Below are 54,239 nucleotides of genomic sequence, written 5' to 3' on the forward strand. Positions count from 1 at the left end.
CGCCCCCTTCACCGAAGTCTCCAAGGTCGTCAGCGTCTTCTCCACCGTCGCAGGACCCGTCGCCTCCGCCGCATCCGTCTACGCCTACGCACGCTAGGCGCCGACCGGACCCGCGCCGCCGCCGAACGCCGCCGCATAGCCCTCGCCGTCGTCCCCAGGCGCCGAGGGCGAGCCCGGCCGAGGCGGCGCCGCGTCGGGGCGGCACTACCGGGTCGAATAGGATCGAGCGGTCGCCGACGCTGCCGCGCGCACGCGCCGGCTTCGCCCCAGCAAGCCTTTCCCACACTACCACGCTCCAATTTTAAGCCCGTCCGGTCGCTCCCCGGATGGCTTCGACGTGGATCCGAGCCCGATGCCGCTCCTGGGCCCGGGCCGTCCATCGATTGGTCGGACTTAGACCGCGCAGCGCGCTCGCGCGATGTTCGGCGTGAAGATCGCGCCGTCTTTCGATCCGGACATCGTCGCACCGTGCAACTCCGCGTCGGGGGCGGACGCGGCAAAATGCATCCCAGGGCTACCTCATCGATACGGCGTTCGGCGTTCGGACACGCACAATCGATGCGCGCGCGACACCGGCAATTTATCCCAACAACGTTCGCTCAATAGGGCACAGACGGACAATTGCGCACAATTTAGTTCAATCCGGGCTACATTCCCGAACGTTTGTGCGCATCGCCGCGGCTCTTGATCAGAGGATAGCGCCGGAGTACCGCCGATCCCGGTGGATTTCCTCGAAAAACGGGCGAAAACCACGAAATAATCTTGCCCGCCAACAAAACTGAGCTTACGGTCGGCACTATCATTCGAACTCACAATGACGGACCGAACAACATGAGCGAACCAGACGTCGACAGGGCCCGTTTCATCACGTTGGCCGCGGACATCGTCTCCGCCTATGTCAGCAACAATCACGTCCAGAGCGTCGAACTGCCGAAGCTCTTGAGCGATGTGCACGAGGCGATCGTCGGCGTCTCGGGCGCCAACGGGCCGGTCGCCGAGGTCGGGCCGCCGAAGGCGACCGCGCCGGAGATCCGACGCTCGGTGACGCCGGATTACCTGATCAGCTTCGAGGACGGAAAGCAGTACAAGACCCTGCGCCGGCATCTCACCCTGCGCGGCCTGTCGCCCGAGCAGTATCGCGCCAAGTGGGGCCTCGCGCCCGACTATCCGATGACCTCGCAAAGCTATTCGGAGCAGCGCTCCGAACTCGCCCGCGCCCTGGGCCTCGGCCAGCAGCGCCGCAAGAACGTGGCGAAGTCCGCCGCGCCCGAGCCGGTGGTCACCGAGGAGGCGGCAGCCGAAAGCGAGGCCGACGCCCCCGCCAAGAAGCCCCGCGCCGCCCGGAAGAAGAAGGACGCCTGAGGCTCCCACCGCTTCGGCAGGACTCTCCAGGACTTCCACGGCATCGAATGGCCGGAGGCGCGAGCGCGCCTCCGGCCATCCGGCGTCATGGGGTCCGCTCCCTCGGAACGTTCGACGCGGCCGGTTGCTTCCCGTCCGCGACAGGCGTCCCGGCATCGTTCGACAGCCGCCGACGGATATCCGAGCAGGAGCGAGACATGGCCATCCGCGACACGGCCTTCATCCGGACCGGGGACGGCACCCGGCTCTACGTCAAGGATTGGGGCACCGGCCGGCCGGTGGTGCTGATCCACGGTTGGCCCCTCGACGCCGACATGTGGGAGCACCAGATGCCGGCGCTGGCCGAGGCCGGCTACCGGGTCGTCGCCTACGACCGGCGCGGCTTCGGCCGGTCCGACCAGCCCTGGACCGGCTACGACTACGACACCTTCGCCGACGACCTGAAGGCGGTGCTCGACGGCCTCGACCTCCAGGACGTCGCCCTCGTCGGCTTCTCGATGGGCGGCGGCGAGATCGCGCGCTACATGTCCCGCCACGCGGGCGCACGGGTCACGAAAGCCGTGCTGGTCTCGGCGGTGACGCCCTACATGCTCAAGTCCGGCGACAACCCGGACGGCGTCGACGGCGGCGTCTTCCAGGGCATGATCGACGGACTCCGGAAGGACCGCCCGGCCTTCCTCGCGAACTTCGCCAAGACCTTCTTCGGCGCCGGCGTGTTCCATTCCCCAGTCTCGGCCGAGACGATGACCTGGGCCGGAAACCTGGCGATGCTGGCCTCGCCCAAGGCGACGACGGCCTGCGTGACCGCCTTCGGCACCACCGACTTCCGGGGCGACATGACGCATTTCAGGGTGCCGACCCTGGTAATCCACGGCGACGACGACCAGACCGTGCCGATCGACGTGTCGGGCAAAGTAGCCGCCGCCGCGATCCCCGGCGCCACGCTCGTGGTCTACGAGGGCGCGCCGCACGCGGTGCCGTTCACCCACGCCGAGCGGCTGAACGCCGACCTGCTGGCCTTTCTGAAGGGCTGAGCCGCGGTGCGCGGGCCGGCGGACCGGGCTCTCGCGCGCCGCATTCGACCGCGATAGACAGGCCGCGATCGCATGTCGGTCCGGGCCGTCCCACCGCGCGGACGGCCCGGCGCCCCGACGGCCTCGAGCGCCCGGAGTCCTGCATGCCCCATCCGTCTTCCCTCGCCGCCCTGGCCGTCGCGCTGATGCTGGCCGGCGGCCCCGCCGCCGCGCAGATGGCCAGGACGCCCGACAAGACGCCCGACAAGACCTCGGACGCGCCGCCGGCCCGGCTCGCGACGCCCGACAAGGCGGCGCCCGCAAGCAAGGGCGAGGTGCAGCTCTCCTTCGCCCCCGTCGTGAAGCGGGCGGCGCCCTCGGTGGTCAACGTCTACGCCTCGCACATCGACAAGCGGCCCAACGCCCGCACCAGCGCCATGGACGAGTTCATGCGCCGGTTCTTCGGCGCGGAAGGCGGGCGCGGGCAGGGCGGCTCCCCGGGCGAGCGGGCGCAGAAATCCCTCGGCTCGGGGGTGATCGTCGACGGGTCGGGCCTGATCATCACCAACAACCACGTCATCGACAACATGAACGAGGTCCGCGTCTCGCTGGCCGACCGGCGCGAGTTCGAGGCGACGATCGTGCTGCGCGATCCGCGCACCGACCTCGCCGTGATCCGCATCACCAACCCGGCCGGCGGCCTCGTCGCGATGCCGTTCGGCGATTCGGAGGGCCTCGAGGTCGGCGACTTCGTGATGGCGATCGGCAACCCGTTCGGCGTCGGCCAGACGGTGACGCAGGGCATCGTCTCCGCGCTGGCGCGCACCCAGGTCGGCTCGTCGGACTACCAGTTCTTCATCCAGACCGACGCCGCGATCAATCCGGGCAATTCCGGCGGCGCGCTCGTCGACCTGCGCGGGCACCTGGTCGGGATCAACACCGCGATCTACTCGCAGTCCGGCGGCAGCCACGGCATCGGCTTCGCGATCCCGGCGAGCATGGTGAAGGCCGTGGTCGAGACCGCCAAGAACGGCGCCACCACCGTGCGGCGGCCCTGGCTCGGGGCGCGCGTCCAGAGCGTGACGCCGGACATCGCCGAGAGCATGGGCCTCGACCACCCGACCGGCGTCCTCGTGGCGAGCCTGCAGGCCAAGAGCCCGGCCGACGAGGCGGGGCTGAAGCGCGGCGACCTGATCCTGACCGTCGACGGCCAAAACGTCGACGACCCGGAAGCCTTCGGCTACCGATTCGCGCTCAAGGGCATCACCGGCCAGACCAAGTTCGGCATCCTGCGCGGCACCAGCCGCAGCACCCTGCCGGTGAAGCTGGTGCCGGCGCCCGAGACGCGGCCGCGCGACGTGCTCAAGGTCCGCACCCGCTCGCCGTTCCTCGGCGCGACGCTGATCAACACCTCGCCCGCCGTGGCCGAGGAGATGCTGGTGGACTTCCCCGTCGACGGCGTCGCGGTGCAGGCGGTCGACGAGAACTCCATCGCGGCCCGCGCCGGCCTGCAGAAGGGCGACATGCTGGTCTCGATCAACGGCCAGCCGGTCTCCACGACGAAGGACGTCGAGCGCGCCACCCGCACGGTCCAGAACGCCTGGGAGGTCGCGATCAACCGCAACGGCGAGGTGCTGACCTCGATGTTCGGCGGCTGAGGCGGGGCAAGACGGGCCGAAGCCCGGCCTTCATACCAAAATTCGGTCGATCCCTTCGGGATGGCGGATTTGGGCTTCGCTCAGGCGGCCTGGAGCGCGAGGGCCTTGGCCTGGATCTCCTCGACCGGCGCCCCGATCAGGGCGGTGATCGCCTCCTTCGGCATCGGCGCGCCGAACAGGTAGCCCTGGCCGTAGTCGCAGCCCTGGTCCGACAGCCAGTCGACGCTGGCGTCGGTCTCGATCCCTTCGGCGGTGGTGACGAGCCCGAGGCTGGCGCCGAGCTTGATGATCGCGTCGACGAGCTTGGCCCGTTCCGCGCTCATGGTGATCGTGTCGACGTAGGTGCGGTCGATCTTGAGCTTGTCGAACTTCAATTCGCGCAGGTGGTAGAGGCTGGAATAGCCCGTGCCGAAGTCGTCGAGGGCGATGCGCACGCCGAGGTTCTGCAGCGAGGTCAGGGTCGTGCGGGCCGCCTCCAGGTCCTGGACCAGAGCCGTCTCGGTGATCTCGACCTCCAGGCGACTCGGGGAGAAGCCGGTCTCGGTGAGGATCGCGAGGATGCGCTCGCACAGCCACCGGTCCTGGAACTGCTGCGGCGCGATGTTCACCGCGAGCTGGAAGTGGGACGGCCAGTCGCGGGCGTCGAGGCAGGCCTGGCGCAGGAGCTTCATGCTGAGCTCGGAGATCAGGCCGGTCTCCTCGGCGATCCCGATGAAGCTCGCCGGGGCGAGCAGGCCGCGGACCGGGTGACGCCAGCGCGCGAGCACCTCGACGCCGACCAGCGTCTTCTCCGGCAGCGTCACCACGGGCTGGTAGAACGGCTCGATCTCGCCGTTCGCGATCGCCTCGCGCAACTCGCTCTCCAGCTGCGCGCGGGCCTTGAGCTCGAGGTCCATCGCGCTCTTGAACACGCGGAACACGCCGCGGCCGTCCTTCTTGCCCTGGTACATGGCGAGGTCGGCGGCGTGCAGCACCACGTCGGCGTCGGCCTGGTCGGCCGAGATCAGGGCGATGCCGATGGTCGCGCCGACCTTCAGCTCGTTGCCCTGCCACTGGATCGGCGCGGCGATGGAGGCGATCACCGCCTGGGCGAGGCGGGACAGGCCGTCGCTGCCGCCGTCGAGCGGCACGAGCAGCGCGAACTCGTCGCCGCCGAGGCGGGCCGCGAGGCCGCCCTCGGGGGTCAGGGCGGACAGGCGCTCGGCCACCGCGCACAGCACGGCGTTGCCGGCCGCATGCCCGTAGATGTCGTTGACCGGCTTGAAGCGGTCGAGGTCGACCAGCAGCACGGCCTGCGTCGGGACCAGGCTCGCGGCCGCCCGGCGGCGCTCCAGCGTCTCCAGGAACAGGCGGCGGTTGGCGAGGCCGGTCAGCACGTCGTGGCGCGCCACCGCCTCGGCCTCGGCGGCAGTGATGTCGCGCTCGCGCATCGCCACCCGCAGGAGCAGGGATTTCCGCAGGCTCGCCGCGAACACGGCCAGGCCCATCAGGGCGACCAGCATGAACGCGTTCGAGAGGTCGTTGGCGTGGATGAAGGCGTTGAGGCTGGAGAAGACCTGGAACTGGATGCCGATGATCCACAGGCAGCCGCAGATCATCAGCAGGCACAGGGCCTCGTAGAGTTCTCCCTCTCCCCAGCTGCCGCGTTTCCGGATCATGCGTCGTCCCCCGTGAGCGGGCTCGACAAGACCACCGGTGGACTTAAGGGATTCTCACGCGGCACGGCCGCTCGCGGCGTCACCGTTGCTTTCGCTGCGTCCGGACGAACACTTCGTCCGCTTGAGTTAACAGGGTGTTTTCCGAAACGAAGACGGTTGCGGCGATGGTGTCGCACGGGCTCCGCCCGGCCGGGTGGCCGGCGGCGCGCTTCCGTCGGCTTCTGCCGGGCGGCGCCTCTTGCCGAGCGTGGGCCGCAGGGTGTTGATGCGGGCATGCCCGACCTCTTCGCAACCGCCGGCCTCGACGCCTCGGCGCCCCGTCCGCTCGCCGACCGGCTCAGGCCGGGCACGCTCGCCGAGGTCGTCGGCCAGGACCACCTCACCGGCCCGGACGGGGCGCTGACGCGGCTGTTGCGCGGAAAAAGCTTCGGCTCGCTGGTGTTCTGGGGACCGCCGGGCACCGGCAAGACCACCGTGGCGCGCCTGCTCGCGCACGAGACCGACCTGCATTTCGAGCAGATCTCGGCGATCTTCTCCGGCGTGCCCGACCTGCGCAAGGTGTTCGAGGGGGCACGCAAGCGCCGGGCGACGGGGCAGGGGACGCTGCTCTTCGTCGACGAGATCCACCGCTTCAACCGGGCGCAGCTCGACGCCTTCCTCCCCGTGATGGAGGACGGGACGGTGACGCTGGTCGGCGCGACGACGGAGAACCCGTCCTTCGAGCTGAACGCCGCCCTGCTGTCGCGCGCCCGGGTCCTGCTGTTCCGGGCGCTGGACGACGCGGCGATCGCCAAGCTGATCGCCCGGGCCGAGGACCTGACCGGCCAGGCGCTGCCGCTCACCGAGGAGGCCCGGGGCGTCCTGGTCCGCATGGCCGACGGCGACGGGCGCGCGGCATTGACTCTGTGCGAGGAGATCTGGCGCTCGGCCAAGCCCGACGAGATCCTCGACGCGGAGGTGCTGCAGACCCTCGTCCAGCGCCGCGCGCCGATCTACGACAAGGCGCAGGAGGGCCACTACAACCTGATCAGCGCGCTGCATAAGACGGTGCGCGGCTCGGACCCGGACGCGGCCCTGTACTACCTGTGCCGGATGCTCGACGGCGGCGAAGACCGCCTGTTCATCGCCCGGCGCCTGGTGCGGATGGCGGTGGAGGATATCGGGCTCGCCGACCCGCAGGCCCTGGTGATCACGACGGCCGCCAAGGACGCGTTCGACTTCCTCGGCAGCCCCGAGGGCGAACTCGCGCTGGCGCAAGCGGTGATCTACCTCGCCTGCGCCCCGAAATCGAACGCGGCCTACGAGGCCTACAAGGCGGCGACCCGCATCGCGAAGGAGCACGGCTCGCTGCCGCCGCCGCGCACCATCCTCAACGGCTCGACCAAGCTCATGAAGCGGCTCGGCTACGGCGAGGGCTACCGCTACGACCACGACGAGCCGGAGGCGTTCTCCGGCCAGGACTACTGGCCGGAACGGCTCGGCCGCCAGCACCTCTACATGCCGACCGACCGCGGCATGGAAAGCCGCTACCGCGACCGGCTCGCGCATTGGGAAGAGCTGCGCCGGGAACGGCGCGGGGAGGGGTGATCGGCGCCGTGGACGTCCTGCTCAAAGGCGTGGCCGGCGGCCTCGTGACGATGGCGATCGTGCTGGCGTCGCGTCGCGGCAACGTCCTGCCCGGCATCCTGCCGTTGGCGCCGACCTTCGCGATCATCGCCCTGCTGGCGGTCGGCGCGAAGGGCGAGGCCGGCGCCTTCCGCGAGACCTGCCTGGCGGGCTTTCGCACGATTCCTGCTTACCTAGTCTTCCTCGCGGTGGCGTGGTGGATCGGCGGATCCTTCGACTACCGCCTGGCGCTCCTCGGCGGGCTCTGCGCCTGGCTCGTGGTCGCGCTCGCGCTGTTCCTCGGGCCGCGCTGGCTCTGAAGCGCTGGACCCCGCGCCCGCCAGCCTGTAGGGCAGCCGCCCCCACGAACACCGGCGAAAGACGACACTTGATGGCGGCCTGCGGCCTCGATTTCGGCACGTCGAACACGACGCTCGGACACCGCGCCCCGGCGGGTCCGCGCCTCGTTCCCCTGGAGGGGCGCCACCTCACCATCCCAAGCGCGATCTTCTTCGAGCCGAACCGCGCCGCGGTGATCGGGCGGGCGGCGACGGAGGCCTACGTCGAGGGAACGCCGGGCCGGATGATGCGCAGCCTCAAGTCGGTGCTGGGCTCGGGGCTGATCGACGAGACGACGCCGGTGGGCCGCGAGCGCGTGCGCTTCCGCGACGTGATCGGGCGCTACCTCGGCGCGGTGAAGGCGCGGGCCGAGGCCGCCGCCGGCGAGACCTTCGACACCGTGGTGCACGGGCGTCCGGTGCACTTCGTCGACGGCGACGCGGCGGGCGACCGCCGGGCCGAGGACACCCTGCGCGAGATCGCGCAAAGCATCGGCTTCCGCCACGTCTCGTTCCAGTACGAGCCGATCGCGGCGGCGCTCGACCACGAGCAGAGCGTCCGGCGCGAGGAGATCGCGCTGATCGCCGACATCGGCGGCGGCACCTCCGACTTCTCGATCGTGCGCCTCTCGCCCGAGCGTCACGCCAAGGCGGAGCGAGCCGACGACATCCTCGCCAACGACGGCGTGCGCATCGGCGGCACCGACTTCGACCGCTTCCTCAGTCTCGGCACGGTGATGCCGCTGCTCGGCCTCGGCAGCCCGATGAAGCGGGCCGAGCTGCTGGTGCCGAACGCCTACTTCCACGACCTCGCCACCTGGTCGAGCATCAACCGGCTCTACAACCCCAAGACCCTGCGCGAGATCGCCGAGATCATCCGCGACGGCGCGCGGCCGGACCTCGTCGAGCGGCTGCGCACGGTGGTCGAGCTGGAGCGCGGGCATTCGCTGGCCATCGCCGTCGAGGGCGCCAAGATCGCCGCCTCGAACGACGGCGCCTCGGACGTCGACCTCGACTGGGTCGAGCCCGGGCTCGCCGCCCCCGTGGACCGGACCGCCCTCGTCGCCCACACCGACACCCTGGCGACGCGGATCTCCGAGCGGGTCGGGCGCTGCCTCGCCCAGGCGGGCCTCACCGCCGACCGGATCGATTCGCTGTTCCTCACCGGCGGCTCCACCGGCCTGCCGCATGTCCGCCAGGGACTCACCGCCTGCCTGCCGGGCGCCCGCGTGGTGGAAGGCGACACCTTCGGCTCGGTCGGCATCGGGCTTACCCTCGAGGCGATCCGCCGGTCGGCGTGAGGGCGAAGGCATCAGCCCCCGAGGGCTGCCGACCGACGGATCCCCGACGGTGCCGAACGGCAGGACGACCCGACGCCGGCCTGCCGTGCGGGCGGCGCGAATTGTCGCCGGTGCGGGCGGGTGTTAACGCGCTTGCATGACAGGCAATCCACCACGCGGCGGCAAGGGTTCGGGCAAGGGTCCGGGGACGGGCTTTGGCAAAGGCGCAGGCAAGAGCGTCGGCAAGGGCTCCGGCCGGCCGCCCTCGCCGAAATCCGCCGAGGGCAAGGCTGCGGCGAGCAAGGGCGCGAGCCGCGGCCCCCGCTCCGGCGCGCCCGGAAAAACCCGGTTCGGCCGCCCGGAGCGGGCCGGCACCGGCCCGCGCACCTCGGCCCTGGCGGCGGCCCAGCGCGCGGCCCAGCTGCGCGGCGACGACGCGACCGCGCGCTCGCCCTGGGGCGAGGTCGAGGGTGCCGAGCCGGCGCCCCGGCCCGCCCGCGCGCCTCGGCGAGCTCCGCCCCCCGGGTCGGGGGACGCGGACGGCGCGCCGGCCCGCGCGCGTCCGAGCCTCGCCCGAGCCGCCCGTCCGCGCCCCGTCGAGGACGCCCCCGCGGCGCCCGTCGAGGGCCCGACCCGGCGCCAGCAGCGCGCGGCGGCCTCGGCGACGCTCGCCTCCGGCGTGCAGACGCTCACCGTCGAACCCGACGAGGCCGGGATGCGGATCGACCGCTTCCTCACGGCCCGCTTCCCGCAACTGCCCTTCGCCCGCGTGCAGAGCATCGTCCGCAAGGGCGAGCTGCGCGTCGATGGCAAGCGTGCCAAGCCGAACGACCGGCTCGAGCCGGGCATGGCCGTGCGGGTGCCGCCGCTCAAGCTCGACCAGCCGGCCGACCGCCCGCGCAACCCGGTCCGCGACCAGGACGACGCCGAATTCATCCGCTCGCTGGTCCTCTACGAGGACGCGGACATGATGGTGCTGAACAAGCCCTTCGGCCTCGCGGTGCAGGGCGGCTCGGGCACCGTCCGGCACGTGGACGGGCTGCTGGAGGCGCTGGCCGGCCCCGACGGCTCGAAGCCGCGCCTCGTCCACCGCCTCGACAAGGACACCGCCGGCTGCCTGATCGTCGCCAAGACCCGGGTCGCGGCGGCGACGCTCGCCAAGAGCTTCCGCTCGCGCGCGGCGCGGAAGATCTACTGGGCGCTCACCGCCGGCGTGCCGCGCACGCCGCAGGGCCGGGTCTCGACCTACCTCGTCAAGGAGGAGCCGACCGACGCCGACGCCCGCATGCGAATCGCCCAGCACGGCGAGGAGGGCGCAACCCACGCGCTGACCTATTACGCCACCGTCGACCAGGCGGCGCAGAAGGTGTCGTGGCTGTCGTTCAAGCCGGTGACGGGGCGGACCCACCAGCTGCGCGCGCACGCGGCCCATATCGGACACCCGATCGTCGGCGACCCGAAGTATTTCTCGGTCGAGAACTGGGCGCTCCCCGGCGGCATCCAGAACCGGCTCCACCTGCTCGCCCGCCGGATCGTGATCCCGCATCCGCGCACCGGCAAGCCGATCGACGTGAGCGCGCCTCTGCCGCCGCACATGGCGCAGAGCTGGAACCTGCTCGGCTTCGATGCCGCCCGCTACGACCCGATCGTCGACGCGCCGGAGGCGTGAGGCCAAATCGGCGACACCCCGGAGGCGCGCGGCCAAATCGGCGACGCCCCGGAGGCGCGCGGCCAAGCGTTCGTGATCGCGAAGGCGGCCCGCGCGTCGTGCTCTGCGGCGCCGCGAGGGTTGGCAACCGCCCCGCGAGGCTCATATCCTCGAACGGCAGCGAAGCGCCGGCCCTTCGCTGCGCGCGACCGAGCCTAACTCGACCCCCGAGCCTAACTCGACCCCCGAGCCTAACTCGACCCCGTGGTGAGACCCGATCGACATGAAGCTCACGACGCTGGCCTGCCTCGCCGCCCTTTGCGTGATCGGTCCCGAGACCCTCTCGATTGCCGCCCCGGCTGCGGCCCCGGGCGCCCAGGCGCAGCCGTCGCTCGGCCGCGCCGGCCCGCCCGGCGTCCGCGCCGGCGACAAGCGGCGGCGCTCCTACGCCGCCTGCAACCGCGCCTCGCATGCGCGCGCGCTCCAGGGCGGCCGCCGCCGCCGCTTCCTGATCCGGTGCAAGCTCGGCTACGAACGGCCGCGCACCCCCTCGGCGCAGCAGCAGCAATCGCAGCCGTTGCAGCAACAGGCGCCGGCCTCGGCCCCCGCGCCCGCCCCGATGACGGCGCCCGCGCCAGCCGAGCGCAAGCCGTGAGGCGGCCCCGCCGTCCCGGCGCGTGAAGCTCGTCGTCTTCGACGTCGACGGCACGCTGGTCGACAGCCAGCACCTGATCGTCGCCGCGCAGGGCACGGCCTTCGCCGAGAACGGCCTGCCGGCGCCGAGCCGCGCCGAATCGCTCTCCGTGGTCGGCCTGTCGCTGCCGCAGGCCTTCCGCCGCCTCGTCGGCGACGACGGCCCGGTCGCTGCCCTGTCGGAGAGCTACAAGCGCGCCTTCAACGCGCTGCGCCTCGACCCGGATTACGAGGAGCCGCTGTTTCCCGGCATGGGCGAACTGATCGCGCGCCTGCACGCCCGCGACGACGTGCGACTCGGGATCGCCACCGGCAAGTCGCGGCGCGGCGTCGACCACCTCGTCGCCTTCAACGGCTGGGAGGGTTGGTTTTCCACCACCCAGACCGCCGACGACGCCCCCTCCAAGCCCGATCCGGCGATGTTGAACCAGGCGATGGCGGAAGCGGGCGTCGGCCCCTCCGCCACCGTGATGGTGGGCGACACCTCCTACGACATGGCGATGGCGGTGGCGGCAGGCGCCGCCGCGGTCGGCGTGGCCTGGGGCTACCATCCGCCCGGCGCCCTGTTCGGCGCCGGCGCCGTGACCGTGGTCGAGACCGCCGCGGCCCTGGGGGACCTGTTCCGCGACCCCGCGGAGCGCTGAGCGGGCTCGCGAAACCATGCGCGATCCCTTAATCTCCGAGCCATGAGCGACGACGTCACCCAAGATTGGCTGGGACAGCCTTCCGACACCCCGCGCCCCGACCCGATGCGGGCGGTGCGCGACCACGGCAAGCCGGTGCTGCCGAAGCGCTTCTACAAGGAGACCGGGTTCGCCGAGGGCGAAGGCGGCTTCCGCCTGACGCTGGACGGGCGCCCGGCCAACACCCCGGCGCGCAACCCGCTGGCGGCGCCGACGCGGGCGCTGGCCGAACGCCTCGCCGCCGAGTGGGCGGCGCAAGGCGAGACCATCGACCCCGCGAAGATGCCGTTCACGCGGCTGATCAACACCGCGATCGACGGCGTCGCCCCGCGCATGGCGGCCGTGGCCGAGGACCTGTGGCCCTATGCCGGCACCGACCTCGTCGCCTACCGCGCCGGCACGCCCGAGCGGCTTGTGGCGGCGCAGGCAGAAGCCTGGGACCCGATCCTCGATTGGGCGCGCGAGGCTCTGGGCGCCCGGCTGATCCTCAGCGAGGGCGTGATGCACGTCACGCAGCCGGAGGATTCGGTGACGGCTCTGCGCGCGGCGGTCTCGGCGATCGACGACCCGTTCCGGCTCGCCGCCTTCCACACCCTGACGACGCTGAGCGGATCGCTGCTGATCGCGTTGGCCGTGCTCGCCGGGCGCCTCACCGCTGAGGAGGGCTGGGAGGCCGCCCACGTCGACGAGACCTACCAGACCGCCGTCTGGGGCGCGGACGAGGACGCCGCGACGCGGCTCGCCGGACGCAAGGTCGAGTTCCTGGCCGCCGCCGAGGTGGCGGCGCTGGCCCGCTAGGCGCAGCTCGCGCGGACCGGAAAATTCGGCTTTTCGCCGGGCCAAAACAGGTTCAATTCCCCGGCGCGGAACTGCATGCTAAGGCGCTGTTCAAGCTTGGGCACGCCGTCCTGATCGGGCGGCCTGCGCAAGGAACAAGAACTCCCTACGCCTGAGGCAGGACCGCTCGACCCATGAAGGACATCCTGGAAAAGCTCGAGGAGCGCCGGTCGCTCGCCCGTCTCGGCGGCGGCGAGAAGCGGGTCGACGCCCAGCACAAGCGCGGCAAGCTCACGGCGCGCGAGCGCATCGAACTCCTGCTCGACCACGGGTCGTTCGAAGAGTTCGACATGTTCGTGCAGCACCGCTCGACCGATTTCGGGATGGAGAAGCAGAAGATCCCCGGCGACGGCGTCGTCACCGGCTGGGGCACCATCAACGGCCGCACCGTGTTCCTGTTCTCGAAGGACTTCACGGTGTTCGGCGGCTCGCTGTCGGAGACGCACGCCGCCAAGATCGTCAAGGTCCAGGACATGGCGCTGAAGATGCGCGCCCCGATCATCGGCATCTTCGACGCCGGCGGCGCGCGTATCCAGGAGGGCGTGGCCGCGCTCGGCGGCTACGGCGAGGTGTTCCGCCGCAACGTCATGGCGTCCGGCGTGATCCCGCAGATCTCCGTCATCATGGGCCCGTGCGCGGGCGGCGACGTCTACTCGCCGGCCATGACCGACTTCATCTTCATGGTCCGCGACACGAGCTACATGTTCGTCACCGGCCCCGACGTGGTGAAGACCGTCACGAACGAGGTCGTCACCGCCGAGGAGCTCGGCGGCGCCAAGGTCCACACCACGAAGTCGTCGATCGCCGACGGCTCGTTCGAGAACGACGTCGAGGCCCTTCTTCAGATCCGCCGCCTCGTCGACTTCCTGCCGGCCAACAACATCGACGGCGTGCCGGAGATCGAGAGCTTCGACGACCCCTTACGCCTCGACAAGTCGCTCGACACCCTGATCCCGGACAACCCGAACAAGCCCTACGACATGGGCGAGCTGATCCGCCGCGTGGTCGACGAGGGCGACTTCTTCGAGATCCAGGCGGCTTACGCCCGCAACATCATGACCGGCTTCGGCCGGATCGAGGGCCGCACGGTCGGCTTCGTGGCCAACCAGCCGATGGTGTTGGCGGGCGTGCTGGACGCGGACGCCTCGCGCAAGGCCGCCCGCTTCGTGCGCTTCTGCGACGCCTTCTCGATCCCGATCGTGACCTTCGTCGACGTGCCGGGCTTCCTGCCGGGCACCGCGCAGGAATACGGCGGCCTGATCAAGCACGGCGCCAAGCTGCTCTTCGCCTACTCCCAGGCGACGGTGCCGCTCGTCACCATCATCACGCGAAAGGCCTTCGGCGGCGCCTACGACGTGATGGCCTCCAAGCACGTCGGCGCCGACCTGAACTACGCCTGGCCCACCGCGCAGATCGCGGTGATGGGCGCCAAGGGCGCGGTTGAGATCATCTTCCGCAGCGAGCTCGGCGACGCCGACAAGATCGCCGGCCGGACCACCGAGTACGAGGACCGCTTCCTGTCGCCGTTCGTGGCGGCGGAGCGCGGCTACATCGACGAGGTGATCATGCCGCATTCCACCCGCAAGCGCATCGCGCGGGCGCTGGGCATGCTGCGCACCAAGGAGATGGAGCAGCCCTGGAAGAAGCACGACAACATCCCGCTCTGAGGACGGGCTGAGATCGTCGCACACGTCGGCGCTCGCATCGGGGAGCGCCGACGTGTGATACTGGCTTTCGATATCATATGAAGCTCAGCGGGCGGCATCGGGCGACGCTGGCGGCGATCCTCGCCGACCCAGTGCGCTCGGGCGTCGTCTGGACCGACATCGAGGCCCTGATGATCGCCTGCGGCGCGGAGGTCACGGAGGGCCGGGGATCGCGAATCCGGGTCGCGCTGAACGGCGTGCGCGCCGTATGCCATCGGCCCCATCCGCAGAAGGAGACGGACGAGGGCGCGGTCAAGTCGGTGCGACGCGTCCTGTTCGAGGCCGGAGTCACGCCATGACGACGATGCCGTATCGAAACTACGAGGCGTCCGTCGAATACGACCCGGAGGCCGACCTCTTTCACGGCGAGATCCTGGATCTCCGCGACGTGATCACGTTCCAGGGCCGGTCCGTCGACGAGTTGAAGCAGGCGCTCGCCGACAGCGTCGAGGATTACCTGGCGTTCTGCGCCGAGCGCGGGGAAGAGCCCGCGAAGGCCTATTCCGGGCAGTTCGTCGTGCGCGTCGAGCCGGGGCTGCATCGCGCGTTGGTCTCGTCGGCGCGCAGGGCCGGGATCAGCCTCAACAAGTGGGTCGCCCGCACCTTGGAGCAGGCGGCCGACTGAGACGGCCCGCCGCGTTCAGCTCCGGTCGCTGTGCTCGATCACGGCGCACATGGTCAGCGGCCCCTTGTCCGTGCCCGAGACGGAGCAGGTGATGCGGGCGCCGCCGGCGTCGACGTTGCTGTGGCGCAGGCGGCTCGCGGCCTCGCGGGCCTTGTGGGCGGCGGCCTCGATCACGTTGGCGCCGATCCCGGTGACGGCGTGGCCGGCCTTGCCGAACAGGGCGTAGTAGCCGTCGGGCGGGGCCTCGCCGCGGAACTGCGCGCCGACCGAGGAGAGCTGCGGGCCGCCGCAGGACAGCGTCAGGGTGGTGCCGTCGCCCGCCGAGAAGTTGGCGAAGTCGGTGCTGCGGTTGCCGGGGCTCGCCGCCGTCTCCTTCGCCACCTTGTCGATCAGGTCGCCGCATTCGTCGGCGAGCGCCGGGGCGGGCAGGGCGAGGATGAGGCCGACGAGAAGTGCGCGCATACGGCGAACCTAGCGTGTCGGCCCGAAACGGCCAGCGCCCGCGCCTGAGGCGTCTCGCCGCTCAGGCCGTCGCGGGACCGTCCCCGAGTTCGAGAAGCACGATCTCGGGGGGCACGCCGAGCCGGACCGGGATGCGGCTGACGCCGAAGCCGCCCGACACGATCATGTGGCGGCCCTGCGTGACCACGTGGCCGTAGGAATAGTCGTGCCCGTGGATCGGGCGGATCGCCGGCGAATGGCCGAACAGGCGGATCTGCCCGCCATGGGTGTGGCCGGCGAGCGTGAGCGACACGCGCTCCGGCACGTCGACGAAGGCGTCCGGCTCGTGGATCATCAGGATCGCCGGCGCGTCGTCCGTGATCTTGGCCATCGTCGCGGGCAGGTCGTCGCGGCCGCTGTCGTCGTCGAACATCAGGAACGGCTGCTGGTCGCCGAGGCCGGCGACCCAGAACGGGTGCCCGTCCTTGGTCAGGCGCAGGGCGTCGTTCTCCATCACCGGGATGCCGACGGCCTCGAGCACGCGGCGCGCTTCCGGCACGCCGCCGCGGGCGGCCTGAGCCTCCGCGTCGTCCCACCAATCGTGGTTGCCGAGGATCGAGTAGGTGCCGAGCGGCGCGCGCAGGCCCGCGGCGATGCGGGCGAAATCGGGAAGCGGCACGCGCTTCCAGGCGATCCGACCGGCGGCCGGATAGTCGCCGAGCATCAGGATCAGGTCGGGTGCCAGCGCGTTCGTGGCGTCGACGATCTCGGCGACGCGGTCGAGCGGCATGAACGGCTCGCAGACGTGGAAGTCGGCGAGCACCGCGACCTTGAGGGAGAGGCCCGGGGTCCAGTGCGGCAGGCGCGGGGCGTAGCGGGTCACCACGAGGCGGTGCAGCGGCTCGACCCCGAAGGCGTAGGCGCCGGTGGACAGCCCCGCCGCGGCCAGCGTGCCGCCGAGACCGGTCAGGACCTGCCTGCGGCTCGGCAGGATCAGCATGAAAGCCTCGGGTTCGCGTCGGTCGAGCATCCCTGGCCTCACACTCCGGCGAAAGCGCGGCGTGGACCTGGACGCGAACGACGATGACGCGAACCCGTCGAGAAACCCTGAACCGGACCGCAGAAAGCGGACCGGATCATGCTCCCGAATCGTGGGATCGCTCAGTCGAGCGGCACGTCCTCGTGCACGATGCCGAGCACGCCCTTGAGGTTGGTCCGCGGGGCGGCCTTGCCGGCCGGCTTCACCGAGTGGGCGGCGGCGGCGAGCGCCGGAAGCGCGAGGGGGCGGAAGCCGTAGCGGGCCTCGGCCTGGTCCATCTGCCGGCGCTCGGGCTCCTGTGCCTGGGCCTGCGTCTCCGAACCTTGCATCGCATCGGGGGCGTACATGGGATTTCCGTCCTGTGGTCGTTCGCACGGCGATGGCGCCGCCGCATGCTGCCCCCACGCCGCTCCAGGGCGATGGCGAGCGATTCGAGATCATCCGCCGGATCTGGAGCCGGCGGATGATCGATAAGGATGCAGTCGGCATGAACGCAGGCTTAAGAAATCGCCGCCGCATCGCAGCATTCGACGCACACGAAATCCGGTGTCAGGCGGCCGGCATTGCCTCCAGCCCCTCGGCCCTGATCCAGTCGGCGGTCCGGTCCAGCGCCCGGGTGAGGCGGTCGAACAGGGCGTCGATCTCGTCGGCCGTGATGATCAGCGGCGGGCAGACGGCGATGCGGTCGCCCATCAGGAACCGGACGATCAGCCCTTCCGCTTGCGCGAAGGCGACGCAGCGGGCGGCGACTCCGGCCTTCGGCTCGTACTGCCGGCGCGACGCCTTGTCGGCGACGATCTCGAGCCCGCCGATCAGGCCGAGGCCGCAGGCTTCGCCGACGATCGGGTGTTCGGCGAGGCGCGACAGCCGCGCCTGGAAGTGCGGCGCCTTGGCTGCCACGCCCTCGACGATGCGCTCGCGCTTGTAGATCTCGATGGTCTTGAGCGCGACGGCGCAGGCGACGGGATGGCCGGAATAGGTGGTGCCGTGCCCGAACGTGCCGATCTTCAGGCTCTGCGCGCGCATCGCCTCGTAGAGCGGCTCGTCCACCGAGACGCCGCCGAGCGGCACGTAGCCCGAGGTCAGCGCCTTGGCGAAGGACAGGGTGTCGGGGCGCATGCCCAAAGCCTCGCTGCCGAACCAGGTGCCGAGGCGGCCGAAGCCGCAGATCACCTCGTCGGCGATGAAGCGCACCTCGTAGCGGGCGAGCACCGCCTGGATCGCGGCGAAGTAGCCCTCCGGCGGGACGATGGCGCCGCCGGCGCCCATCACCGGCTCGGCAATGAAGGCGGCCACCGTCTCCGGCCCCTCGCGCAGGATCGTGGCCTCGAGCTCGTCGGCCAGCCGCTGCGAGAAGGCGGCCTCCGTCTCGCCGGGTTCGGCGAAGCGGTAGAAGTGCGGGCAGCCGACATGAAGGAAGCCGGGCAGCGGCAGGTCCCAGTCGGTGTGGTTGGCCGGCAGGCCGGTCATCGAGGCGGTGGCGATGGTGACGCCGTGATAGCCGCGCTGGCGCCCGATGATCTTCTTCTTCTTCGGCCGGCCCAGCGCGTTGTTGAGGTACCAGGCCAGCTTGACCTGCGTGTCGTTGGCTTCCGAGCCGGACGAGGTGAAGAAGATCTTCGAGGTCGGGACCGGCATCAGCTCCTTCAGCACCTCGGCCAGCTCGATCGCCGGGTCGTGGCTGCGGCCGGAGAACAGGTGGGTGAAGGGCAGCTTGGCCATCTGCTCGCGGGCGGCCTCGACGAGCTCGCCGTTGGAATAGCCGAGCGCCGTGCACCAGAGGCCCGCCATGCCCTCGATGTAGGGCCGCCCCTCGGTGTCGTAGACGTGGACGCCGTCGCCGCGCTCCAGCACCAGCGGGCCGGCGCTGCGGTGCGCGTCGAGGTTGGTGTAGGGGTGGATCAGGGTTTCGACGTCGCGGACGGCGAGGTTCGAGAGCATGCGGGCGATCCGGTGCTGTGGCGCGTTGGCCCGCCACACTACCGACCCGATGCGGGCTCAGGTACCCCGACACGTTCGCGCGGCCTCGGGCCGCGCCCCTTTCGTAACCCAGACGCCGCGACGCGATGCTCGATCCCGCCACCATCGTCGCGACGCCGGCCCCCGGCCGGGCCTGCGGCGCCTGCACCCTGTGCTGCAAGGTCTACGACGTGCCCGCCGTCGAGAGCCTCGCCGGGCAATGGTGCCGCCACACCAAGGCCGGGCGGGGCTGCGCGATCCACGCCGACCGGCCCGACCATTGCCGCGCCTTCCACTGCCTGTGGATGACCGAGAGCTGGCTCGGCCCCGAATGGAAGCCCGACCGCGCCAAGATGGTGCTCAGCCTCGATCCGGTGAGCCGCAACATGAACGTGCAGGTCGACCCCGGCCAACCGAAGGCCTGGACGCGCGAGCCGTATTACGGCCAGCTGAAGGCCTGGGCCGCATCCTCGCTGCCGATGAAGCGCCACGTCCTCGTCCACCTCGACAAGGCGACGACGGTGGTGCTGCCCGACCGGGACGTACCGCTCGGGACACTGACGGCCGACGACCGCATCGTGATGCGCGAGCGCATGGGCTCGCGGGGGCCGACCTTCGAGATCGAGGTGGTCCGCGGCGCCTAGCGCGTCTTTCGTGGTGCCGAGATCACGGACGGTGACTTGCCTCGTCGCGTGGTCGAGGTCGCCCTGTGCACGCCTTCCTACACCTTGCGCGAAACTGCTCCGGTTGTGGGAACCCCTGTCGCTACACTTACGCCTGACTGGTCGCGCCTGACTGGTCGCGCCTGACCGGTCGCGCCTGACCGGTCGCGCCTGACTGCTCGAACGGGGCGAGCTTCCGCCGCGCCCTTCCCGACGTCGGTCCCTTCGGTAATCCGTCAGCTGACAGGTGGCACCGGCCGCCGGCTGAGGTCCGGCGCCTTCTCAATCGCCGTCGTCACACAGGGCCATGATGCGCGCATGGACCACATCGACCGGCCCGCAGGACCACGGATGTTGCCTTCGAGACAATAATCGAAATCCTGTTTCTCGAGCAGCGCCCCGAATTGTTCTGCGATGAAACGGCGAATGTCGGCGTCGGCCCGCCGAACCTCGTCGACGATCTCTTCACGTCCATCGACGACCAAGAGGACACCTTCCAGATCACAGCTGCCGAGAAGATCTCCTCCGCCGCGACCGAGGTATGCCTCGAACTTCGTCGCGAGGAAAAACTCGGGCTTCAGTATTTTGATGATAGTTTCCTTTGCGAGCGGACAATCGGTCGCCGTCGCAATTCCCCTGGCATACCATCGATTCGCGAAGCCGAGGATGTTCGCATCATCGATGCATCACGTCGACCTTGAGGCCGGAAAGCGTCATTCGGCATATGACCGAGTCTTCGGACGCTTCGACGAAACCCTTCGTCCGCAATCGTGCCTGCAAGGCGGCCCATGCCGGATAACCGGCCAGATCGACGATCAAGTCCACGTCGTCCGTTGCCCTGACGTCTTCGAGGGTGACCGCATCGGTGATGAACAGGGCCGTCGTGCAACCGCCGACGAAGACCAACCGGGGGCGGAGATCGGTACCAAGAGCCTGGCGACGAGCGTCAGCATCTCGAGCAATCGACCCCGAACGCTCATGTCCCGAGCAGCCGTTTCGAAAGCCGTTCCTTCGCCAAGCCCGCCTCGCGCTGGTTCCCGAGCCTGATGGCGTCGACGAGGGCGAGGTCTTCGTAGAGACGCACGTCGTTACGCGCCGCCTCCGGAACACTCTTGAACAACGGCGAGACGGATTGGCCGATATCGCGCCCTCCCGGGTCCGGCCAGACGTAGATGTAATTGCCGGCGCTCAAGAGTGCGCTTTTCAACATCGGCGCGCAGAACGCGGTCGGCAGCCCGCGTGTCATCGCCCCGGGCGAGGCAGGAAACACGAATTTCAGGCCATGAACGATGAAGTCGTAGAGATTTCGGCGATTGGGCTTCGGCCGACCCGTCGTGCGATCCTTGATCGCCATGCCATTTGAAAGAATACGCTTGAACGAAGCGCCGATCTCGGTCTTGCTGATCCCCAATTGGGATTCGAGCCCGCGAACGGAATAGGGCGCCTCGGCCCCGAGGTGCGATCGGATGCCGTCAGCGCCGGTTTCTTCCTCCTGCTGAAGGCTCACGAGCTTCAACAGGACGACGACATCCTGGCTCTTCATTACGCTCATGCGCGTACGTCCTCTGTCCTAGGACTAAGGACACTCGGTCACGGGGAGAGATGCGCGTCAACGGGGCGATACGCTTCGACCTTCCTTCCCGGCCATACGTCGAAAGCGAAGGGCACCGATCCTCGGATGTCCCGCCGAAACCACGGCGGCTTCGAGCGACCGGCATCGTCAAAGCGGTGGTGCCAGGAGTCCCCGGGGCAACCGTCGATCGGCCGCCCTTAACCCCTCCGCAACCATACCGCGCGATAAATTCCCGACCGCCATCCTCGCACCGGAACCAGCCGGGAGGATCGTCGGGTGTGGCTTATCGAGTACGGGTCGGTTCGGCGTGGGCACGAGACGAGGACGACGCGGACGGAGCTTCATCGGGCTCGGCACCGCCTTCACGCCCTGGATGGCCGGCCTCGGGCTGCTGGTCTCCTTCACGGCGAGCGCCGGCACCGAGACCAGCTTCGGGTCCAGCCGGCTCGTCGAGAGCGACGTGCGCCTGGTTCCGGCGCTGCCCGCCGGCACCGTGCTGATCGGCGCGAGCCTGCGCCGCGACGGCGCCGGCGCGATGCTCACCATCGAGCGGGCGGACGCCGTCCGCATCCGCCGCCGCGTCGGCGACGAGCCGCTGCAGGCCGACCTCAAGGCCGAGGCGCGGGTCTTTCCGATCGTCCAGCGCGGCGGCAAGGGCGATCCGGCGCGCGCGCCGGGGCCGAGCTTCGAGCGCACGGCCGCGTCGCTGCGCGAGGCCGGCGCCTCGCTGCTCTTCGCCAACCTCACCGGCAACGTCACCGGCCTGCTGACGCCGGGCGCCGCCACCTGGAACCCGGACCTCGAACCCGAGGCCGGCTTCGTGCCGGTGCCCGACCTCGGCCTCGGACGCGCCGATCCCGGCACGACCGCCGAGGACGACGCACGGGCCGAGGCCGACGAGGAGCGCCGCTCCGACGGCTCGACGCCGCCGGTGCCGCGCGCCGTGGCCCTGTCCTCGACGACGCCGGCTCCGGCCGACGCCACCCCGATCGAGGTCGCCTCGGCCAGCCTGATGCTGCCGGGATTCACCATCCGCACCGACCGGGCCGAGGCGCCGGCGGTCCAATCCGTCCCCGAGGACGCCCGCCACCGCTACGCCGACCTGATCGGGCCGGACGCCATGGACAAGGAACAGCGCTGCCTCGCGGAGGCCGTGTACTTCGAGTCGCGCAGCGAGCCCGAAGCCGGCCAGGCCGCCGTCGCCCAGGTGGTGCTGAACCGCGTGAAGAGCGGACTCTACCCGTCCAACGTCTGCGGGGTCGTCTACCAGAACCGCCACCGCTACATGGGCTGCCAGTTCTCCTTCGCCTGCGAGGGCAAGGCCCTGCGCATCACCGATTCGGGCTCGTGGGCCACCGCCACCCGCATCGCGCAATCGGTGATCGAGGGGCGGACCTACCTCGCCGAGGTCGGCGACGCGACCCACTACCACGCCGACTACGTGAAGCCCGGCTGGTCGCGGCGCCTGCGCAAGATGGACGTCATCGGCCGGCACATCTTCTACGAACTCAAGCCGGGGCAGACGTAAGGCCGGAAGACGAGCCGGTTTCCGAGATCAAATTTAGCGAGGATTTACTTACGTAGACGGTAACTACGTAGTCCGGATCGAGGGTTAATTTTACCCTACTTTCCAATAGTGCTTGCTTGTACAGCAACCCGACGGCCTCTTGAGCGTCGAGATGAGCGCGCCCTTCGCGTCATCCCACTCGTTCCGCGTATCAGAGGAAGCCGTCATGACCGCGCCGGTCGCCCGAAACACCCTGCTCTTCGCCGCCTTCGCCGGTGCCGTCCTCGTCGCATCGCCCGCTTCGGCCGGCGGCTGCTACGGCTCCGAGTGCTACCGCCACGTCTCGACCCCGCCGGTGTTCGACACCGTGCAGGAGAACGTGCTGGTGCGCCCGCCCCGCACCGTCTACCGCACCACGCCGCCGGTCTACGACACCGTGTCGGAGCGGGTGATGGTCTCGCCCGGCGGCCGCTCGTGGCAGACCCGCCGCGGCCCCTACGGCGAGCTGATCGGCTGCTGGGTCACCACCCCGCCGCAATACACCGTTCAGCACCGCCGCGTGCTGGTGCAGCCGGCCCAGTCCATCCCCGAGACGATCCCGCCGGAATACGCCAGCGTGAGCCGTCGCGTCCTGGTCGCGCCGGCCCGCTCGGGCTGGGTGCCGGTCGGAGGCGGCTACGGTGGCGGCGGCTACGGTGGCGGCGGTTACGGCGGCGGCTACCAGGGCGTGGGCTACCAGGGCGGCGGCTTCGGCGGCCCGCGGATCGGCTCGATCCCGGACGCCGTCGGCATCGCCGGCGCGAGCTCGGCCGACATCGGCGTCGGCCTCGGCTTCTCCTCGGGCAGCGTCTACGACGGCTACTGATGCCCAGTCTCATGGGTCGAAACCCATGAGATCTGACGTGAACGCCACGACCTGCCGGAGCCGGCCCCCCCGGCGGGTTGATTTCGCGGAAGCTGCGCCACAGGTCCCCCCGACAAGCAGCGGGAGGCGAGCATGGCGCGGTTCAAGGCCTGGGTGATCGAGAAGGGCGAGGCCGGCCAAAACCTGTCCTTCACCGATTTCGACGAGGCCGACCTGATGGACGGCGACGTCACCGTCCGCGTCACCCATTCCTGCCTGAACTACAAGGACGGGCTGGCGATGACCGGCGCGTCGCCGGTGGTGCGCCGCTTCCCGATGATCCCCGGCATCGACTTCTCCGGCGTGGTCGAGGCCTCCGATCATCCTGAGTACAAGCCCGGCGACGCGGTGGTTCTCACCGGATGGGGCGTCGGCGAGACGCATCTCGGCGCCTACGCCGAGAAGGCGCGGGTGAAGGGCGACTGGCTTGTGCCGCTGCCCGCCGGCCTCTCGCCCGAGCAGACGATGGCGATCGGCACCGCCGGCTACACCGCGATGCTCTGCCTGATGGCGCTCGACGCCCACGGCGTGACACCGAAGGACGGCCCGGCCCTGGTCACCGGCGCCTCGGGCGGCGTCGGCTCGGTCGCGGTCGCGCTGCTGGCGCGGGCGGGCTGGCACGTGATGGCCTCGACCGGCCGCGCGGGGGAGGCGGATTACCTGAAATCCCTCGGCGCCGCCGAGATCGTCGACCGCGAGGAACTCGGCAAGCCCGGCCGGCCGCTGGGCAAGGAGCGCTGGGCCGCGGCGATCGACGCGGTCGGCTCGACGACGCTCGCCAACGTGCTGGCCCAGACCAAGGCCGACGGGGCGGTCGCCGCCTGCGGCCTGGCGCAGGGCATGGACCTGCCGACCTCGGTCGCGCCCTTCATCCTGCGCGGGGTGTCGCTGCTCGGCATCAACAGCGTGACGACCCCGCAGGCCAAGCGCCGCGCGGCCTGGGCGCGGCTCGCCGCCGAGCTCGACCTCGACAAGCTCGCGGCGATGACGAACCGCATCGGCCTCGCCGAGGTCGGCGGCCTCGGGCCCGACATCCTCTCGGGCAAGGTCCGCGGGCGGACGGTCGTCGAGGTCGGCTGAACCCGCGCGGCCTCGACTGGCCGCCCGCGGGTGATTGAGTCGGCGGCCGAACGGAACCGCGGCGCAAGCTCGGGCATTCTTGCCGCATGAGCATTGCATTCGTTCGCGAGAAGGAGGGCGGGGAAGCCTTCGAGGACCTCCCCGACCGCCCGATCTCCCCCCACACCAACTTCGTCACCCCGGCCGGGCTCGAGCAGATCGAGAAGGAGGTCGCGCGCCTCCAGGCGGAGCAGGCCAAGCTCACGCCCGACGACAAGGCCGACACCGCTCGCGTCACGCGCGACCTGCGCTACTGGACGACGCGGCTCGGCACCGCCCAGCTCGTCGAGGCGGTCGAGGGCGACACGGTGCATTTCGGCTCGACGGTGACGGTCCAGCGCGAGGACGACGCCCGCCAGACCTTCCACATCGTCGGCGAGGACGAGGCGGACCCGGCCAAGGGCTCGATCGCCTACGTCGCCCCGCTCGCCCGGGCGATCACCGGCAAGGGCGTCGGCGACGTCGTCGAAGTGAACGGGCAAGAGGTCGAGATCTTGGAGATCAAGGCCGGCTGAGCACGAGCTCGCGCGCCCGGCGCTCGGGCAGTGGCCGCCCTTCCAGCATCGGGCGCAACGCCACGACCGCGTCGCCGACGAAGTCCATGAAGGCCCGGACGCGCACCGAGTGGCGCAGGTCCGGGTGGGTCAGCATCCACAGGCTGTCGGCGAAGGGCGGCTCGGCCGACCCGATGCGGCGCAACGCCGGTCGCGCGTCGGCGCTGAGGCAGGGCAGCAGCCCGATCCCGATGCCGGCCTCCACCGCCTCGCACAGTCCGGTCACCGTGTTGAGCCGAAGCGTGATGCGCTCCGGGTCGCCGTGCTCGGCGACGAAGCGCAGGAACCGCCCGTCGCCGACCGCCTCCGACAGCGTCACCCAATCCGCCCGGCGCGGGTCCGCTTCCGCTCGGTCGGCGCGGCCGTAGAGCGCCCAGCCGAGGGTCGCGAGGCGGCGCCCGAACAGGTTGGGCGACGGGTCGTTGCTGGCGCGCACCGCCACGTCCGCGTCCCGGCGCGAGAGGTTCAGCGCGTCGTCGGACACCACCACGTCGAGGTGGATGCCCGGGCGGTGCGCGCGGAACGCGGCGAAGATCGGCATCAGCAGGTCGGTGACGAGGCCCGACGGCGCGGTGACCCGGAGCTGGCCGGTGGGTTCGGAGGCGCGCCCGGCGACCTCGCGCGCGAACTGCGACGCGGTCTCCTCCATTGCGCGGGCCGCCGCGACCATGGCGGTCCCGGCCTGCGTCGCCGCGTAGCCGGTGCGCGCGCGCTCGAACAGGCGGGTGCCGAGCGCCGCCTCGATCGCCGTCAGGCGCCGGAACGCCGTCGAGTGGTTGATGCCGAGCCGCGTTGCGGCCGCCGTCAGCCCGCCGTGGTCGGCGATGGCCTTGACCAGGCGGAAGTCGTCCCAGGGCCTCGCCATCTCTCGACCTTGCACGCATGCAAGACCGTTCTTGCAGATTGGGGCATTTGCGCAAGGCCCGGCCGGGACGATCTTGCAGCCAGGGCGAGGCGGCCGCCGATCCCGGCCCGGCCGCCCGGCCCTGCGAACGGAAGCCGACGATGACCAAGATCCTGGTGCTGTACTATTCCTCCTGGGGCCACGTGGAGACGCTTGCCCACGCCGCCGCCGAGGGCGCCCGCGAGACCGGCGCCGAGGTGCACGTGAAGCGCGTGCCCGAGCTGGTGCCGGAGGAGGTCGCGCGGCAGTCGCACTACAAGCTCGACCAGTCCGCCCCGATCGCCCAGCCCGACGAGCTCGCCGACTACGACGCGATCATCTTCGGGACGCCGACCCGCTACGGCAACATGGCCGCGCAGATGAAGCAGTTCATCGACCAGACCGGCGCCCTCTGGGCGAAGGGCGCGCTGGTCGGCAAGGTCGGCTCGGTGTTCACCTCCACCGCCACGCAGCATGGCGGGCAGGAGACGACGATCACCAGCTTCCACACCGTGCTCCTGCACCACGGCATGGTGATCGTCGGGTTGCCCTACGCGTTCCAGGGGATGAACGACGTCGGCACGGTGGCGGGCGGCACGCCCTACGGCGCCAGCACGATCGCGGGCGGCGACGGATCGCGCCAGCCGAGCGCGGTGGAACTCGACGGGGCGAAGTTCCAGGGCCGGCACGTGGCCGGGATCGCCGCCAAGCTCGCGGGCTGATCCGCGCCGGCGGCTCCGGCCATCGCGCCGGGGCCGCCTGAGGACAGCACGCAAGAAAAAAGGCTCGGATTGCTCCGAGCCTGAAAGGGAAAAGGCCATTGGGGGCTGAACTGGCCTTCGTGGATGGGAAACACCCCGCCCACGCATCGGTTCCGCGACGCGCAACAATTATTTCAGCGCGGCGCCGCGGCCCGTCCGAGGCGGTCGAGGATCGCCTCGCCGAGGCCGTCCGCGGGGATCGGCGACACCGCGATCGTCGCCGCGCCGTAGGCGTCGAGGTCGCGCAACGCCGCGAACAGCCGGGCGGCGGCTTCCGCGAGATCGCCGCGCGGGCTGAGGTTCAGCACGGCCCGCGCCTGCGCGATCCCGGCGGGCCGCGAGGCTCCGAACAGCAGCACCGCCTCGTCGGGCTCGATCGCCGTCGCATCGAGGCGCAGGCGCGCGCGCGGGGCGTAGTGCGAGGCGAGAAGCCCCGGGCCGACGGGCCGGGCCGCGGCGTCCGGCGCCGAGGCGTCGAGCGCCGTCCCGAGAACCGACAGGATCGCTGCGCGGGTGATGCCGCCGGGCCGGAGCAGACGCGGCGGCCCGCTGAGGCAGGCGATCACCGTCGACTCGACGCCGACCGGGGTCTCGCCGCCATCGAGCACGGCGGCGATCCGCCCGTCGAGGTCGGCGAGGACGTGGTCGGCCCGCGTCGGGCTGACCCGGCCCGAGCGGTTCGCCGAGGGCGCCGCGACGGGCCGCCCGACCGCGGCGAGCAGGTCGCGGGCGAGCGGGTTCGACGGCACCCGCAGCGCGACGCTCGGCAGGCCGGCCCGCGCCAGGTCGCAGACGCGGGTGCCGCCGGTCGCCGGCACCACCAGGGTCAGGGGACCGGGCCAGAACGCCTCGGCAAGGCGCAGCGCGAAGGCGTCGAAACGACCCTCGGCCTCGGCGGCCGCACGGTCCGGCAGATGCGCGATCAGCGGGTTGAAGCGGGGGCGCGCCTTCGCCGCGAAGATCCCGGCGACCGCCTCGGCGTCGGTGGCGTCGGCGCCGAGGCCGTAGACGGTCTCGGTCGGGAACGCGACGCAGGCGCCGGCCCGGATCAGGCGCGCGGCCTCCGCCACGCCCGCTCCGTCGCTGGAAAGCTGGGTCGTCGCGCCGGGCGCAGGGATTGACGCGAGATCGTTCATATATAAACCATCTCCGGCGGTGACGGCGGGGCCGGTTCGGGCGTATGCCGTCAGCGGAGGGCGTGGGCCGAAGCGCCTTTCACGGAAGAGGGGTCGGGCTGCGCGGAAAGCCGGCGGCCGGGTCTTTCGGGGGCTGCACTAACGCGGCCCCGCGGCGACGGTCAAACGAGACGCCGAGGCGCGGGCGAACCGCGCCGGGCGGGAGGACATGCCGATGAGCTACCGCGCGCCCGTATCCGAGATGATGTTCACCCTGCGCCACGTCGCCGGCCTCGACGGCGCCGGCGCGGTGAGCGTCGAGGACGCGGACGCCATCCTGACCGAGGCCGGGCGGCTCGCGGGCGACGTGCTGGCGCCGCTGAACCGCGTCGGCGACCGCCACGGCGCGACGCTTTCGAACGGCGTGGTCACCATGGCACCGGGGTTCGCCGCCGCCTACAAGACCTTCGTCGCCGGTGGCTGGAACGGGCTCACCGCCGACCCGGACCATGGCGGCCAGGGCCTGCCGCAGGTGCTCGACGCCGCCTGCACAGAGATGTGGAACGGCGCCAACCTCGCCTTCGGCCTGTGCCCGCTGCTGACCGCCGGCGGCATCGAGGCGCTGGCGGCGCACGGCTCCGAGGACCTGAAGGCGCGCTACCTCGGCAAGCTCGTCTCCGGCGAGTGGACCGCGACGATGAACCTGACCGAGCCGCAGGCCGGCTCGGACCTCGCCGCCCTGCGCACCCGCGCGGAGCCGGCCGGCGACGGCAGCTACCGCATCGTCGGCTCGAAGATCTACATCACGTACGGCGCCCACGACATGGCCGACAACGTCGTCCACCTCGTGCTCGCCCGCCTCAAGGACGCGCCGTCGGGCACCCGCGGCATCTCGCTGTTCCTGGTGCCGAAGGTGCTCCCCGACGGGTCGGAGAACGACCTGCGCTGCTCGGGGCTGGAGCACAAGCTCGGCATCCACGCCTCGCCGACCTGCTCGATGGCGTTCGGCGACCGGGGCGGCGCCACCGGCTGGCTCGTCGGCGAGGAGAATCGCGGGCTCGCCTGCATGTTCACGATGATGAACAACGCCCGCCTCGGGGTCGGGCTGCAGGGCGTCGGCGTCGCCGAGGCGGCGACGCAGCGGGCGCTCGCCTACGCCCGCGAGCGCAGGCAAGGAAAAGCGGCGGGCTCCGCCGAGGCGAGCCCGATCGTCGCCCACCCGGACGTGCAGCGCATGCTGCTGACGATGAAGGCCTACACCGCAGCCGCCCGCGGCATCTGCTACCTCACCGCGGCCGCCCTCGACGCCGCCGAGGGGCCGGAAGGCAAGGCGGCGCTCGACCGCGCCTCGCTGCTGACGCCGGTGGCCAAGGCCTTCTCCACCGACATCGCCAACGAAGTCGCCTCGCTCGGCGTGCAGGTGCATGGCGGCATGGGCTTCGTCGAGGAGACCGGCGCGGCGCAAGCGATGCGCGACGCCCGCATCCTCGGGATCTACGAGGGCACCAACGGCATCCAGGCGATCGACCTGACCGGCCGCAAGCTGCCGCTGAACGACGGAGCCACGGTGCGGGCGCAGATCGCCGCCATGCGCCGGGTCGCCGAATCCCTGCTCAAGGCCGCCGACTCCGACCTCGGTCACGCCCCGGCGCGGCTGCGCGCCGGCATCGAAGCCCTCGACCAGGCGACGAGCCATCAGCTCGCGAGCCTCAGGTCCAACCGGCCGGAGGCGGCGCTCGCCGGCGCGACCCCGTATCTGCGCCTGTTCGGCCTGGCCCAGGGCGCGGCCTGCCTCGCCCGCGAGGCGCTGGCCTCACGCGCCGCCCTGAAGGCCGGAGAGACCGACCCGGCCCATGCCGGGCGGATCGCGCTGGCGCGCTTCTTCGCCGAGAACCTGCTGCCGGCGACGGAAGGCCTGGCCCAGGTGGTGATCGACGGCGGCGGGTTTCTGGACGACGCGGGCGCGGTTCTGACGGGGTGACGTCAAGGTCCTCGCCCGTCATTCCGGGGCCGCGCAGCGGAGCCCGGAATCCAGAACCGCAGGTGGCGCCTTTTCGAGCACGGTTGGCGGCTCTGGATCCCGGGCTCGCCTGCGGCGCCCCAGGATGACGGGGTTGGGACGGAAGCGGTGCGGTTCGCGGCGCGATTTGGAACGAACCGGGGAGGCGGACATGAGCGAGCAGGTCACGATCACCGACGGAGCGGACGGCGTCCGCTCGATCGTCCTGAACCGGCCCGAGAAGAAGAACGCGCTGACCGGGGCGATGTACGACGCGATGCGCGAGGCGCTGGCCTCCGCCGACGCGTCGGACGCCATCGGGGCGGTGGTGTTCTCCGGAATGCCCGGCAGCTTCTGCGCCGGCAACGACATCGCCGACTTCGTCACGCGGGCGGAGAAGGCGTTCAGCGAAGCGCCCTCGCTCCGCTTCATCCGCCAGCTGGCGCGCACGGCGACGCCGATGGTCGCGGCGGTGGACGGGATCGCGGTGGGCATCGGCACGACGCTGACGCTGCATTGCGACCTCGTCTACGCGAGCCCGGCGGCACGCTTCCGCATGCCGTTCGTCGAGCTCGGCCTCGTGCCGGAGGCGGCCTCGAGCTACCTGCTGCCGCGGCGGGTCGGGCGCCTCAAGGCGACCGAGCTGCTGCTACTTTCCGAGATGTTCGGGGCGGACGCGGCCGAATCGCTCGGCCTCGTCAACGCGGTGATGCCCTCCGACATGCTGCTGGAGCACGCGCTCGCCCAAGCCGCGCGCCTCGCCGCACTGCCGCGGGGCGCCCTCGCCGCATCGCGAAAGCTGATCCGCGGGGATCAGGCCCAGGTCGAGGCGGCTTTGGACGCCGAGGCCGAGGCGTTCGACCGGCAGCTGCGCACGGAGGAGGCGCAGGGCGCGTTCCGGTCGTTCCTCGCCCGGTCGAAGCCCGGCCCGAGGTCGTGAAGCCGGACCTCAGCCAGAAGGTCTGCCTCGTGGCGGGCGCCTCGCGCGGCGTCGGGCGGGGCATCGCCCGGGCGCTCGGCGAGGCCGGCGCCACGGTCGTCGTCACCGCCCGCTCCAGCGAGACCGGGCCGCGCACCGAGCAGCGCTCCGAATCGATCGAGGACACCAGCCGCGAGGTCGACGCGGCCGGCGGCGACGGGCACCACTACCTCTGCGACCACACCAGCGAGCGCGCCGTCGACGAACTCGTGCACTGGACACTGCGCCGCTTCGGCCGCATCGACGTGGCGGTGTCGAGCGTCTGGGGCGGCAACGAGGGCTACGACGGCGAAAGCTACCCGGACGGGACCGGCTGGGGCACGCCGTTCTGGCGCCGGTCGGCGGAGCCGTTCGCGGAGTTCGCCCGCGTCGGCCCCTATCCCGGGCTGCTGCTCGCCCGCGCGGTGGCGCCGGCGATGGTCGCGGCCGGGTCGGGGCTGATCGCGCTGGTCTCCTTCGGCACCGCGGAGGGCTACCTCGGCGACGTCTACTACGACCTCGCCAAGGCGACGACGAACCGCCTCGCCTTCGCCTTCGGAGAGGAACTGCGCCCGCACGGCGTGACGGCGCTCGCGCTCTCGCCGGGCTTCGTGCGCACCGAGCGCGTCTGCGACCTCGGGCAGGGTGCGCTCGCCACCGAGAGCCCGCTCTACGCCGGCCGCGCCCTGGCGGCGCTCGCCGCCGACCCCGGCGTGATCGCCCGGACCGGCTTGGTGATCCACGCCGGCGACGTCGCGGCGGAATACGGTTTCACGGATGCCGACGGGACGCGGCCCGCCCGCTTCCGGATCGCGCCGTGACACGAATCCTCGACACGAACCCGCGGAGGACGCGATGACCGGCACCCTGGCCAAGAAGACCCTGTTCATCACCGGAGCCTCGCGCGGCATCGGGCTCGCCATCGGCCTGCGCGCGGCCCGCGACGGGGCCAACGTGGTGATCGCGGCCAAGACCGAGACGCCGCACCCCAAGCTCGAGGGCACGATCCATACCGCGGCCGCGGCGATCGAGGCGGCCGGCGGCCGGGCGCTGCCGCTGGTGGTCGACGTGCGCGACGAGGATTCGGTGCGCCAAGCCTTCGCACGCGCCGCGGAGACGTTCGGCGGCGTCGACATCGTGGTCAACAACGCCAGCGCGATCTCGCTGACCCCGACGAAGCAGACCGAGATGAAGCGCTTCGACCTGATGCATCAGATCAACACGCGCGGCACCTACATGGTCTCGAAATACGCGCTTCCCTACCTGGAGAAGGCGGACAACCCGCACATCCTGATGCTTTCGCCGCCCCTCGACATGGCGGAGAAGTGGTTTTCGCCGCACCTCGCCTACACCATGGCGAAGTTCGGCATGTCGCTGTGCGTGCTCGGGCTCGCGGGCGAGCTGCGCAGGTCGGGCATCGCGGTGAACGCGCTGTGGCCGCGGACCACGATCGCGACGGCCGCGGTCAACAACCTGCTCGGCGGCGAGGCCCTGATGCGGGCGAGCCGGACGCCCGAGATCGTCGCGGACGCGGCCCACGCGCTGTTTCTGAAGCCGGCTCGCGAGATCACCGGCCAATTCCTGATCGACGACACGTTCCTGTCGCAGAACGGCGTCACGGATTTTTCGCAATACCGCGTCACCGCCGGCGTGCCCCTTGCGCCGGACTTCTTCGTGCCGGATGCAAGCACGCCGCCGCCCCACGCGCTCGATTGAGCGCAAGGCAAAGAGACGCGCTCGACTGAGCGCGAAACCCAAAGACGCGCTCGCCCGAGCGCCCATCCCCAGGTTCGCCCTTCGTGATCTTCATCCACCAGCCGGTCACCGGCACCGGCCAGATGCTGCTGGAGCGCCGCCCCCTCGAACTGCAGGACGCGATCCCCGACGACACCGTCTGGCTCGACATGATCAAGCCGACGCGGGAGGAGGACCTGAAGGTCGAGGCCTTCATGGGCATCCAGGTGCCGACCCGGGAGGAGATGAAGGACATCGAGCCGTCGGAGCTGCTCTACGTCGAGGACGGCGCCCGCTACATGACCGGGCGCGTGCTCTCGAAGGTCAGCGATTCGGAGGATCCGGGGCTCGCCGGCATCACCTTCATCCTGCAGGGCCGCAAGCTGGTGACGGTGCGCTACGAGGAGCCGCAGGCGTTCCGGATGTACACCCAGCGCGCCGGCCGGGCGACCGGGAGCGGGCCGACGGGGACGCCTTCGGGCGAGACCATCCTCGCCGGCCTGATCGAGGCGGTGATCGACCGGGCCGCCGACGTGCTCCAGCTCCAGGGCGAGCGCATCGACCGGCTCTCGGGCAAGATCTTCGAGGTCCAGGACGACCCCTCCGCCCGGAACACCGCGCTCCAGGACACGCTGCGGGCGCTCGGCCGCCACGGCGACCTGATCTCCAAGCAGCGCGAGAGCCTGGTCTCGATGGAGCGCATCCTGCTCTCGCTGTCGGCCACCTACCGGACCGCCAAGGCGCCGCGCGAGCTGCGCGAGGACGTGCGCTCGACGCTGCGCGACCTGCAGTCGCTGGAAGAGCACGCGACCTTCCTGTCCTCGAAGATCCAGTTCCTGCTCGACGCGACGCTCGGGCTGGTGAACCTCGAGCAGAACAACATCATCAAGCTGTTCTCGGTCATGGCGGTGGTGTTCATGCCCCCGACGCTGATCGCCTCGATCTACGGGATGAACTTCAAGGCGATGCCGGAGCTGGAATGGAGCTTCGGCTACCCGATGGCGGTGGTGATGATGGTGGTCGCCGCCGTGCTGCCCTACGTGTTCTTCCGCTGGAAGAAGTGGCTGTAGGCTGCCGTCGCGCGCCGCGGCAGTGCGAACGTCGCGAAAGGCGAGCGTCGCGAGAAGGCGAGCGTCGCCGGCGGACAGGAGCCCCTGGGAATGTGCGGACGCTTCTTCATCGCCCAGGCGCCCGAACTCTTCGCCGAATTCTACGACTACCCCGAGCGCCCGAACTTCCCGCCGCGCTACAACGTGGCCCCGACGCAGCCGGTGCCGATCGTCGTCGGCGAGGGCGGGGCGCGGCACTTCCGGCTGGTGCGCTGGGGCTTCTGGCCGAGCTGGCTCAAGGACCCCAAGACCTTTCCGCTGGTGATCAACGCCCGGGTCGAGACCATCCTGGAGAAGCCGACCTTCCGCGGCGCGGTGCGCCACCGGCGCTGCGTCTTCCTGGCCGACGGCTTCTACGAATGGCGCCGCGAGGGCACAGGCCGCAACACCGTGCGGACGCCCTTCGCGATCTCGCGCGCGGACGGCGCCCCGATGGCGCTCGCCGGCCTGTGGGAATCCTGGCTCGGGGCGGACGGCTCTGAGATCGACACGGCGGCCATCGTCACCACCGGGGCGAACGGCACCATGGCGGCGGTCCACGACCGGATGCCGGCGATCCTCTCGCCCGAGCAGGTCGCGCCCTGGCTCGACACGCGCGACGTGGACCAGGCCGAGGCGGCGGCCCTCTGCCGCCCGTGCCCCGACGAATGGCTCCGCCTCGATCCCGTCTCCGACCGGGTGAACGCCGTGCGCAACGACGACGCGGCGCTGATCGCGCCCGTCGGGCGCCCCCGTCCGGCGCCGACGCCGCCGGACCTGCCCGCCGCAGAGAAGCCGCGCTCCAGCGACGAGGACGAGCAGGGGACTCTGTTCTAAGCGTAAGACTTCAATCACGAAAACGTGAGCGTCGGCGCTGATCCATGTTAGTGCCGTCCCGGATCGCATACGCGATCGCTTACGTCCGAAATCACGCGCTCGTGACCTCCGCCAGGATCTCACTGTTCGGGGTGTCGGCAGAACCGTCGCAGGCGCGGATGGCGCGACGTTGCGAGGCCCGGCGCTCGTTACCATCGTGCCGAGATCCGGTGCGAGCCGAAGCCGCCGACCTCCACCCGCGCGCGACGATGGATCGTATGAGTTGTGAGAGCCGGTTGATGATGGCGTCTTGGTGCGAGAAGGCGATCCTCGCCGCGCAGATACGGCAGAGTCGCCGACGGATCGGCGATGCGAACGATCTGATGGAACGGTCCCGTTCCGCGATCGAGCGGTCGCGCGCGGCGATACGATCCTCCCACACGCAGATCGCCGCGCCGACGCGGGCCACGGCGTCGGCGACGCCCGCCTCCGCCGCCCGGACGCTTCTGGCGGACATGAGCGCCGACGCGCTCGACGCGATCGTCGACGACTTCTCCGCCGCCTACCTGGAAGCGGAGGCGACGGGGAACGACGAGACCGCCGAGATCGTTCGACAGGCCCTCGTCGTCCTCGGGCGCCACCTCGCCCATGAGCTCGGGCCGAAGGCGGCCGGAGTGCAAATCAACTGATTGGCTCCGTAGGAGACCGAGCCCAAGGGGTCATCGTGTGAAGAAGCCAGGCGTTCACGAATCCCTAGCGCGCGCGAGCCTGGAGCGGATCGCGCGCACGCTCGACGAGCCGGTCAGCACATTCTTTTCGCCGGGCGAGCACGAATCCCGCGATGCCGAGACGTTGGCCCTGGTCCGCGCCTTCGATCGCATCAAGGACCCGCAGGCCCGCGCGCGCTGCCTTTCGTTCGTGACGGCCGAGGCCGACCGGTCGTAGCCGGCGCTGCGCTCCTCTCATCGCGGACATCGGGTCTACCCCTCCTGAGGCCGGGGGATGTGCCAGGTGCCGGTCATCACCAGTTCCGCGCTGTAGATCACCCCGCCGGCCTCGTTGCGCACGCTCACGGTGAAGGTGCGGTCGTCGCCGTTCGGGATCTTCTGTCGCGCCATGTCGGGCAGGGCGTCGATCGCCGTCGTGCGGGCTTCGAGCGGTCCCGGAAGGTCGAACCCGGCCTCGTCGATCACGCGGGCGTCGCCGTCGTCCGTGTCGATGTAGTAACGCATCACGCTTGCCGCTCGTCCGCGACCCCCGCGGAGAGAACCGGCCGGCGTGGACTTGGTTCTCCGACGGCGCGGACCGGACGGCGCAAGGACGACCCGGAGCGCATGCGCTCGTCGTCGTGCCGCTCGCAAGAGCGTTGTCTTCACGCGACCCGGCCTCCACCGTTCTGGAAGACGCTCCTCCTTGTCGGTGTGGTCGCGTCTTCTTCACGCGAGCCGGCGTCCACCTTGCTGGAAAACGCTTTAGCAGGCTGCTGAAAAAGTCGGGCGAGGTAGAACAATCATCTCCGAATCACACCATTTGTTAGAGAATGGGGCGGTTCTCGCGTCTCGACGGTTCTCGATCGTGGGGGCTCGGCCCGCGAGTGCCTGCGGCAGGAGAACGTCTTTCTCCATCTCGGGACTTTTTCAGCAGCCTGTTAGAGCCGGCGCCGGACAGCGACCGCCCGGCGGAACACGCCGACCATCTCGACGTGGCCCGAGTACCGGAACTGGTCGACGGGGGTGACCCGCTCCAGGCTGAAGCCGGCCGCGACGAGGGTCGCCGCGTCGCGGGAGAAGGTGCCGGCGTCGCAGCTCACGCCCACAGTGAGCGGCACCTTCGATTCGGCGATCTGCTTCACCTGCGCCTGCGCGCCCGCCCGGGGTGGGTCGAAGACGACGGCGTCGTAATCGTTGAGATCGTGGGCGAGGACCGGCCGGCGGAACAGGTCGCGGGTCTCCGTGGTGATGCCTTTCAGCCCCTGCGCGCTGCGGTAGGAGCGCTCGATGCCGGCGAGCGCGCCGGCCTCGCTCTCGACGGCGTGGACGTTGCTGACGCGGGCCACGCCCAAGGTGAAGGGGCCGCAGCCCGAGAACAGGTCGATCGCGCGCTTGGTCTTCTTCGCGAAGGCGTCGCGCACCAGCCCGGTCAGCGCCGTCTCGCCGGCCGCCGTCGCCTGAAGGAAGCCGCCCGGCGGCGGATGCAGCCGCGTATCGCCCGAGACCACGGTGACGGCCTTGCGCTCCACCACCACGTCGCCGTGCAGCGACAGCCGGGCGAGATCGAGCGCGCCGGCGAGCCGCACCAGCGTGGCGCGCACCCCCGCCTCGACGGGGCCGTGGCCGCGCAGGTCCACGTCGAGCCCGGCCTCGGTCGCGGTCACCGCGACGTCGAGGGGCTTTCGCCCGTGGCCGAGGGGGGCGCTGAGCGCCCGCGCGACCTCGGGGGCGCGGTGCAGGGCCGGCACGGTGATCGGGCAATGGTCGATCGCCACCAGGGCGTGGCTGCGCGCGGCCATCAGCCCGGCCTCGGCCCGGCCCTCGACCTCGCGGACGTGCAGGGTGATGCGGCGGCGGCCTTCGCCATGCGCATCCACCAGCGGATCGAGGGGGCGGTCGAGCCCGGCCTGCGCCAGGGCGTTGGCGACCTGCCCGGATTTCCACGCGGCGTAAGGCGCAGGCGCCAGGTGCTGGGTCGCGCAGCCGCCGCAGCGGGTGAAATACGGGCAGATCGGCGCGATCCGGTCGGGCGAGGGCGCCTCGATGCCGAGAAGCTCGCCGCGCGCGCCGTCGCGCCGGATCGCGACGCGCTCGCCCGGCAGCGCGAAGGCGATCGCGGTGCCGTCGTCGGCGATGCCGTCCCCGCGCGCGCCGAGGCGGCGGATCGTGACGGTTTCAGATTCGGTCATCGGGTCTTTCGGGGGGAGCGGCGGTGGCGCCGGCGGCGCGGGCGCCGACGAGGAACTCGGTGTTGCCGTCCCCGCCCCGGACGGGGGAGGGGATCAGGCCGAGGATCGTGAAGCCGAGGTCGGCGAGCGTCGCGCGCACCGCCTCGCACACCTCGGCGTGGACGGCTTCGTCGCGGACGATGCCGCCGCGGCCGACGCGCCCGCGGCCGGCCTCGAATTGCGGCTTGATCAGCGCGATCAACGGCGCACCCGGCGCCAGCAGCCCCGCCACAGCCGGCAGCACGAGGCGGAGCGCGATGAAGCTCACGTCGATGCCGGCGAGGCGCGGAGCGGGGTCGAGGCTGCCCGGCGCGAGGGTGCGGATGTCGGCGCCCTCGCGGTTCGTCACCCGCGGGTCGGCGGCCAGGCTCGCGTGGAGCTGGCCGTGCCCGACGTCGACCGCGGTGACGTGGGCCGCGCCGCGGCGCAGCAGAAGGTCGGTGAAGCCGCCGGTGGAGGCGCCGACGTCGAGGCAGGGCAGCCCGGCCGGGTCCACGCCGAAGGCGTCCAAAGCCGCCTCGAGCTTCAGGCCGCCGCGCGAGACGAAGGGGTGGGCGGCGGCGGCCTCGATCGCCGCGCCGGGCGGCAGCCGTTCGGAGGCGCGGGTCACGGGCCGGCCGTCGGCCCGCACGAGGCCGGCGGCGATGGCGGCCTGCGCCCGCGCGCGGCTCTCGAAATGGCCGTGCTCGACCAGCATGAGGTCGGCCCTGATCCTGTCTCGCGTCATCGGGGTTGGGTCACGGATGGTTCTGCCGCCTCGGGCGGCGCAATCGAACAAACCCCTGTCGGACGACCGGGCGAGAGCTTAACTAGCCCGACGTGGAGAGGAGAGCCATCATATGACACGCACCCTGCCGTTGCGCGCAGCCCTTATGCTCGGAGCCCTTGCGGGCTTCGCATCCGGCGCGAGCGGAGCGCTCGCGCAGACCGCGCCGGCCCCCGAGGCGGCCCCGGCCGCGGCGCCCCAGACCTTCGACGGCGAGATCAAGAACAACAAGGGCGAGCCGATCGGGACGTTGACGATCCGCGACGGCGCCAACGCGCTGGTGATGCGGATCGCGATCAAGGCCGGCGGCCTGCCGCCCGGCTGGCACGGCATCCACTTCCACGCGGTCGGCGACTGCTCCGACACCGAGAAGTTCATGAACTCCAAGGCCCACGTGAACCACGACCAGAGCAAGCACGGCCTGCTCAATCCGGACGGCCCGGACGAGGGCGACCTGCCCAACGTCTACGCGGCGGCCGACGGCTCGGTGAACGCCGAGGTCTCGAGCGAGACCCCGCTGACCGGCGACGGCGGCCTCAAGGACGGCGACGGGTCGGCGCTCATCGTCCACGCCAAGGAGGACGACCACGCCACCCAGCCGATCGGCGGCGCGGGCGACCGCATCGGCTGCGCGGTGATCAAGTAGCGCAGGCGCTTCCCTCCCCCCTGCGGGGGGAGGGAAACCTGCTACGCCCGCGCCAGCCGGCCCTTGGCGCCCAGCGCCTCCTCCACCGTGCCGTCGCCGTCGAGATAGCCGTGGACCTTCGGGTTCGGCATGATCAGCGAGGCGACGAAGGCGATGGCCAGCAGGATGGTGACGTACCAGAAGAAGCTCGATTCCATCCCCGCCTCCTTGAACCACAACGCCACGTATTCGGCGGTGCCGCCGAAGGTGGCGTTGGCCAGCGCGTAGGACAGGCCGACGCCGAGCGCGCGGACCTTGGTCGGGAACAGCTCCGCCTTCACGATGCCGCTGATGCCCGTGTAGAAGCTCACCGCCAGAAGCCCGAGGGTGATCAGGCCGAAGGCGACGTAGGGGTCCTGCGTCGCGCCGATCGCCGTCATCAGCGGCACCACCATCAGCGTGCCGAGGCCGCTGTAGAGCAGCATGTTGGCCTTGCGCCCGATCCTGTCGGACAGCGCGCCGAAGGCCGGCTGCACCAGCATGTAGACCAGCAGCACCGCGGTCATCGTGCGCGAGGCGGTGCCCTTGTCGAAGTGCGCGGTGTTGACGAGGTACTTCTGCATGTACGTGGTGAAGGTGTAGAACACCAAAGAACCACCAGCCGTGTAGGCCAGCACCACGCAGAACGCGCGCCAATGCTTGGCGAGCTCGGAGAAGGTGCCGGCGTTCTCCTTGTCGGAGCCCGCGGTCTCGGCGAGCGAGCGGCGCAGATACAGCGCGACGACGGCCGCACCTGCGCCGATGAAGAACGGGATCCGCCAGCCGTAGCTGTGGAGCTGGGCCTCGGTCATCGCGAACTGCAGCACGATCAGCACCAGCGAGGCGAGCAGCTGACCGCCGATCAGCGTCACGTATTGGAACGAGGCGAAGAAGCCGCGCTGACCCTTGAGCGCGACCTCGCTCATGTAGGTGGCGCTGGTGCCGTACTCGCCGCCGACCGAGAGGCCCTGGAGCATGCGCGCCAGCAGCAGCAGGACGGGGGCGGCGGCGCCGACGGTCTCGTAGGTCGGCAGCAGGCCGATGAACAGCGAGCCGACGCACATCATCATCACGGAGATGACCATCGAGGTGCGGCGCCCGACGCGGTCGGCGATGCGCCCGAACAGCCAGCCGTCGATCGGCCGCATGAAGAATCCCACGGCGAAGATGCCGGCGGTTTGCAGTAGCTGGCTGGTGGAGTCGCCCTTCGGGAAGAACGACGAGGCGAAGTAGATCGCGAAGAAGGCGTAGCAGTAGAAGTCGTACCACTCGACCAAGTTACCCGAAGACGACGCGACGATCGCCTTGATGCGGCGGCGGCGGTCGGCCGCCACGTCTTCGGCGGATGGCGCGATCCCGATCGAGTCGGACATGCTGGCTCCCTGTCTCCGTCCTTGGGACGGCGCATTCTTGATACCGGCGAAGTTACAGGCGGGGAGGGGAGCCGCCTAGGGTGCGAAACCCTTCGGGCGGGACGGCCCACCGCCGCCGTCACACGCGTCTCGCGACGGCGTCTCGCACCCTCGCTCGGGCGGCGCGGCACGACGGAACGCTTTCCGGCACTGTGCCGTTTCGGGCCGGTGACGTCGCCGGTCGGCGAAGGACGCGGCCTTTCATCAAGAATGGGACGGATTCGAACGCCATGAACAAGATCTTTCGCGGAACGGTGACGGCCGCGGTCCTGGTGCTGGGTACGGCGACGGCCTTCGGCCAGGGCGGCCCCGGCGGTGCGGGCGGCGGTGCGGGCGGCGGCGCGGGTGGCCCCGGCGCCGGTGGTGCCGGCGGTCCGGCCGGCGGCGGCGCGGGCGGCCCTGCGGGCGGCGGCATGCGCGGCGGCGCCCCCGGTGGTGGACCGGGCGGTGCCGGCGGCGCGATGCGCGGCAACGATGCCGGCGGTGCGGGCGGCGGCGCGGCCGAGCGCGGCGGACCGGGCGGCGGCGCCGACCGGGCCGGACCGGGCGGAGCCGAGCGCGGCGGTGCGATGCGCGAGGACGGTCCGGGCGGCAAGCCCGGCGCGCGCGACGACAAGGCGGGCGCGCGCGGTGACCGCGACGGCGCGCGCGAAGGACGTGGCGACCGCGACGGTCCTGGCGCCCGTGACGGCCGGGGTGATCGTGACGGCCCCGGAGCCCGCGATGGACGTGGCGACCGCGACGGACCGGGCGCTCGCGGCGAGCGTGACGGACGTCCCGATCGCGGCGCCCGCGGTCCGCGTGGCGGCGGCGAGGCCCGAGGCGCCTACGGGCGTCTCGGCGGCGCCGAGCGCACCCGGTTCCGCCAGGACCTGTTCCGCAGCGGCGTGCCGCGGCTGGCGGCCGGCGCCTTCGCGCTCACGGTCGGAACGGCCATCGCTCGCAGCTACGAACTGCACCGGCTCCCGCCGGCGATCGTCGAGCTGGCCCCGGAATACGAGGATTACAGCTACGTCCTCGTGGACGACGACATCGTCATCGTCGATCCGGACACCTACCAGATCGTGGACGTGATCCGCGGCTGAGGCCGAAAGAAGCGCCGCCTGCCCCCTCTCCCATAGGGAGAGGGTTGGGGTGAGGGGTGTGACATCTCCGGAGAGGTCACGCCCCTCATCCTGTCCTTCTCCCACTGGGAGAAGGACCCCGCGATCGATCGAGCACGCCGACGACCGCACGTTACCTGCCTGGCGAAAAGTTACGTCCCGCGGTCCATCATCCGCGAGACCACCCGCGCGGTGTAGTCCACCATCGGGACGATGCGGGCGTAGTTGAGCCGGGTCGGGCCGATGACGCCGACCACGCCGACGATCGTCTGCGAACCGTCGCGGAACGGGGCGGCGATCAGCGAGGAGCCGGAGAGCGAAAACAGCTTGTTCTCCGAGCCGATGAAGATCCGTACCCCGTCGCCGCCCTCGGCGCGGGCGAGCAGGTCGATCACGTCCTTCTGCGTCTCGAGGTCCGAGAACAGCAGCCGCATCCGCTCCAGATCCTCGATCGCGCGCAGGTCGTCGAGCAGGTTGGCCTGGCCGCGCACGATCAGCTGGCGTGCCTCGGTGGGCCCGACCGAGACGGCAAGCCCGGCGTCGACCAGCCGCTCGGTGATGGCGTCGAGCTCGCGCTTCATCGCCTGCCGGCCCGCTTCGATCTCGGCGCGCAGGCCCCCGAGGGTGCGGCCGTGCAACCGGGCATTGAGGTAGTTCGAAGCCTCCTGCAGCGCGCTCGCGGGCAGGCCCGGCGGCAGGTCGAGCAGGCGGTTCTCCACCGAGCCGTCGTCGGAGACGAGCACCACCAGGGCGCGGGCCGGGTCGAGCCGCACGAACTCGATGTGCTTGAGCTGCACGTTGGTCTTGGTCGTCAGCACCACGCCGGCGCCGCGCGAGACGCCCGAGAGCAGGCTCGACGCCTCGGCCAGCACCGACGCGAAGGTGTGGCCGGAGGCGGCGGCGCGCATCTGCGCCTCGATCCGCTCCTGCTCCTCGCGCCCGACGTCGCCGAGCTCCAGCATCGCGTCGACGAAGAAGCGCAGGCCCAGCTCCGTCGGCAGGCGCCCGGCGGAGGTGTGCGGGGCGAAGATCAGCCCGGCCTGCTCCAGGTCGGACATCACGTTGCGGATCGAGGCCGGCGACAGGGCCATCGGCAGGATGCGTGCGAGGTTGCGCGATCCCATCGGCTCGCCGGTGGACAGGTATCCCTCGACGATCTGTCGGAAGATCTCGCGGGCGCGCTCGTTCAGCGCGGCGAGCGCCTGCACCTGCGGAGGTTGGGAAATGGATCTCGAAAACTCGGTCACGCGCGGTTCCTGCCCGGCGATTGTGTCCCGGCGAAGCCCGCGGATCAATCCGTCGGCGATGCGATGACGTTGCGGCGCGTCGGGTTGCCGCCCGAGGCGACGCAGCCTAAGCACCCGGCTCGGAATTTCGAACCGGGAGAACGCCGCATGCGGCCCTCGAAGCGCGCGGCCGACGAGTTGCGCACGGTCACGCTGGAACGGTCGGTCGCCCGCTACGCGGAAGGCTCCTGCCTCGTGACCTTCGGCGAGACCAAGGTGCTGTGCACCGCCTCCCTCGAAGAGCGCGGGCCGCACTGGCTGCGCGGCTCCGGCAAGGGCTGGGTGACGGCCGAGTATTCGATGCTGCCGCGCGCGACGCACGAGCGCACCCGCCGCGAGATCAATTCCGGCAAGCCCTCGGGGCGGACGCAGGAGATCCAGCGGCTGATCGGGCGATCCTTGCGCGCCGTCACCAACCTGCCGGCCATGGGCGAGAAGCAGATCACCGTCGACTGCGACGTGATCCAGGCCGACGGCGGCACCCGCACCGCGGCGATCACCGGCGCCTGGGTCGCGCTGCACGAGTGCTTCGCCTGGATGCGCGCCCGCTCGATGATCTCGGTCGACCCGCTGCGCGACCACGTCGCCGCGGTGTCCTGCGGCATCGTCAAGGGCGCGGCCGTGCTCGACCTCGACTACGCCGAGGATTCGGGCGCCGAGACCGACGCCAACTTCGTCATCACCGGCACCGGCGGCCTCGTCGAGGTGCAGGGCACCGCCGAGGGGAAGCCGTTCTCGGAAGCCGAGCTGCTCGAACTGCTGCGGCTCGCCAAGGGCGGCGTCGCCGACCTCGTCGCCCTCCAGAAGCAGGCGATCGCATGAGCCACCGCATCCTCACGGGCAAGGTCGTCATCGCGACCCACAATGCCGGCAAGCTGGTCGAGATGCGCGAGCTGCTGGCGCCGTTCGGCGTCGAGGCGGTCTCGGCGGGCGAACTCGGGCTCGCCGAGCCGGACGAGACCGGCACGATGTTCTCCGAGAACGCGGCAATCAAGGCGATCGCCGCCGCCGAGGCCACCGGCCTGCCGGCCTTCGCCGACGATTCGGGCCTGTGCGTCGCCGCCCTCGACGGGGCGCCCGGCCTGTTCTCCGCCCGCTGGGCCGGCCCGTCCAAGGATTTCGCCGGCGCGATGGCGCGGATCGCCGCGGAACTCGCCCTGCGCGGGGCGACCGACCGGCGCGCGCACTTCGTCTCGGCGCTGGTGCTGGCCTGGCCCGACGGCCATGTCGAGCTGTTCGAGGGCCGCGTCTTCGGCGACCTCGTCGAGCCCCGCGGCACCGCCGGCTTCGGCTACGACCCGATGTTCCGGCCGGACGGCTCTAACCGAACCTTCGGCGAAATCTCGTCGGAGGAGAAGCACGGGGTCGACTGGCAGACCGGCAACGCCCTCTCTCACCGGGCGCGCGCCTTCGTGGCGCTCGCCGCCGCATGCCTGCGTCGCCCGACCTGAACCCGTCGCACGATTGCCAAACGGCGCGCACGCGAGCACATCGCGTGCGATGATCGACCGTTCAGGCCCGGACCACCCGACCCGCGACGCGGGCTTCGGCGTCTACGTGCATTGGCCCTTCTGCGCTTCGAAGTGCCCGTATTGCGACTTCAACAGCCACGTGCGCCACGCGCCGGTGGACGAAGTGCGCTACCTCGCGGCCTTCCGCGCCGAGATCGCGCACGTGGCCGCCCGCACGCCCAGCCGCACCGTGTCGAGCGTCTTCCTCGGCGGCGGCACGCCCTCGCTGATGCAGCCCGGCACCGTCGCCGGCATCCTCGACGCGGTGGGCGAGGCCTGGGGCGTCGCGCCCGACGCCGAGATCACGCTGGAGGCCAACCCGACCAGCGTCGAGGCCGGGCGGTTCCGGGGTTACCGCACGGCTGGGGTCAACCGCGTCTCGCTGGGCGTCCAGGCCTTCGACGACGCCTCCCTCAAGAGCCTCGGGCGGCTGCACAGCGCCGAGGAGGCGTTCGCCGCGATCCGGGTCGCGCAGGGCGCCTTCGACCGCAGCTCGTTCGACCTGATCTACGCCCGCCCGAACCAGACCGCCGAGGCCTGGCGGCGGGAACTCACCCAGGCGATCGGCCGGGCGGCCGAGCACCTCTCGCTCTACCAGCTCACCATCGAGCCGGGGACGCCGTTCTACGGCCTCGCCGCCGCGGGCCGGCTCGTGCCGCCCGACGACGAGGCGGCCCGCACCCTCTACGACGTGACCCAGGAGGTTTGCGACCGGGCCGGGCTTCCGGCCTACGAGATCTCGAACCATGCGCGCCCCGGCGCGCAGTCGCGCCACAACCTGCTCTACTGGCGCTACGGCGAGTATGCCGGCATCGGCCCCGGCGCGCATGGCCGCCTGGTCACGGAGGCGGGCCGCCTCGGCACCGTCACCGAGAAGGCGCCGGAGGCCTGGCTCGCCCGGGTCGAGCGCGACGGCCACGGCATCTCCGAGACCGAGACCATCGCGGGCGCCGACCAGGGCGACGAGTTCCTGATGATGGGCCTGCGCCTGTCGGAGGGCATAGACCCCGCGCGCTACGCGGCGCTGAAGGGCCGGCCGCTCGACGGAGCGCGCATCGACGCCCTCGTCGGAGACGGCCTGGTCGCCCGCCTGCCCGACGGCCGCATCGCCGCGACCGCGCGGGGCGCCCCGGTGCTGAACGCCGTGGTGGCGAGCCTGGCCGCGTGAGTTCGATCGCCCTCGTGCAAGATGATCCACAAGCCATGAGCCCGCGATGACGCCGGCCGTCGTCGCCCTCGTCCTCTTCGCGGCTTTGCTGCATGCGGGCTGGAACACGCTGCTGCGCGGGGGCGCCGACCGCCTCTGGACCATGAGCGTGATGAACCTCGCGGTCGGCGGGCTCGGGCTCGCCGTGGCGCTCGCGGTCGGGTTGCCGGCCGCGGCGAGCTGGCCCTACGCCGTCGCCTCGGGGCTGATCCACATCGCCTACAACGCGCTGCTGATCGTCACCTACCGCACCGGCGACCTCGGCCAGACCTATCCGATCGCCCGCGGCGCCTCGCCGGCCCTGGTCGCCCTCGGCGCGGGCGTCTTCGCCTCCGAGGTGCCCGGCACCGTCGGCGCCGTCGGGATCGCGCTGGTGAGCGGCGGGATCCTGTCGCTGTCGCTGGGTAAGGCCGGGCTGTCGCGGGGCACCGTGCTCGCGGCGCTGGGCACCGCCGCGACGATCGCCGCCTACACGCTGATCGACGGCATCGGCGTGCGGCTGTCGGGCGACTGGGTCGCCTACACGGCGGCGATGTTCACCTTTCACCTCGCCTTTCCGCTCTGGCTCCTGCTGACGCGCGGACCCGCGGCGCTCGGCGGGACGCCGGCCGCGCTAGCCCGCGCCGTCGGGGGCGGCGCCGCCTCGCTGCTAGCCTATGCCGCGGTGATCTGGGCGATGCGGCTCGGGGCGATGGGGCCGGTCTCGGCGCTGCGCGAGACCAGCGTCGTCTTCGCCGCGCTTCTCGGCCGCTTCGTCCTGAAGGAACGCCTCACCGCCGGCCGCATCGCCGCCTGCCTCGTCATCGCGGCAGGCGCGGCGATGATCGGCCATGGCTGAGCGGGGGCGGCGGGTTCAGGTTCCGGGCTTGGCCAGCGCCCGGGGGGCGGGGCTGACGACGCTCGCCGCGTTGTTGCGGATCTCGTAGACGGCGAGCGCGCGGTCGCTGAGCCCGTCCGGGCGGAAGCGGAAGGTGCCGTCGATGCCCGAGAACCCGGCGCTCTTCGTCAGCGTCGCGTCGGCGAAGCGCTGGGTTCCGTATTGCCGCGCGAGCGCCGCCGTGAGCGAGACCGCGTCGTAGGCGAGCGAGGCGACCCGCGGCGGGCTGGTGCCGAACCGCGCCTGGTAGCGCCCGGCGAAGTTGCCGAAGCCGCCGGCGTCCGGCGCGGCGAACCGCCCCCCCTGCAGCGCCGGCAGGGCGAAGAGCCGCGGCTCGTTCCACACCGCCGTGCCGATCGGCCGGATACGCGACGGCGCGAAGCCCGCCTTGGTGAGCGCGGCCGCCACCGCCGGCAGCCCCTCGGCGGTCTCGGGCAGGAACAGGGTGTCGGCCTGCGCGCCGGCCCCGGTGATCAGGCCGCCGAGGCGGGCGATCGCCGGCTCCGACGCGCCGGGGACGTAGCGCTCGATGCCGACGAGGCGGGCGCCCTTGCGCGCCACCGCCTCGCGGAACTGCGCCTCGACGGCGTTGCCGTAGGCGTTCTCGGGGATCAGCGCGGCGAAGGACCGGCGCCCGCCCGACACCGATTCCTCGACGATCCGGTCGACCTCCGCCTGGGGCAGGAAGCTCAGGAGGTAGGTGCCGGGGGCGGCCACGCTCGCATCGGTCGAGAACGCGATCACCGGCTTGCCCGCGGCCCGCGCCGGCACGGAGGCGGCCGAGACGTTGGCGGCGAAGAGCGGGCCGAGCACCAGCTCGGCGCCCTCGGCGATGGCGCCGCTCGCCGCCTCGCGGGCGCCGTCCGGCGCGCCGCGGTCGTCGCGCACCAGGATCTGGAGGTCGGGCTGCTGGTACTCCTCCATCGCCAGCTCGGCGGCGTTGCGCATCGCCGCGCCGAGGCTGGCGCCCTGACCCGACAGCGGCACCACCAGGGCGACCTTGACCGACCCCTTGCCGATCCGGCCCGGAGCAGAGGCCGCGGCCGGCGTCAGCCCCGGGACGGCATCTGCGGGCGGAGCGAGATTCGGAGCGAGATTCGGGGCGAGGTCCTGGGCAAGCTCGGCGCGCGGCGGCGGCGCGGCAGAGCGCACAGTGCGCGGCTCATCCGGCCCGCCGACGCACCCGGCGAGCGCGAGGACCAGGGCGAGGGCGGCCCTTGTCCCGAAGGCGCGGGGCGAGAGATGTCGCGCCATCGCGAAACGTCCTTCACGCAAGATCCGGCACGAACACATCGTCGCACAGGCTTAGAGTGTGCGCCCGAAAAGTAAACGCGCCGGCCTCGCGGACGCGTGTCCGACACATCCGATGTCGAAACGGGCGCGGTTCAAATTCCGCTCGGGCCCGCGCCGTGGCAAGGTCGCCGCGATGACACAGAGAATCGAGCCCGCACGCCGCCCCGTCCGCAAGGACCCGCCGGGCGGTTCAACCGCCAAGCCCGCGACCTTCACCGCCTTCGGGCTCGCCACCGAGGCCGAGCCGCTGACGCCGGGCCTCCACGTGGTGGCGACGCCGATCGGCAACCTGCGCGACGTGACCATCCGGGCGCTCGCGACGCTCGCCGCCGCCGACGCGGTGCTGGCCGAGGACACCCGCGTCACCCGCACGCTGCTGATGCATTACGGCATCACCACCCCGCTGGTCGCCTACCACGAGCATTCGAACGCCGCCGTCCGCGAGCGGATGGTGCGGCGGATGCTGGACGGCGAGGCGCTGGCGCTGGTGTCGGACGCCGGCACGCCGCTGGTCTCCGACCCCGGGTTCAAGCTGGTCCAGGCGGCGATCGAGGCGGGGATCGCGATCATCCCGATCCCCGGCCCATCGGCGGTGATGACGGCGATCGTCGCCGCCGGCCTGCCGACCGACCGGTTCTTCTTCGAGGGGTTCCTGCCGCAGAAGGCCGGCGCGCGCCGCAACCGGCTCTCCGCGCTCGCAGGCGTCCCCGGCACGCTGGTGCTGTTCGAGTCGCCCCACCGCCTGCCGGAGATGCTGGCCGACGCGGCCTCGGTCCTCGGCGGCACCCGCCCGGCCGCGGTGGCGCGCGAGCTGACCAAGATGTTCGAGACGATCCGCCGCGGCACGCTGGGCAGCCTCGCCGACACTTTCGCGGAGGAGGGCGCGCCCAAGGGCGAGGTGGTGGTGGTGATCGGCACCGCAGCCGACGAAGCGAGCCCGGAGGAGGCCGACGCCGGCCTCGACGCGGCCCTGCTCGCAGCGCTCGCGCGCCACTCGATCAAGGATGCCGCGAGCCTCGTCGCCGACGAAACCGGGCAGCCGCGCCGCGCGGTCTACAACCGGGCGCTGGTGCTGGCACGCAAGACCGATGCGGACGCCTGAGGCCACGCGCCGGCGGGCGGCGACGGAGCGGCGCGGGCGCCGGGCCGAATGGCTCGCGCTCGCCGCGTTGATGCTGAAGGGCTATCGCCCGCTGGCGATGCGGGTCGCCGCGGCCGGCGGCGAGATCGACCTGATCGTGCGGCGCGGCGACACCATCGCCTTCGTCGAGGTGAAGGCGCGGGCGACCCTCGTGGAGGCGCAGGGCGCGATCGGCCGGGTCAAGCGGCAGCGCTTCTCACGCGCGGTGCGGGCCTGGGTCTCTCGCAACCCGTTCGCTGCGGCGCTGACGCTCAGGGCCGACGCGGTGTTCATCGGCGGCCGCGGCTGGCCGGTCCACCTCGTCGACGCGTTCCCGATCGAAGGCTTGTAGGAGGGTCGCGTCAGCCGCGCGCGGCGCTGATCGCGCCGATGAGCGTGCGCTTGAGGTCGGCTTGGCTGAAGGGCTTCTGCACCACCGGCCGGTCGCGGAACGGCTCGCGGATGCCGGCGCCGCCGTAGCCGGTGGAGAAGATCAGAGGCAGGTCGCGCTTCGCGATCGCCTCGGCGACGGGGTAGATCGGCTCGCCCGCGACGTTGACGTCGAGGATCGCGACCTCGAAGGTCTCGCCCTCGGCCATCTCGAGGGCGGTCGAGAGACGCGCGGCGGGGCCGACCACGGTACAGCCGAAATCGAGCAGCATGTCTTCGAGCAGCATCGAGATCGCGGCTTCGTCTTCGACGACGAGCACGCGCTTACCCTGGAGAACGTCGTCGTTCGGTTCCGCGCTCACGCCGAGGTGTCTTCCTTAGTCGATCCGCCCCGCTTCAGCGGGACGTCGCCATGATGGCTGGTCGGATCCGATCGTCGCGCCAGAAGAACCAAGCGGGTACGCCGGGGGGCTGAGGGGTCGCCCGGAACGCGTTTTGTGTCAAGCGTCCGGCGCGGGCCGTTCGCCGACCAATGTTACACGGCGATACATTTCGCGATAGGGTGTGGCCGGCCCGCGCCGAGGCAAACCCGCGACGGGCCGGATTTTTTCTCGAGGGGGGCGGATCTATTCCTGCGATGGGTCGATGTGTCCCTGCCTGCGATCGCCGCGCGGTGCTGGCCGGCCTCGGCGCCTGCCTCGCCGCGGCGCCGGCGCGAGCGCGCGGACCGGTGGTGGTCGCCTCGAAGAGCGACACCGAGGGCACGCTCGTCGGCAGCATGATCGCCCTGTGCCTGGAGGATCTCGGCATCCCGGTGCAACGCCGCCTCGGCCTCGGGCCGACGCTGATCGTCCGCACGGCGCTGATGTCGGGCGACGTGGACCTCTATCCCGAATACACCGGCAACGGCGCCTTCTTCACCGGCACCGAGGCCGACCCGGCCTGGAAGCGGCCCGACAGCGCCTACGCTGCAATCGCCGCCGCCGATCGGGCCAAAGGCCTCGTCTGGCTCGGGCGGGCGCCGGCCAACAACACCTGGCTGATCGCGGTGCGCGGCAGCCTCGCCCGCAAGGAGGGGCTGGCCACCATGGCGGACTTCGCAGAGGCCGTGCGGCGCGGGCTGATCCGCCTGGCGGCCTCGACTGAGTTCGTCGAGAGCCCGGCGGCGCTGCCGTCCTTCGAGGCCGCCTACGGCTTCGCGCTGCCGATGGGCCGCATCGTCAGCCTGCCCGGCGGCGAAACGGCGGTGACGGCGCGGGCGGCGGCGCAGGGCATCAGCGGCGTCAACGCCGGCATGGTCTACGGCACCGACGGGGCGCTCGGCGCCCTCGACCTCGTCGTGATGAGCGATCCGAAAGGCGCGCAGATCGTCTACGAGGTCGCACCGGTGATCCGCGCCGACACCCTCGCAAGCCATCCGCGCATCCGCGACACGCTCGATCCGGTCATCGCGCGCCTGGATGCCGACACGCTCCGCCGGCTGAACGCCCGCATCACCGTCGAGGGACAGGTGGCCGAGGCCGTCGCGCGGACATTCCTGCGCGACGCCGGCTTCATCACGTGACGGCCGCCGCCCGCGATCGAATGGCCCGCCTCGTGCCGCTGCTGTTCGCCATCGCCTTCCTCGGTGCGGTCTACGGCCTGCCGCTGCTGCGGCTCGCCAAGAACCGCCTCGTCGTCGGCGAGCCGGTCTACGCCCTGGACGGCGCCGGCATCGTGGCCGGCTTCGGGCCGGAGATCGAGGCGGTGTCGGCGCTGGTGCTAGGGGCGGCGCTGCTCGCGCGCGCCGGGCGGACGCGGGTCGGGCTCGGCGCCGCCACCGCCCTCCTCGCGCTCGCCCTCGCGCTGCTGGTTCTGGCGCTCGGCAACACCGCCGAAGACCTTCTCGCGGGCGAGCCGCCGGCCGCCCGCGCCGGCCTCGCCGCCGGCGCCTGGGCGGGGCTGGCGCTGCTCGCGGGCGGGCTCGCCCACCTGTCCGGGCGCATGGCCGTCCCCGGGCTCGGCGCGGGGCTGGCGGTGGCCGTCCTCACCTTCGTCGGCGTCGCCTACGCGGCCGGGGCGCTGGGGAGCCTGTCGCTCGCCGTCGAGTTCGCGGCGCGCGGCCCTGCCGTCGGCGGGGCCCTGGTGCGGCACCTGCTGCTTTCCGGCGGCGCGGTGCTGATGGCGGTCTGCGGCGCCGTGCTGCTGTCGCTGTGGCGGCGCGGGCAGGGCCTCGTCGCGATCCTGGTCGGCGGCATCCAGGTGGTGCCGGCGGTGGCGCTGCTCGGTGCCCTGGTCGCGCTGGCCTCGGGCCTGCTGCGGGCGGTCCCGTCCCTGCGCGAAGCCGGCTTCAGCGCCCTCGGGCCGGCTCCGGCGCTCGTCGGCATCGCCGCCTACCTGCTGCTCCCCCTGTGGCGCGGCCTCGCCCTGGCGCTCGCGGCGCCCGACCCGGCCACCCTCGACGCGGCCGAGGCCCTGGGCCTCACCCCGCGCAAGATCCTCTTCGAGGTGCGGCTGCCGATCGGCGCCGGCATCCTGATCGGGGCGCTCCGCGTCGCCTGCGTCCAGGCGATCGGGCTCGCGACGCTCGGGGCGCTCGTCGGGGCGGGCGGCCTCGGCGGCATCGTCTTCGACGGCATGGCGCAGTTCGCCCCGGACCTGATCCTGCTCGGGGCGATCCCGATCGTCGTGCTGTCTCTGGCCGTCGAGCGGGCCTTGAGCCGCGTCGAGGACCGCGTGCGGAGGACGGCATGAACGTCCGTCGCGCCCTGCGCCCGGCCCTGGGAGCGCTCGTCGCCGGCCTGGTGCTCGCGGCCCTCAGTCACCCGGCCATCGCCTCGGCGATCGTCGCAGGCCTCGGCGACGTGCCGCGGCGGGCGCTGACGCCCGGCTACCTCGCGGCCCTGGCGCTCCAGCACCTGATCCTCGCCGCGACCGGCCTCGCCTTGGTCGCGACCGCCGGCATCGGCCTCGGCATCCTCGCGACCCGGCCCGGTGCGGGCTCGCTCCGCGGCGGCGTCGACACCCTCGCGGCCGCCGCCCAGGCGGTGCCGCCGGTGGTCGTCGTGGCGCTGGCCCTGCCGGTGCTCGGCTTCGGCGGCCCGCCGACCCTTCTGGCGCTGGTGTTCTACGGGATCATGCCGACGCTTCGCGGCACGGTCGGCGCCCTGGAGGCGGTCCCGGCCGAGGCGCGCGAGGCCGCCACCGCGCTCGGCCTCACCGCCCGCCAGACCCTGACGCGGATCGAGCTGCCGCTGGCCGTGCCCGCGATCGTCGAGACCCTGCGCACGGCCCTCGCCCTCGCGGTGGCGGTGGCCGCGGTCGGCGCGCTGGCGGGCGCCGCGACGCTCGGCACGCCGATCGTCGCCGGCCTGCAGAACCAGAACACCGTGCCGATGCTGCAGGGCGCCGCCGCCACCGCGGCCTTGGCCTTCCTGTGCGATGCGGCGATGGTCGCGGTCGCGGGCGTGTTGCGGCGGTAGCGCGCTCGGACACGCAAGGGCTCGCGTCCGTAGGAATTTTTATGAGATCAAAGCAATAACGTCTCGACGGCGCCGTCGTTGACGGCGCTTGCCTGCGTCGCGGCGGGGTGGAGGGCGCGTGCGGATCACCGACGGAACGCACGCCCTCGACAACTTGGCGGATCGTGCCCTGGAACGCGTGTGGATCGAACGCACCGTGACGGAGCCGGAGGTCGCCGAACCGGACCCGAAACACCCCGAACGCATCCGCGCCTATCGCTCGGTCCCGGAGCGCGACGGACGGATACTCCGCGTGGTATCCGTCCCCACGGAGGGCGGGGTGCACATCATCACCGCTTTCCTCGATCGCAGCCGGAGGCGCCCACGTGAAGTCGCGGTATGACGCTGAGACCGATGCGCTCTACGTCCGCTTCGCGGATGCTCCGGTGGTCGAGAGCGAGGAAGTCCGTCCCGGCCTCATCATCGATCTCGATGCGGCCGGACGGATCGTGGCGGTCGAGATCCTCGATGCGTCCGAGCACCGTTCGACCGGTGCGGAGCTCGATCACCTCTCGGCCGCCTGACCGCTAATCCTCCTTGAACGACACCTTCGCCCCGCGCGAGACGTGGGCGGCGAGGTCGCGGGCGTTCCAGTTGGTGAGCCGGATGCAGCCGTGCGACTCGGTCTTGCCGACCTTCTCGGGCTCCGGGGTGCCGTGGATGCCGTAGGAGGGGATCGCGAGGTCGATCCAGACCAGGCCGACGGGGTTGTTCGGGCCGGGGCGGATCGAGAACTTCTTGCGGGTCTTCACGCCCTTGAAGCGATACTTCGGATCGTAGGTGTAGGACGGGTCGAAGGCGACGCCCTTCACCTTGGTTTCGCCGCTCGGCGCGGGCTTCTCCTCGCTGCCGATCGAGGCGGGGTAATAGGCCAGGAGCTTGCCCGCCTTGTCGAAGGCACGCACGTCGCGGCTGCTCTTGTCGACCTCCACGCGGTCGACCTTCGGCTCCCGCGGCAGCTCCTTGGCCTTGGGCTTGTCGAGGCCCATCGGCTGGACGCCGGCGACCAGGATCACCGTCCCGGCCTTGTCCAGCGGCTTGTCCGGGTTTAGCTGGCTCAGGAGGTCGCGGCTCATGTGGAAGCGCTCGGCCAGCATTTCGCGCGGGTTGGTGTAGCCCATCGATTCGAGGTCGGCCTGCGCCTCCATCTTGGGCGGGATCTTCTCGACGTAGGGGCCGGCCGCATCCGCCTCGGTGATGGTGTAGTCGGTCACCACCGGGTCGCCGCCGGCGCCGGCGAGCTTGTCGAAGACCTCCTTGGTCAGCGTCTTCGTCGCGGGCAGGCCCTGCGCCACCGCGTAGGCCGAGAGCGCGCCTTGCAGGTTCTCGCCGTCACGCCCGTCGATCGCACCGGGGAAGAACCGCGCCCGGTCGAGCAGAACCTGCACCTTGATCGTCAGCGGATCGGGCTGGTCGTCCGCCTTCGACGCGGCGGATTTCTTGGTCTCGTCCTGGCTTGCACCCTTCTTGCCGTCTTTGACGGGCTCGGCGAAGGTCGCGTCCCGGATCGCCTGCGCGCTCGGCGGCGCAGGCTCGTCCTTGCCCGACCCCTTGCCCGAACCCTGGGCCGCCGCGACGCCGGGGACGGCAAGGCAGGCCAGGGCGATGACCGCGAGGCTGGTCCGCGTCGTCAATCCGAACGTCATGGTCGAGGCTCCTGGAGCCGGTTCGCTCCCGGGCGATCAAGCGTCGGCGACGGGTGGGCGTTCCGCGCCAAACGGCACGGCGGCATCAGGTTTTCGCGAACGGCCCCGCTGGCACAGCTCACTGGCACAGCCGGTGCCCGGCCGCCCGCTCGCGCTCGTCGAGATGGAAGTGGTTGGCGTGCGCCGCGTTGGAGCCGGGGCCGAGCACCGTGCGGAAGAACCCGCAGGCCCGCGACCGCGCCGCATCGAGGAAGCGGCCCTCGGCCGACCCGTCGGCCATCGCCCCGACGGCGATCGCCGGACGGCCG

The 54,239-nt window shown here is 71.5% G+C and carries 59 protein-coding genes (1 of these 59 running past the window's edge); 40 read left to right on the forward strand and 19 right to left on the reverse strand.

From position 1 onward, the window contains the following. Positions 1-831: 831 nt before the first annotated feature. The 3 genes from MFF13_RS20910 to MFF13_RS20920 all read left to right on the forward strand — a co-directional run bounded on the left by MFF13_RS20910 (position 832) and on the right by MFF13_RS20920 (position 4,033). Positions 832-1,362: a Ros/MucR family transcriptional regulator gene (locus MFF13_RS20910; RefSeq protein ID WP_147754128.1), complete on the forward strand. Its 531-nt coding sequence runs from the start codon at positions 832-834 to the stop codon at positions 1,360-1,362. A gap of 197 nt (positions 1,363-1,559) precedes the next feature. Next, positions 1,560-2,396: an alpha/beta fold hydrolase gene (locus MFF13_RS20915; RefSeq protein WP_147831476.1), complete on the forward strand. Its 837-nt coding sequence runs from the start codon at positions 1,560-1,562 to the stop codon at positions 2,394-2,396. Between the two features lie 143 nt (positions 2,397-2,539). Continuing rightward, the gene (locus tag MFF13_RS20920) at positions 2,540-4,033 is read left to right on the forward strand and encodes a Do family serine endopeptidase (RefSeq protein ID WP_147831478.1); all 1,494 of its coding nucleotides are present in this window, start codon (positions 2,540-2,542) and stop codon (positions 4,031-4,033) included. Positions 4,034-4,113: 80 nt separating this feature from the next. Here MFF13_RS20920 and MFF13_RS20925 read toward each other — a convergent pair whose 3' ends face one another. Continuing rightward, complete coding sequence (locus MFF13_RS20925) at positions 4,114-5,691, reverse strand: putative bifunctional diguanylate cyclase/phosphodiesterase (protein ID WP_147754124.1); 1,578 nt, start codon at positions 5,689-5,691, stop codon at positions 4,114-4,116. Positions 5,692-5,964: 273 nt separating this feature from the next. Between MFF13_RS20925 and MFF13_RS20930 the strand changes: the two genes are divergently transcribed. The 10 genes from MFF13_RS20930 to MFF13_RS20975 all read left to right on the forward strand — a co-directional run bounded on the left by MFF13_RS20930 (position 5,965) and on the right by MFF13_RS20975 (position 15,106). After that, positions 5,965-7,278: a replication-associated recombination protein A gene (locus MFF13_RS20930; RefSeq protein WP_147831481.1), complete on the forward strand. Its 1,314-nt coding sequence runs from the start codon at positions 5,965-5,967 to the stop codon at positions 7,276-7,278. Continuing rightward, on the forward strand, positions 7,275-7,616 hold the full coding sequence (locus tag MFF13_RS20935) for a GlpM family protein (RefSeq protein ID WP_238272876.1): 342 nt from the start codon (positions 7,275-7,277) through the stop codon (positions 7,614-7,616). Before MFF13_RS20930 ends, MFF13_RS20935 begins: the two co-directional genes overlap by 4 nt. Before the next feature lie 71 nt (positions 7,617-7,687). Beyond that, complete coding sequence (locus tag MFF13_RS20940; RefSeq protein ID WP_147754126.1) at positions 7,688-8,935, forward strand: Hsp70 family protein; 1,248 nt, start codon at positions 7,688-7,690, stop codon at positions 8,933-8,935. Between the two features lie 136 nt (positions 8,936-9,071). After that, complete coding sequence (locus MFF13_RS20945; protein WP_238272877.1) at positions 9,072-10,583, forward strand: RluA family pseudouridine synthase; 1,512 nt, start codon at positions 9,072-9,074, stop codon at positions 10,581-10,583. A gap of 262 nt (positions 10,584-10,845) precedes the next feature. Further along, entirely contained in the window at positions 10,846-11,217 is a 372-nt protein-coding gene (locus MFF13_RS20950) for a hypothetical protein (protein WP_238272878.1), read from the forward strand. Positions 11,218-11,239: 22 nt separating this feature from the next. Beyond that, on the forward strand, positions 11,240-11,899 hold the full coding sequence (locus tag MFF13_RS20955) for an HAD-IA family hydrolase (protein WP_147753372.1): 660 nt from the start codon (positions 11,240-11,242) through the stop codon (positions 11,897-11,899). 42 nt (positions 11,900-11,941) lie between these two features. Then, positions 11,942-12,736 (forward strand): ATP12 family chaperone protein, encoded by a 795-nt coding sequence (locus MFF13_RS20960; RefSeq protein ID WP_147831487.1) that lies wholly within the window; start codon positions 11,942-11,944, stop codon positions 12,734-12,736. A gap of 173 nt (positions 12,737-12,909) precedes the next feature. Next, positions 12,910-14,442, forward strand: a complete 1,533-nt coding sequence (locus MFF13_RS20965) for an acyl-CoA carboxylase subunit beta (protein WP_147753374.1) — start codon at positions 12,910-12,912, stop codon at positions 14,440-14,442. Between the two features lie 77 nt (positions 14,443-14,519). Further along, positions 14,520-14,780, forward strand: coding sequence for a type II toxin-antitoxin system HicA family toxin (locus MFF13_RS20970; RefSeq protein WP_147831489.1), 261 nt, complete (start codon positions 14,520-14,522; stop codon positions 14,778-14,780). Then, positions 14,777-15,106: a type II toxin-antitoxin system HicB family antitoxin gene (locus tag MFF13_RS20975; RefSeq protein WP_147764154.1), complete on the forward strand. Its 330-nt coding sequence runs from the start codon at positions 14,777-14,779 to the stop codon at positions 15,104-15,106. Before MFF13_RS20970 ends, MFF13_RS20975 begins: the two co-directional genes overlap by 4 nt. A 15-nt stretch (positions 15,107-15,121) precedes the next feature. Here MFF13_RS20975 and MFF13_RS20980 read toward each other — a convergent pair whose 3' ends face one another. The 4 genes from MFF13_RS20980 to MFF13_RS20995 all read right to left on the reverse strand — a co-directional run bounded on the left by MFF13_RS20980 (position 15,122) and on the right by MFF13_RS20995 (position 18,527). Further along, positions 15,122-15,568 (reverse strand): ABC transporter ATPase, encoded by a 447-nt coding sequence (locus MFF13_RS20980; protein ID WP_147831491.1) that lies wholly within the window; start codon positions 15,566-15,568, stop codon positions 15,122-15,124. Positions 15,569-15,629: 61 nt separating this feature from the next. After that, complete coding sequence (locus MFF13_RS20985; protein WP_147831493.1) at positions 15,630-16,547, reverse strand: metallophosphoesterase; 918 nt, start codon at positions 16,545-16,547, stop codon at positions 15,630-15,632. A gap of 161 nt (positions 16,548-16,708) precedes the next feature. Beyond that, the gene (locus tag MFF13_RS20990) at positions 16,709-16,933 is read right to left on the reverse strand and encodes a hypothetical protein (protein WP_147753379.1); all 225 of its coding nucleotides are present in this window, start codon (positions 16,931-16,933) and stop codon (positions 16,709-16,711) included. A gap of 202 nt (positions 16,934-17,135) precedes the next feature. Continuing rightward, positions 17,136-18,527 carry an aminotransferase gene (locus MFF13_RS20995; RefSeq protein ID WP_147831495.1) on the reverse strand — a complete coding sequence of 464 codons (1,392 nt, stop codon included), beginning with the start codon at positions 18,525-18,527 and terminating at the stop codon, positions 17,136-17,138. Between the two features lie 125 nt (positions 18,528-18,652). Here MFF13_RS20995 and MFF13_RS21000 point away from each other — a divergent pair, with 125 nt between their 5' ends. Continuing rightward, a complete protein-coding gene (locus MFF13_RS21000) occupies positions 18,653-19,189 on the forward strand; it encodes a hypothetical protein (protein ID WP_147831497.1) in 537 nt (178 codons plus the stop codon). Positions 19,190-19,443: 254 nt separating this feature from the next. On the opposite strand, the gene MFF13_RS26500 is transcribed toward MFF13_RS21000, so the two are convergent. The 3 genes from MFF13_RS26500 to MFF13_RS21010 all read right to left on the reverse strand — a co-directional run bounded on the left by MFF13_RS26500 (position 19,444) and on the right by MFF13_RS21010 (position 20,750). After that, on the reverse strand, positions 19,444-19,692 hold the full coding sequence (locus MFF13_RS26500; RefSeq protein ID WP_306422436.1) for a hypothetical protein: 249 nt from the start codon (positions 19,690-19,692) through the stop codon (positions 19,444-19,446). A 190-nt stretch (positions 19,693-19,882) separates the two neighbouring features. Beyond that, positions 19,883-20,113: a hypothetical protein gene (locus MFF13_RS26505; RefSeq protein WP_306422437.1), complete on the reverse strand. Its 231-nt coding sequence runs from the start codon at positions 20,111-20,113 to the stop codon at positions 19,883-19,885. 70 nt (positions 20,114-20,183) lie between these two features. Beyond that, positions 20,184-20,750: a hypothetical protein gene (locus tag MFF13_RS21010; RefSeq protein ID WP_238272900.1), complete on the reverse strand. Its 567-nt coding sequence runs from the start codon at positions 20,748-20,750 to the stop codon at positions 20,184-20,186. A gap of 403 nt (positions 20,751-21,153) precedes the next feature. Here MFF13_RS21010 and MFF13_RS21015 point away from each other — a divergent pair, with 403 nt between their 5' ends. The 4 genes from MFF13_RS21015 to greA all read left to right on the forward strand — a co-directional run bounded on the left by MFF13_RS21015 (position 21,154) and on the right by greA (position 24,825). Then, positions 21,154-22,308: a cell wall hydrolase gene (locus tag MFF13_RS21015; RefSeq protein WP_238272901.1), complete on the forward strand. Its 1,155-nt coding sequence runs from the start codon at positions 21,154-21,156 to the stop codon at positions 22,306-22,308. A 205-nt stretch (positions 22,309-22,513) separates the two neighbouring features. Then, positions 22,514-23,152 (forward strand): hypothetical protein, encoded by a 639-nt coding sequence (locus tag MFF13_RS21020; protein ID WP_147831045.1) that lies wholly within the window; start codon positions 22,514-22,516, stop codon positions 23,150-23,152. A 132-nt stretch (positions 23,153-23,284) separates the two neighbouring features. Next, a complete protein-coding gene (acuI, locus tag MFF13_RS21025; RefSeq protein ID WP_147831043.1) occupies positions 23,285-24,271 on the forward strand; it encodes an acrylyl-CoA reductase (NADPH) in 987 nt (328 codons plus the stop codon). Positions 24,272-24,357: 86 nt separating this feature from the next. Then, positions 24,358-24,825, forward strand: a complete 468-nt coding sequence (gene greA, locus MFF13_RS21030; RefSeq protein WP_147753384.1) for a transcription elongation factor GreA — start codon at positions 24,358-24,360, stop codon at positions 24,823-24,825. On the opposite strand, the gene MFF13_RS21035 is transcribed toward greA, so the two are convergent. After that, positions 24,812-25,729 (reverse strand): LysR family transcriptional regulator, encoded by a 918-nt coding sequence (locus tag MFF13_RS21035; RefSeq protein WP_238272879.1) that lies wholly within the window; start codon positions 25,727-25,729, stop codon positions 24,812-24,814. The genes greA and MFF13_RS21035 overlap by 14 nt on opposite strands. Positions 25,730-25,869: 140 nt before the next feature. Here MFF13_RS21035 and wrbA point away from each other — a divergent pair, with 140 nt between their 5' ends. After that, positions 25,870-26,469, forward strand: coding sequence for an NAD(P)H:quinone oxidoreductase (gene wrbA, locus MFF13_RS21040; protein WP_147753386.1), 600 nt, complete (start codon positions 25,870-25,872; stop codon positions 26,467-26,469). Positions 26,470-26,642: 173 nt separating this feature from the next. On the opposite strand, the gene MFF13_RS21045 is transcribed toward wrbA, so the two are convergent. Continuing rightward, the gene (locus tag MFF13_RS21045) at positions 26,643-27,644 is read right to left on the reverse strand and encodes an L-threonylcarbamoyladenylate synthase (protein ID WP_147831037.1); all 1,002 of its coding nucleotides are present in this window, start codon (positions 27,642-27,644) and stop codon (positions 26,643-26,645) included. 214 nt (positions 27,645-27,858) lie between these two features. On the opposite strand from MFF13_RS21045, the gene MFF13_RS21050 reads away from it, so the two are divergent. The 8 genes from MFF13_RS21050 (at position 27,859) to MFF13_RS21085 (ending at position 35,163) form a co-directional block, all read left to right on the forward strand. After that, positions 27,859-29,604 (forward strand): acyl-CoA dehydrogenase family protein, encoded by a 1,746-nt coding sequence (locus tag MFF13_RS21050; protein WP_238272880.1) that lies wholly within the window; start codon positions 27,859-27,861, stop codon positions 29,602-29,604. Positions 29,605-29,794: 190 nt separating this feature from the next. Continuing rightward, the gene (locus tag MFF13_RS21055; RefSeq protein WP_238272881.1) at positions 29,795-30,562 is read left to right on the forward strand and encodes an enoyl-CoA hydratase-related protein; all 768 of its coding nucleotides are present in this window, start codon (positions 29,795-29,797) and stop codon (positions 30,560-30,562) included. Positions 30,563-30,591: 29 nt separating this feature from the next. Further along, positions 30,592-31,401, forward strand: coding sequence for an SDR family oxidoreductase (locus tag MFF13_RS21060; protein WP_147753768.1), 810 nt, complete (start codon positions 30,592-30,594; stop codon positions 31,399-31,401). A gap of 34 nt (positions 31,402-31,435) precedes the next feature. Beyond that, positions 31,436-32,296, forward strand: a complete 861-nt coding sequence (locus MFF13_RS21065; RefSeq protein ID WP_147753764.1) for an SDR family oxidoreductase — start codon at positions 31,436-31,438, stop codon at positions 32,294-32,296. A gap of 83 nt (positions 32,297-32,379) precedes the next feature. Next, entirely contained in the window at positions 32,380-33,384 is a 1,005-nt protein-coding gene (locus MFF13_RS21070; protein WP_147753763.1) for a magnesium transporter CorA family protein, read from the forward strand. A 90-nt stretch (positions 33,385-33,474) separates the two neighbouring features. Beyond that, entirely contained in the window at positions 33,475-34,239 is a 765-nt protein-coding gene (locus MFF13_RS21075; protein WP_147831031.1) for an SOS response-associated peptidase, read from the forward strand. A gap of 50 nt (positions 34,240-34,289) precedes the next feature. Beyond that, positions 34,290-34,907: a hypothetical protein gene (locus MFF13_RS21080; protein ID WP_147831029.1), complete on the forward strand. Its 618-nt coding sequence runs from the start codon at positions 34,290-34,292 to the stop codon at positions 34,905-34,907. 37 nt (positions 34,908-34,944) lie between these two features. Then, positions 34,945-35,163: a hypothetical protein gene (locus tag MFF13_RS21085; protein ID WP_147831027.1), complete on the forward strand. Its 219-nt coding sequence runs from the start codon at positions 34,945-34,947 to the stop codon at positions 35,161-35,163. 35 nt (positions 35,164-35,198) lie between these two features. Here the strand turns inward: MFF13_RS21085 and MFF13_RS21090 are convergent, their stop codons facing one another. The 3 genes from MFF13_RS21090 to MFF13_RS21100 all read right to left on the reverse strand — a co-directional run bounded on the left by MFF13_RS21090 (position 35,199) and on the right by MFF13_RS21100 (position 37,883). After that, positions 35,199-35,450, reverse strand: coding sequence for a DUF6894 family protein (locus tag MFF13_RS21090; protein WP_238272902.1), 252 nt, complete (start codon positions 35,448-35,450; stop codon positions 35,199-35,201). A gap of 416 nt (positions 35,451-35,866) precedes the next feature. After that, the gene (locus MFF13_RS21095) at positions 35,867-37,117 is read right to left on the reverse strand and encodes a class I SAM-dependent RNA methyltransferase (protein ID WP_147831025.1); all 1,251 of its coding nucleotides are present in this window, start codon (positions 37,115-37,117) and stop codon (positions 35,867-35,869) included. Next, complete coding sequence (locus tag MFF13_RS21100) at positions 37,104-37,883, reverse strand: TlyA family RNA methyltransferase (protein WP_147753758.1); 780 nt, start codon at positions 37,881-37,883, stop codon at positions 37,104-37,106. Before MFF13_RS21100 ends, MFF13_RS21095 begins: the two co-directional genes overlap by 14 nt. 112 nt (positions 37,884-37,995) lie before the next feature. On the opposite strand from MFF13_RS21100, the gene MFF13_RS21105 reads away from it, so the two are divergent. Further along, entirely contained in the window at positions 37,996-38,568 is a 573-nt protein-coding gene (locus tag MFF13_RS21105; protein WP_147753757.1) for a superoxide dismutase family protein, read from the forward strand. A 41-nt stretch (positions 38,569-38,609) separates the two neighbouring features. Here the strand turns inward: MFF13_RS21105 and MFF13_RS21110 are convergent, their stop codons facing one another. Continuing rightward, the gene (locus MFF13_RS21110) at positions 38,610-39,959 is read right to left on the reverse strand and encodes an MFS family transporter (RefSeq protein WP_238272882.1); all 1,350 of its coding nucleotides are present in this window, start codon (positions 39,957-39,959) and stop codon (positions 38,610-38,612) included. Between the two features lie 269 nt (positions 39,960-40,228). Between MFF13_RS21110 and MFF13_RS21115 the strand changes: the two genes are divergently transcribed. Next, the gene (locus tag MFF13_RS21115) at positions 40,229-41,083 is read left to right on the forward strand and encodes a DUF1236 domain-containing protein (RefSeq protein ID WP_238272883.1); all 855 of its coding nucleotides are present in this window, start codon (positions 40,229-40,231) and stop codon (positions 41,081-41,083) included. A 170-nt stretch (positions 41,084-41,253) separates the two neighbouring features. Here the strand turns inward: MFF13_RS21115 and hrcA are convergent, their stop codons facing one another. Further along, positions 41,254-42,348: a heat-inducible transcriptional repressor HrcA gene (gene hrcA, locus MFF13_RS21120; protein WP_147754542.1), complete on the reverse strand. Its 1,095-nt coding sequence runs from the start codon at positions 42,346-42,348 to the stop codon at positions 41,254-41,256. Positions 42,349-42,495: 147 nt separating this feature from the next. On the opposite strand from hrcA, the gene rph reads away from it, so the two are divergent. Genes rph through MFF13_RS21140 form a run of 4 tightly spaced genes read left to right on the forward strand, consistent with a single transcriptional unit; the run spans position 42,496 to position 45,943 of the window. Beyond that, positions 42,496-43,209, forward strand: coding sequence for a ribonuclease PH (gene rph / locus MFF13_RS21125; RefSeq protein ID WP_147754543.1), 714 nt, complete (start codon positions 42,496-42,498; stop codon positions 43,207-43,209). Beyond that, a complete protein-coding gene (rdgB, locus tag MFF13_RS21130) occupies positions 43,206-43,838 on the forward strand; it encodes an RdgB/HAM1 family non-canonical purine NTP pyrophosphatase (RefSeq protein ID WP_147831018.1) in 633 nt (210 codons plus the stop codon). Before rph ends, rdgB begins: the two co-directional genes overlap by 4 nt. Before the next feature lie 49 nt (positions 43,839-43,887). After that, positions 43,888-45,066: a radical SAM family heme chaperone HemW gene (hemW, locus tag MFF13_RS21135; RefSeq protein ID WP_238272884.1), complete on the forward strand. Its 1,179-nt coding sequence runs from the start codon at positions 43,888-43,890 to the stop codon at positions 45,064-45,066. A gap of 46 nt (positions 45,067-45,112) precedes the next feature. Then, the gene (locus tag MFF13_RS21140; protein WP_147831014.1) at positions 45,113-45,943 is read left to right on the forward strand and encodes an EamA family transporter; all 831 of its coding nucleotides are present in this window, start codon (positions 45,113-45,115) and stop codon (positions 45,941-45,943) included. Between the two features lie 15 nt (positions 45,944-45,958). On the opposite strand, the gene MFF13_RS21145 is transcribed toward MFF13_RS21140, so the two are convergent. Then, positions 45,959-47,236, reverse strand: a complete 1,278-nt coding sequence (locus MFF13_RS21145; RefSeq protein ID WP_238272885.1) for a penicillin-binding protein activator — start codon at positions 47,234-47,236, stop codon at positions 45,959-45,961. 172 nt (positions 47,237-47,408) lie between these two features. Here MFF13_RS21145 and rsmI point away from each other — a divergent pair, with 172 nt between their 5' ends. Together rsmI and MFF13_RS21155 are read left to right on the forward strand one after the other, a co-directional pair. Further along, a complete protein-coding gene (rsmI, locus tag MFF13_RS21150) occupies positions 47,409-48,377 on the forward strand; it encodes a 16S rRNA (cytidine(1402)-2'-O)-methyltransferase (RefSeq protein WP_147831009.1) in 969 nt (322 codons plus the stop codon). Then, positions 48,364-48,747, forward strand: a complete 384-nt coding sequence (locus tag MFF13_RS21155) for a YraN family protein (RefSeq protein WP_238272886.1) — start codon at positions 48,364-48,366, stop codon at positions 48,745-48,747. The genes rsmI and MFF13_RS21155 overlap by 14 nt, the downstream gene beginning before the upstream one ends. A gap of 10 nt (positions 48,748-48,757) precedes the next feature. Here the strand turns inward: MFF13_RS21155 and MFF13_RS21160 are convergent, their stop codons facing one another. Next, positions 48,758-49,147: a response regulator gene (locus MFF13_RS21160; RefSeq protein ID WP_147754668.1), complete on the reverse strand. Its 390-nt coding sequence runs from the start codon at positions 49,145-49,147 to the stop codon at positions 48,758-48,760. Positions 49,148-49,422: 275 nt separating this feature from the next. On the opposite strand from MFF13_RS21160, the gene MFF13_RS21165 reads away from it, so the two are divergent. The 5 genes from MFF13_RS21165 to MFF13_RS21185 all read left to right on the forward strand — a co-directional run bounded on the left by MFF13_RS21165 (position 49,423) and on the right by MFF13_RS21185 (position 52,809). Then, a complete protein-coding gene (locus MFF13_RS21165) occupies positions 49,423-50,349 on the forward strand; it encodes a glycine betaine ABC transporter substrate-binding protein (RefSeq protein WP_238272887.1) in 927 nt (308 codons plus the stop codon). Between the two features lie 20 nt (positions 50,350-50,369). After that, complete coding sequence (locus MFF13_RS21170; RefSeq protein WP_147831003.1) at positions 50,370-51,518, forward strand: ABC transporter permease subunit; 1,149 nt, start codon at positions 50,370-50,372, stop codon at positions 51,516-51,518. Next, positions 51,515-52,246 carry an ABC transporter permease subunit gene (locus tag MFF13_RS21175; protein ID WP_147831001.1) on the forward strand — a complete coding sequence of 244 codons (732 nt, stop codon included), beginning with the start codon at positions 51,515-51,517 and terminating at the stop codon, positions 52,244-52,246. The genes MFF13_RS21170 and MFF13_RS21175 overlap by 4 nt, the downstream gene beginning before the upstream one ends. A 118-nt stretch (positions 52,247-52,364) precedes the next feature. Then, on the forward strand, positions 52,365-52,628 hold the full coding sequence (locus tag MFF13_RS21180; RefSeq protein ID WP_147830999.1) for a DUF4258 domain-containing protein: 264 nt from the start codon (positions 52,365-52,367) through the stop codon (positions 52,626-52,628). Then, the gene (locus tag MFF13_RS21185) at positions 52,612-52,809 is read left to right on the forward strand and encodes a DUF2283 domain-containing protein (protein WP_147750744.1); all 198 of its coding nucleotides are present in this window, start codon (positions 52,612-52,614) and stop codon (positions 52,807-52,809) included. Before MFF13_RS21180 ends, MFF13_RS21185 begins: the two co-directional genes overlap by 17 nt. Positions 52,810-52,812: 3 nt before the next feature. Here MFF13_RS21185 and MFF13_RS21190 read toward each other — a convergent pair whose 3' ends face one another. Next, positions 52,813-53,931, reverse strand: coding sequence for a L,D-transpeptidase family protein (locus MFF13_RS21190; RefSeq protein WP_147830997.1), 1,119 nt, complete (start codon positions 53,929-53,931; stop codon positions 52,813-52,815). 118 nt (positions 53,932-54,049) lie between these two features. Next, positions 54,050-54,239, reverse strand: the end of a protein-coding gene (locus tag MFF13_RS21195; RefSeq protein WP_238272904.1) for an extensin-like domain-containing protein. 629 nt of this gene lie beyond the right edge of the window; only the last 190 of its 819 coding nucleotides appear in the window; the start codon falls outside the window, past its right edge; the stop codon is at positions 54,050-54,052.

It is taken from the genome of Methylobacterium cerastii, assembly GCF_022179125.1.
Classification (GTDB): Bacteria; Pseudomonadota; Alphaproteobacteria; order Rhizobiales; family Beijerinckiaceae; genus Methylobacterium; species Methylobacterium cerastii.

Excerpts from the sequence above, each read along its gene's own strand:
- MFF13_RS20910 (WP_147754128.1), top strand. The coding sequence starts at position 832 with ATGAGCGAACCAGACGTCGACAGGGCCCGTTTCATCACGTTGGCCGCG.
- MFF13_RS20915 (WP_147831476.1), top strand. The coding sequence starts at position 1,560 with ATGGCCATCCGCGACACGGCCTTCATCCGGACCGGGGACGGCACCCGG.
- MFF13_RS20920 (WP_147831478.1), top strand. The coding sequence starts at position 2,540 with ATGCCCCATCCGTCTTCCCTCGCCGCCCTGGCCGTCGCGCTGATGCTG.
- MFF13_RS20925 (WP_147754124.1), bottom strand. The coding sequence starts at position 5,691 with ATGATCCGGAAACGCGGCAGCTGGGGAGAGGGAGAACTCTACGAGGCC.
- MFF13_RS20930 (WP_147831481.1), top strand. The coding sequence starts at position 5,965 with ATGCCCGACCTCTTCGCAACCGCCGGCCTCGACGCCTCGGCGCCCCGT.
- MFF13_RS20940 (WP_147754126.1), top strand. The coding sequence starts at position 7,688 with ATGGCGGCCTGCGGCCTCGATTTCGGCACGTCGAACACGACGCTCGGA.
- MFF13_RS20945 (WP_238272877.1), top strand. The coding sequence starts at position 9,072 with ATGACAGGCAATCCACCACGCGGCGGCAAGGGTTCGGGCAAGGGTCCG.
- MFF13_RS20950 (WP_238272878.1), top strand. The coding sequence starts at position 10,846 with ATGAAGCTCACGACGCTGGCCTGCCTCGCCGCCCTTTGCGTGATCGGT.
- MFF13_RS20960 (WP_147831487.1), top strand. The coding sequence starts at position 11,942 with ATGAGCGACGACGTCACCCAAGATTGGCTGGGACAGCCTTCCGACACC.
- MFF13_RS20965 (WP_147753374.1), top strand. The coding sequence starts at position 12,910 with ATGAAGGACATCCTGGAAAAGCTCGAGGAGCGCCGGTCGCTCGCCCGT.
- MFF13_RS20970 (WP_147831489.1), top strand. The coding sequence starts at position 14,520 with ATGAAGCTCAGCGGGCGGCATCGGGCGACGCTGGCGGCGATCCTCGCC.
- MFF13_RS20975 (WP_147764154.1), top strand. The coding sequence starts at position 14,777 with ATGACGACGATGCCGTATCGAAACTACGAGGCGTCCGTCGAATACGAC.
- MFF13_RS20980 (WP_147831491.1), bottom strand. The coding sequence starts at position 15,568 with ATGCGCGCACTTCTCGTCGGCCTCATCCTCGCCCTGCCCGCCCCGGCG.
- MFF13_RS20985 (WP_147831493.1), bottom strand. The coding sequence starts at position 16,547 with ATGCTGATCCTGCCGAGCCGCAGGCAGGTCCTGACCGGTCTCGGCGGC.
- MFF13_RS20990 (WP_147753379.1), bottom strand. The coding sequence starts at position 16,933 with ATGTACGCCCCCGATGCGATGCAAGGTTCGGAGACGCAGGCCCAGGCA.
- MFF13_RS20995 (WP_147831495.1), bottom strand. The coding sequence starts at position 18,527 with ATGCTCTCGAACCTCGCCGTCCGCGACGTCGAAACCCTGATCCACCCC.
- MFF13_RS21000 (WP_147831497.1), top strand. The coding sequence starts at position 18,653 with ATGCTCGATCCCGCCACCATCGTCGCGACGCCGGCCCCCGGCCGGGCC.
- MFF13_RS21010 (WP_238272900.1), bottom strand. The coding sequence starts at position 20,750 with ATGAAGAGCCAGGATGTCGTCGTCCTGTTGAAGCTCGTGAGCCTTCAG.
- MFF13_RS21015 (WP_238272901.1), top strand. The coding sequence starts at position 21,154 with ATGGCCGGCCTCGGGCTGCTGGTCTCCTTCACGGCGAGCGCCGGCACC.
- MFF13_RS21020 (WP_147831045.1), top strand. The coding sequence starts at position 22,514 with ATGACCGCGCCGGTCGCCCGAAACACCCTGCTCTTCGCCGCCTTCGCC.
- acuI (WP_147831043.1), top strand. The coding sequence starts at position 23,285 with ATGGCGCGGTTCAAGGCCTGGGTGATCGAGAAGGGCGAGGCCGGCCAA.
- greA (WP_147753384.1), top strand. The coding sequence starts at position 24,358 with ATGAGCATTGCATTCGTTCGCGAGAAGGAGGGCGGGGAAGCCTTCGAG.
- MFF13_RS21035 (WP_238272879.1), bottom strand. The coding sequence starts at position 25,729 with ATGGCGAGGCCCTGGGACGACTTCCGCCTGGTCAAGGCCATCGCCGAC.
- wrbA (WP_147753386.1), top strand. The coding sequence starts at position 25,870 with ATGACCAAGATCCTGGTGCTGTACTATTCCTCCTGGGGCCACGTGGAG.
- MFF13_RS21045 (WP_147831037.1), bottom strand. The coding sequence starts at position 27,644 with ATGAACGATCTCGCGTCAATCCCTGCGCCCGGCGCGACGACCCAGCTT.
- MFF13_RS21050 (WP_238272880.1), top strand. The coding sequence starts at position 27,859 with ATGAGCTACCGCGCGCCCGTATCCGAGATGATGTTCACCCTGCGCCAC.
- MFF13_RS21055 (WP_238272881.1), top strand. The coding sequence starts at position 29,795 with ATGAGCGAGCAGGTCACGATCACCGACGGAGCGGACGGCGTCCGCTCG.
- MFF13_RS21065 (WP_147753764.1), top strand. The coding sequence starts at position 31,436 with ATGACCGGCACCCTGGCCAAGAAGACCCTGTTCATCACCGGAGCCTCG.
- MFF13_RS21075 (WP_147831031.1), top strand. The coding sequence starts at position 33,475 with ATGTGCGGACGCTTCTTCATCGCCCAGGCGCCCGAACTCTTCGCCGAA.
- MFF13_RS21090 (WP_238272902.1), bottom strand. The coding sequence starts at position 35,450 with ATGCGTTACTACATCGACACGGACGACGGCGACGCCCGCGTGATCGAC.
- MFF13_RS21095 (WP_147831025.1), bottom strand. The coding sequence starts at position 37,117 with ATGACCGAATCTGAAACCGTCACGATCCGCCGCCTCGGCGCGCGCGGG.
- MFF13_RS21100 (WP_147753758.1), bottom strand. The coding sequence starts at position 37,883 with ATGACGCGAGACAGGATCAGGGCCGACCTCATGCTGGTCGAGCACGGC.
- MFF13_RS21105 (WP_147753757.1), top strand. The coding sequence starts at position 37,996 with ATGACACGCACCCTGCCGTTGCGCGCAGCCCTTATGCTCGGAGCCCTT.
- MFF13_RS21110 (WP_238272882.1), bottom strand. The coding sequence starts at position 39,959 with ATGTCCGACTCGATCGGGATCGCGCCATCCGCCGAAGACGTGGCGGCC.
- MFF13_RS21115 (WP_238272883.1), top strand. The coding sequence starts at position 40,229 with ATGAACAAGATCTTTCGCGGAACGGTGACGGCCGCGGTCCTGGTGCTG.
- rph (WP_147754543.1), top strand. The coding sequence starts at position 42,496 with ATGCGGCCCTCGAAGCGCGCGGCCGACGAGTTGCGCACGGTCACGCTG.
- rdgB (WP_147831018.1), top strand. The coding sequence starts at position 43,206 with ATGAGCCACCGCATCCTCACGGGCAAGGTCGTCATCGCGACCCACAAT.
- hemW (WP_238272884.1), top strand. The coding sequence starts at position 43,888 with ATGATCGACCGTTCAGGCCCGGACCACCCGACCCGCGACGCGGGCTTC.
- MFF13_RS21140 (WP_147831014.1), top strand. The coding sequence starts at position 45,113 with ATGACGCCGGCCGTCGTCGCCCTCGTCCTCTTCGCGGCTTTGCTGCAT.
- MFF13_RS21145 (WP_238272885.1), bottom strand. The coding sequence starts at position 47,236 with ATGGCGCGACATCTCTCGCCCCGCGCCTTCGGGACAAGGGCCGCCCTC.
- rsmI (WP_147831009.1), top strand. The coding sequence starts at position 47,409 with ATGACACAGAGAATCGAGCCCGCACGCCGCCCCGTCCGCAAGGACCCG.
- MFF13_RS21155 (WP_238272886.1), top strand. The coding sequence starts at position 48,364 with ATGCGGACGCCTGAGGCCACGCGCCGGCGGGCGGCGACGGAGCGGCGC.
- MFF13_RS21165 (WP_238272887.1), top strand. The coding sequence starts at position 49,423 with ATGGGTCGATGTGTCCCTGCCTGCGATCGCCGCGCGGTGCTGGCCGGC.
- MFF13_RS21170 (WP_147831003.1), top strand. The coding sequence starts at position 50,370 with ATGGCCCGCCTCGTGCCGCTGCTGTTCGCCATCGCCTTCCTCGGTGCG.
- MFF13_RS21175 (WP_147831001.1), top strand. The coding sequence starts at position 51,515 with ATGAACGTCCGTCGCGCCCTGCGCCCGGCCCTGGGAGCGCTCGTCGCC.
- MFF13_RS21190 (WP_147830997.1), bottom strand. The coding sequence starts at position 53,931 with ATGACGTTCGGATTGACGACGCGGACCAGCCTCGCGGTCATCGCCCTG.